The 57,671-nt window shown below is 36.2% G+C and carries 52 protein-coding genes (2 of these 52 cut by a window edge); 12 read left to right on the top strand and 40 right to left on the bottom strand.

The window, feature by feature from the left end; all coding sequences use genetic code 11:
- The 5 genes from SVZ03_08930 to SVZ03_08950 form a co-directional block, all read right to left on the bottom strand.
- Nucleotides 1-191, bottom strand: the beginning of a protein-coding gene (locus tag SVZ03_08930) for an HAD hydrolase-like protein (protein MDY6934328.1). It extends 442 nt beyond the left edge of the window; 191 of the gene's 633 nt are visible here — the first part of the coding sequence; it begins with the start codon at nt 189-191; its stop codon lies beyond the left edge, outside the window.
- 840 nt (nt 192-1,031) lie between these two features.
- Nucleotides 1,032-2,015 carry an ABC transporter permease gene (locus tag SVZ03_08935; GenBank protein ID MDY6934329.1) on the bottom strand — a complete coding sequence of 328 codons (984 nt, stop codon included), beginning with the start codon at nt 2,013-2,015 and terminating at the stop codon, nt 1,032-1,034.
- On the bottom strand, nt 2,012-3,013 hold the full coding sequence (locus SVZ03_08940) for an ABC transporter permease (GenBank protein ID MDY6934330.1): 1,002 nt from the start codon (nt 3,011-3,013) through the stop codon (nt 2,012-2,014). The genes SVZ03_08935 and SVZ03_08940 overlap by 4 nt, the downstream gene beginning before the upstream one ends.
- A gap of 2 nt (nt 3,014-3,015) precedes the next feature.
- A complete protein-coding gene (locus tag SVZ03_08945; GenBank protein ID MDY6934331.1) occupies nt 3,016-4,587 on the bottom strand; it encodes a peptide-binding protein in 1,572 nt (523 codons plus the stop codon).
- Nucleotides 4,587-5,927 (bottom strand): sodium:alanine symporter family protein, encoded by a 1,341-nt coding sequence (locus SVZ03_08950; protein MDY6934332.1) that lies wholly within the window; start codon nt 5,925-5,927, stop codon nt 4,587-4,589. Before SVZ03_08950 ends, SVZ03_08945 begins: the two co-directional genes overlap by 1 nt.
- 348 nt (nt 5,928-6,275) lie before the next feature.
- Between SVZ03_08950 and SVZ03_08955 the strand changes: the two genes are divergently transcribed.
- Nucleotides 6,276-7,466, top strand: a complete 1,191-nt coding sequence (locus SVZ03_08955; GenBank protein ID MDY6934333.1) for an HD domain-containing protein — start codon at nt 6,276-6,278, stop codon at nt 7,464-7,466.
- Between the two features lie 49 nt (nt 7,467-7,515).
- Here the strand turns inward: SVZ03_08955 and gcvH are convergent, their stop codons facing one another.
- Complete coding sequence (gene gcvH / locus SVZ03_08960; GenBank protein MDY6934334.1) at nt 7,516-7,908, bottom strand: glycine cleavage system protein GcvH; 393 nt, start codon at nt 7,906-7,908, stop codon at nt 7,516-7,518.
- 509 nt (nt 7,909-8,417) lie between these two features.
- Here gcvH and SVZ03_08965 point away from each other — a divergent pair.
- The 3 genes from SVZ03_08965 to SVZ03_08975 all read left to right on the top strand — a co-directional run bounded on the left by SVZ03_08965 (nt 8,418) and on the right by SVZ03_08975 (nt 12,644).
- The gene (locus SVZ03_08965; protein ID MDY6934335.1) at nt 8,418-8,606 is read left to right on the top strand and encodes a hypothetical protein; all 189 of its coding nucleotides are present in this window, start codon (nt 8,418-8,420) and stop codon (nt 8,604-8,606) included.
- Nucleotides 8,607-8,865: 259 nt separating this feature from the next.
- Nucleotides 8,866-10,794: an ABC transporter ATP-binding protein gene (locus SVZ03_08970; GenBank protein MDY6934336.1), complete on the top strand. Its 1,929-nt coding sequence runs from the start codon at nt 8,866-8,868 to the stop codon at nt 10,792-10,794.
- An 11-nt stretch (nt 10,795-10,805) separates the two neighbouring features.
- A complete protein-coding gene (locus SVZ03_08975) occupies nt 10,806-12,644 on the top strand; it encodes an ABC transporter ATP-binding protein (GenBank protein ID MDY6934337.1) in 1,839 nt (612 codons plus the stop codon).
- Between the two features lie 88 nt (nt 12,645-12,732).
- Here SVZ03_08975 and SVZ03_08980 read toward each other — a convergent pair whose 3' ends face one another.
- The 4 genes from SVZ03_08980 to SVZ03_08995 are packed head-to-tail and all read right to left on the bottom strand — an operon-like array spanning nt 12,733 to nt 15,634.
- On the bottom strand, nt 12,733-13,953 hold the full coding sequence (locus SVZ03_08980) for a type II secretion system protein GspK (protein MDY6934338.1): 1,221 nt from the start codon (nt 13,951-13,953) through the stop codon (nt 12,733-12,735).
- A 1-nt stretch (nt 13,954) separates the two neighbouring features.
- The gene (locus SVZ03_08985) at nt 13,955-14,644 is read right to left on the bottom strand and encodes a type II secretion system protein GspJ (GenBank protein ID MDY6934339.1); all 690 of its coding nucleotides are present in this window, start codon (nt 14,642-14,644) and stop codon (nt 13,955-13,957) included.
- A complete protein-coding gene (locus SVZ03_08990; GenBank protein ID MDY6934340.1) occupies nt 14,641-15,021 on the bottom strand; it encodes a hypothetical protein in 381 nt (126 codons plus the stop codon). The genes SVZ03_08985 and SVZ03_08990 overlap by 4 nt, the downstream gene beginning before the upstream one ends.
- A 25-nt stretch (nt 15,022-15,046) precedes the next feature.
- A complete protein-coding gene (locus tag SVZ03_08995) occupies nt 15,047-15,634 on the bottom strand; it encodes a prepilin-type N-terminal cleavage/methylation domain-containing protein (GenBank protein MDY6934341.1) in 588 nt (195 codons plus the stop codon).
- 21 nt (nt 15,635-15,655) lie between these two features.
- Between SVZ03_08995 and SVZ03_09000 the strand changes: the two genes are divergently transcribed.
- Nucleotides 15,656-15,832 (top strand): hypothetical protein, encoded by a 177-nt coding sequence (locus tag SVZ03_09000; protein MDY6934342.1) that lies wholly within the window; start codon nt 15,656-15,658, stop codon nt 15,830-15,832.
- A 2-nt stretch (nt 15,833-15,834) separates the two neighbouring features.
- Here SVZ03_09000 and gspG read toward each other — a convergent pair whose 3' ends face one another.
- The 5 genes from gspG to SVZ03_09025 all read right to left on the bottom strand — a co-directional run bounded on the left by gspG (nt 15,835) and on the right by SVZ03_09025 (nt 22,288).
- Nucleotides 15,835-16,317: a type II secretion system major pseudopilin GspG gene (gspG, locus tag SVZ03_09005; GenBank protein MDY6934343.1), complete on the bottom strand. Its 483-nt coding sequence runs from the start codon at nt 16,315-16,317 to the stop codon at nt 15,835-15,837.
- 63 nt (nt 16,318-16,380) lie between these two features.
- A complete protein-coding gene (locus tag SVZ03_09010; GenBank protein ID MDY6934344.1) occupies nt 16,381-17,631 on the bottom strand; it encodes a type II secretion system F family protein in 1,251 nt (416 codons plus the stop codon).
- Between the two features lies 1 nt (nt 17,632).
- Nucleotides 17,633-19,336: a type II secretion system ATPase GspE gene (gspE, locus tag SVZ03_09015; GenBank protein ID MDY6934345.1), complete on the bottom strand. Its 1,704-nt coding sequence runs from the start codon at nt 19,334-19,336 to the stop codon at nt 17,633-17,635.
- An 11-nt stretch (nt 19,337-19,347) separates the two neighbouring features.
- Nucleotides 19,348-21,237 carry a secretin N-terminal domain-containing protein gene (locus SVZ03_09020; protein ID MDY6934346.1) on the bottom strand — a complete coding sequence of 630 codons (1,890 nt, stop codon included), beginning with the start codon at nt 21,235-21,237 and terminating at the stop codon, nt 19,348-19,350.
- A gap of 208 nt (nt 21,238-21,445) precedes the next feature.
- On the bottom strand, nt 21,446-22,288 hold the full coding sequence (locus tag SVZ03_09025) for a hypothetical protein (protein ID MDY6934347.1): 843 nt from the start codon (nt 22,286-22,288) through the stop codon (nt 21,446-21,448).
- A gap of 737 nt (nt 22,289-23,025) precedes the next feature.
- On the opposite strand from SVZ03_09025, the gene alr reads away from it, so the two are divergent.
- Both alr and SVZ03_09035 read left to right on the top strand, forming a co-directional pair.
- A complete protein-coding gene (gene alr / locus SVZ03_09030) occupies nt 23,026-24,168 on the top strand; it encodes an alanine racemase (GenBank protein ID MDY6934348.1) in 1,143 nt (380 codons plus the stop codon).
- A 552-nt stretch (nt 24,169-24,720) separates the two neighbouring features.
- Nucleotides 24,721-25,011 (top strand): SpoVG family protein, encoded by a 291-nt coding sequence (locus tag SVZ03_09035; protein ID MDY6934349.1) that lies wholly within the window; start codon nt 24,721-24,723, stop codon nt 25,009-25,011.
- Nucleotides 25,012-25,251: 240 nt separating this feature from the next.
- Here the strand turns inward: SVZ03_09035 and lnt are convergent, their stop codons facing one another.
- The 4 genes from lnt to SVZ03_09055 all read right to left on the bottom strand — a co-directional run bounded on the left by lnt (nt 25,252) and on the right by SVZ03_09055 (nt 31,592).
- Nucleotides 25,252-26,862, bottom strand: a complete 1,611-nt coding sequence (lnt, locus tag SVZ03_09040) for an apolipoprotein N-acyltransferase (GenBank protein ID MDY6934350.1) — start codon at nt 26,860-26,862, stop codon at nt 25,252-25,254.
- On the bottom strand, nt 26,853-28,871 hold the full coding sequence (gene ligA, locus SVZ03_09045; GenBank protein ID MDY6934351.1) for an NAD-dependent DNA ligase LigA: 2,019 nt from the start codon (nt 28,869-28,871) through the stop codon (nt 26,853-26,855). The genes lnt and ligA overlap by 10 nt, the downstream gene beginning before the upstream one ends.
- Nucleotides 28,872-28,952: 81 nt before the next feature.
- Complete coding sequence (locus SVZ03_09050; protein ID MDY6934352.1) at nt 28,953-30,230, bottom strand: FtsX-like permease family protein; 1,278 nt, start codon at nt 30,228-30,230, stop codon at nt 28,953-28,955.
- A gap of 207 nt (nt 30,231-30,437) precedes the next feature.
- On the bottom strand, nt 30,438-31,592 hold the full coding sequence (locus tag SVZ03_09055) for an acyl-CoA dehydrogenase family protein (protein MDY6934353.1): 1,155 nt from the start codon (nt 31,590-31,592) through the stop codon (nt 30,438-30,440).
- A gap of 530 nt (nt 31,593-32,122) precedes the next feature.
- Between SVZ03_09055 and pilM the strand changes: the two genes are divergently transcribed.
- From pilM to gspN, 3 genes are all read left to right on the top strand, one after another.
- Entirely contained in the window at nt 32,123-33,763 is a 1,641-nt protein-coding gene (gene pilM, locus SVZ03_09060) for a pilus assembly protein PilM (protein ID MDY6934354.1), read from the top strand.
- Nucleotides 33,760-34,278, top strand: coding sequence for a type II secretion system protein GspM (gene gspM, locus SVZ03_09065; protein MDY6934355.1), 519 nt, complete (start codon nt 33,760-33,762; stop codon nt 34,276-34,278). Before pilM ends, gspM begins: the two co-directional genes overlap by 4 nt.
- A gap of 76 nt (nt 34,279-34,354) precedes the next feature.
- Nucleotides 34,355-35,221: a type II secretion system protein GspN gene (gene gspN, locus SVZ03_09070; protein ID MDY6934356.1), complete on the top strand. Its 867-nt coding sequence runs from the start codon at nt 34,355-34,357 to the stop codon at nt 35,219-35,221.
- 152 nt (nt 35,222-35,373) lie between these two features.
- On the opposite strand, the gene SVZ03_09075 is transcribed toward gspN, so the two are convergent.
- From SVZ03_09075 to serC, 18 genes are all read right to left on the bottom strand, one after another.
- Entirely contained in the window at nt 35,374-35,766 is a 393-nt protein-coding gene (locus tag SVZ03_09075; protein ID MDY6934357.1) for a hypothetical protein, read from the bottom strand.
- A gap of 37 nt (nt 35,767-35,803) precedes the next feature.
- Nucleotides 35,804-35,992: a hypothetical protein gene (locus SVZ03_09080; protein MDY6934358.1), complete on the bottom strand. Its 189-nt coding sequence runs from the start codon at nt 35,990-35,992 to the stop codon at nt 35,804-35,806.
- 162 nt (nt 35,993-36,154) lie between these two features.
- Entirely contained in the window at nt 36,155-37,132 is a 978-nt protein-coding gene (locus tag SVZ03_09085; GenBank protein MDY6934359.1) for a hypothetical protein, read from the bottom strand.
- Nucleotides 37,129-37,938 (bottom strand): diadenylate cyclase CdaA, encoded by an 810-nt coding sequence (cdaA, locus tag SVZ03_09090; protein MDY6934360.1) that lies wholly within the window; start codon nt 37,936-37,938, stop codon nt 37,129-37,131. The genes SVZ03_09085 and cdaA overlap by 4 nt, the downstream gene beginning before the upstream one ends.
- Nucleotides 37,922-38,755, bottom strand: coding sequence for a dihydropteroate synthase (gene folP / locus SVZ03_09095; GenBank protein MDY6934361.1), 834 nt, complete (start codon nt 38,753-38,755; stop codon nt 37,922-37,924). Before folP ends, cdaA begins: the two co-directional genes overlap by 17 nt.
- Nucleotides 38,756-38,886: 131 nt before the next feature.
- Entirely contained in the window at nt 38,887-39,978 is a 1,092-nt protein-coding gene (locus SVZ03_09100) for a hypothetical protein (protein MDY6934362.1), read from the bottom strand.
- 967 nt (nt 39,979-40,945) lie between these two features.
- Nucleotides 40,946-41,482 (bottom strand): HAD family hydrolase, encoded by a 537-nt coding sequence (locus SVZ03_09105; GenBank protein MDY6934363.1) that lies wholly within the window; start codon nt 41,480-41,482, stop codon nt 40,946-40,948.
- A gap of 324 nt (nt 41,483-41,806) precedes the next feature.
- On the bottom strand, nt 41,807-42,640 hold the full coding sequence (locus SVZ03_09110) for a TlyA family RNA methyltransferase (protein ID MDY6934364.1): 834 nt from the start codon (nt 42,638-42,640) through the stop codon (nt 41,807-41,809).
- Nucleotides 42,618-44,519: a 1-deoxy-D-xylulose-5-phosphate synthase gene (dxs, locus tag SVZ03_09115; GenBank protein ID MDY6934365.1), complete on the bottom strand. Its 1,902-nt coding sequence runs from the start codon at nt 44,517-44,519 to the stop codon at nt 42,618-42,620. The genes SVZ03_09110 and dxs overlap by 23 nt, the downstream gene beginning before the upstream one ends.
- 313 nt (nt 44,520-44,832) lie before the next feature.
- Nucleotides 44,833-46,368 carry a ribonuclease Y gene (gene rny / locus SVZ03_09120; GenBank protein ID MDY6934366.1) on the bottom strand — a complete coding sequence of 512 codons (1,536 nt, stop codon included), beginning with the start codon at nt 46,366-46,368 and terminating at the stop codon, nt 44,833-44,835.
- Nucleotides 46,369-46,427: 59 nt separating this feature from the next.
- Nucleotides 46,428-47,441, bottom strand: coding sequence for a phosphate acyltransferase (locus tag SVZ03_09125; protein MDY6934367.1), 1,014 nt, complete (start codon nt 47,439-47,441; stop codon nt 46,428-46,430).
- Between the two features lie 6 nt (nt 47,442-47,447).
- Nucleotides 47,448-47,939 (bottom strand): pantetheine-phosphate adenylyltransferase, encoded by a 492-nt coding sequence (gene coaD, locus SVZ03_09130; GenBank protein ID MDY6934368.1) that lies wholly within the window; start codon nt 47,937-47,939, stop codon nt 47,448-47,450.
- A gap of 236 nt (nt 47,940-48,175) precedes the next feature.
- Nucleotides 48,176-48,895 carry an enoyl-CoA hydratase gene (locus SVZ03_09135; protein ID MDY6934369.1) on the bottom strand — a complete coding sequence of 240 codons (720 nt, stop codon included), beginning with the start codon at nt 48,893-48,895 and terminating at the stop codon, nt 48,176-48,178.
- 74 nt (nt 48,896-48,969) lie between these two features.
- A complete protein-coding gene (locus SVZ03_09140; GenBank protein ID MDY6934370.1) occupies nt 48,970-49,356 on the bottom strand; it encodes a C40 family peptidase in 387 nt (128 codons plus the stop codon).
- 510 nt (nt 49,357-49,866) lie between these two features.
- The gene (locus SVZ03_09145) at nt 49,867-50,088 is read right to left on the bottom strand and encodes a NifU family protein (GenBank protein MDY6934371.1); all 222 of its coding nucleotides are present in this window, start codon (nt 50,086-50,088) and stop codon (nt 49,867-49,869) included.
- A 196-nt stretch (nt 50,089-50,284) separates the two neighbouring features.
- Nucleotides 50,285-51,577: a DNA methyltransferase gene (locus SVZ03_09150; protein MDY6934372.1), complete on the bottom strand. Its 1,293-nt coding sequence runs from the start codon at nt 51,575-51,577 to the stop codon at nt 50,285-50,287.
- Between the two features lie 494 nt (nt 51,578-52,071).
- A complete protein-coding gene (locus SVZ03_09155) occupies nt 52,072-52,455 on the bottom strand; it encodes a phosphomannose isomerase type II C-terminal cupin domain (GenBank protein MDY6934373.1) in 384 nt (127 codons plus the stop codon).
- 181 nt (nt 52,456-52,636) lie between these two features.
- Nucleotides 52,637-53,722, bottom strand: a complete 1,086-nt coding sequence (gene serC / locus SVZ03_09160) for a 3-phosphoserine/phosphohydroxythreonine transaminase (GenBank protein ID MDY6934374.1) — start codon at nt 53,720-53,722, stop codon at nt 52,637-52,639.
- A gap of 433 nt (nt 53,723-54,155) precedes the next feature.
- Here serC and SVZ03_09165 point away from each other — a divergent pair, with 433 nt between their 5' ends.
- On the top strand, nt 54,156-55,268 hold the full coding sequence (locus tag SVZ03_09165) for a DegT/DnrJ/EryC1/StrS family aminotransferase (protein MDY6934375.1): 1,113 nt from the start codon (nt 54,156-54,158) through the stop codon (nt 55,266-55,268).
- 2 nt (nt 55,269-55,270) lie between these two features.
- On the opposite strand, the gene SVZ03_09170 is transcribed toward SVZ03_09165, so the two are convergent.
- The 3 genes from SVZ03_09170 to SVZ03_09180 form a co-directional block, all read right to left on the bottom strand.
- Nucleotides 55,271-55,720, bottom strand: coding sequence for an alpha-isopropylmalate synthase regulatory domain-containing protein (locus tag SVZ03_09170; protein MDY6934376.1), 450 nt, complete (start codon nt 55,718-55,720; stop codon nt 55,271-55,273).
- Between the two features lie 19 nt (nt 55,721-55,739).
- Nucleotides 55,740-56,150: a hypothetical protein gene (locus SVZ03_09175; protein ID MDY6934377.1), complete on the bottom strand. Its 411-nt coding sequence runs from the start codon at nt 56,148-56,150 to the stop codon at nt 55,740-55,742.
- A gap of 340 nt (nt 56,151-56,490) precedes the next feature.
- Nucleotides 56,491-56,946 (bottom strand): hypothetical protein, encoded by a 456-nt coding sequence (locus SVZ03_09180; GenBank protein MDY6934378.1) that lies wholly within the window; start codon nt 56,944-56,946, stop codon nt 56,491-56,493.
- 355 nt (nt 56,947-57,301) lie between these two features.
- Between SVZ03_09180 and SVZ03_09185 the strand changes: the two genes are divergently transcribed.
- Nucleotides 57,302-57,671 carry the start of an aminotransferase class V-fold PLP-dependent enzyme gene (locus tag SVZ03_09185; GenBank protein ID MDY6934379.1) on the top strand. The gene runs 788 nt beyond the window's last position, so the window shows 370 of its 1,158 coding nt (coding positions 1-370); the start codon lies at nt 57,302-57,304; the stop codon falls past the right edge of the window.

Here is a 57,671-nt window from a genome sequence, read left to right on the forward strand (position 1 = left end):
CCAGGTATTATAATTTCGAGCTGTCTAAAGAATGGAACACCGGATGTTTCTAAATATTTTCTTCTGGCCTCTATAAATGATATCTCTGGATGATAATCAGTGATTACTCTTCCCGCAATATCGGCGAATCCATCCATTGTATCAATGAGTGTCCCATCCAAATCAAAAAGGTATACTTTTTTCTCTATCATGTAAATAGAGCCAATAGTTATTTCAATGAGAAGATTGAAAATAATTTTTCATTTTTAAGGATTTAACCTCTTAACGAAAATAACGATCTTTGACTCATACGCATCCCGTGAATGTTAACAAACCTAAGTAATTTCAAACTAATATATTAGTGATTAATTCATTTATGTCAATTATAATTTCGTTAAATAATCAGTAGGGGATAGTAAATTGATTTTACATATTCAAAAAAATGACTATTAATTTTCAGGAGTATGTTTTATTATGTCCCCCAATAAGGATAGGAAGCTCTAATGAAAATATCAAAATAAATCGTATTGTGAGGGGTGGGTGAATTCCTACAAGGAGAAATTATGGGATGGCAAAGTCGATGATGTTATAAAGATATTGGGAAAAGAGGCGTAGAATAGAAAAATAAATCAAACCCCGATAATGGAGCTTAGAGCTTATTTTTATGGGAATAAAAATTCAATGTGTTATGATATATACCGCGAGAAAGGTTATCATATAGGTAGCTGCGCTATAGAGAGTGCTAATAAATATATCGTTGCAAGCCGGTTAAAATTGACGGGTATGCGCTGGACTCTCCAGCATGCGAATCCAATGGCATGGCTGCGATGTAAAGACTTCGAAGACCGTTGGATAATTTTTGGAATTTTATGAATTTAAATGATTATCTCAGAAAGCATGGCAAGACTCATGCTTTAGCGGCTTGACCCTAAAATTTAATTTGCTATCTAGTAGTGTTCGGTTCATAGGGCATTTTATTTTCAAAGAGTTTTAGTTGATAATTCGGCAGGAGTACCTCTCTACTTGACAGGAAAAGATGGTGCCTATTATTCTCATCCTCGCCTGTATTTAGGGTCTATTGCTTCCTGAAGCCCCTCTCCTATCAGATTATAGGCAGTAATGGTAATGAATATTGCAAGACCAGGAATAAGGGTTAACCACCAAGCGAAATCCATAAAATCCCTCGATTGAGAGAGGATATCCCCCCAACTAGGAGTAGGGGGCTGAACACCGAATCCCAAGAAGCTAAGTGAAGACTCTATTAAAATTGTTGAAGCTATTCCAAATGTTGCTGACACAAGCACAGGGGCTAGAGAATTGGGTAGAATATGTCGTAAAATTATCAATCTATTGGGAATGCCAAGCGCCTTTGAGGCCTGCACATAATCCATCTCCCTTAGCTTTAAAAATTCTCCACGTACAATCCTTGCAATCCCTGTCCATCCGGTTAAACCAATCACTATCATTATATTAAAAAGACTGGGGCCTACAAGCGCCAGCATTGTTAAAATGAGAAAAAAAGTAGGAAAACATAGGACAATCTCAATAAACCTGGAGATGACTATATCCACCTTGCCGCCATAATAGCCGGCAATGGTGCCTATTATTATCCCAATAAGAACATAAAGGGATACTGCTACAAATCCAACCAATATAGATACCCTTGTTCCATAGACCATCCTTGAAGCCAGATCTCGACCCTGCTCGTCTGTGCCAAGGGGATGATTCTTCCCAGGCGAAATCACAATAGAATCGAGATCATATTCAGAATAGGAATATGGAATTGGAGGGAATATCTTAAATCCCTTAAATTCATCCTTCCTTAAATCCTTGCCCTTAAACTCGGGATAATTGAAGAATAATGGGAAGTAGACCTCATCATTTGTAATATAGATATAGGGCTTATTATTTGAAATGAATGGAGCGCCAATAGCAATGAGAAATAAAAACAGCACAACAACAAGCCCTGTCAATGAAAGCCTGTTCTTTTTAAACTCAAGCCATACTGTGCCCCAATATCCCCTTCTCTCACTCATATCTTCCCCTCCAGGCGAATCCTCGGGTCCACAAGGGCATATACCAGATCAGCCAAAAGGATCCCTATAAGGGTGAGCAAAGCGGAAATCGCAGCGATGGCCATTATTACTGGGATATCCCTTGAAAGGATAGACTGAAAAGCAAGCATACCCATGCCAGGTATTGAGAATATTGACTCAACAATAACGCTTCCCCCAAGTAAACTCGGCAAGAGCGTGGCCATCAAGGTCACAAGGGGCACTAAGGAATTCCTGAATGCATGAACAAAGATTACCTTCTTTTCGGAAAGGCCCTTTGATCTGGCTGTGATAATGAATTGCTGATTTATTACCTCAAGCATGGTTGCTCTTGTATATCTTGCTAAAAAGGCGAAACTTCCATATGTTAGAGTCGCAACAGGCAGAACAAGATGCCATATAACGTCCATAAATCTTGTCCAGAAACCAGCTTCCTCCACCCAATCGGACATTATTCCACCCAGGGGGAATAGATTTAAATACTCACCACCGCTTAAATACATAAGCAGAAGCAGCCCCACCCAGAAGGTTGGGACTGAATACAATATGAATAATATAAGACCAGATCCTCGATCAAAGGCAGTATCCTTCTTTACAGCGGAGTAAATACCCATTGGTATGGATATGATATACACCAGGATCAAAGTTATCACATTTAGAGTAAGTGTGATTGGCAAGGCCTCAGCAATCCGTTCTGATACTCGCCTGCCATCCTTTCTGGAAATCCCAAAATCTATGGTTACAAATCTTGCCAACCATTCCCCATAACCTATTATAATAGGTTTATCCAACCCATAGAGTTTCCTTTCCTGTTCCAGTATCTCCCTGCCCACTGATCCTGCCTTCAGTCCTCCATCAAGCCCAGCCTGAAGGCTTGTATAATCCCCTGGAGCCAGCCTGACCATAAAATACGTGATCAGGGTTATTCCAATAAAGGTAGGGATTAGAAGCAAGAGCCTCTTTATGATATACCTCTTCATGTCTAATTCCTAATCCTCCATTCCATATATTTAAGCCCCCTTGCATAGGCCTTCACATTTTCAAACCTCTTGCTCACAACAACCAAGGCAGGTGAACAATACAAAAAAGTATATGGCTGCTCATAGTGAATTATCTCATGAAATCGATGATACATCTCTATACGTTTTGTCTCATTAAACTCCTTTCGAGCCTTTTCAATAATATAATCAGCCTCTGCGTTTTTAAAATAACAGAAGTTTGATCCCTTCTCAAGCTGTGAGGAATGCCAGAGTTGATATGGATCACCGCTATAACCCAGACTCCAGCTAAGTGTAACGGCGTCAAAATCCCTCTTATGAAGCTTCTCTACAAAAACCGCCCATTCATACTTGTTAATATCCATCTCAATCCCGACCTTAGACAAATCCTCCTTCAGAATGCTTGTCAATCTTTCGGAAAACTTGCTCCCAGAGGGAATTGTAAAGGTAAAAGAAAACTCCTTTCCCTTCTTATCGATAATACCATTCTCATCTGTATCAACCCATCCAGCCTCCTTTAATAGCTTCTTACCCATCTCAGGATCGAAGGGCCATTTTTTTATCTTCTGATTATAGCTTTTGCTATTTATGTAGAAATTTCCGGTCACTATTTTCCCCAATCCAAACATCAATTTCTTCAATATCTCTTCTCTGTCAATCAAATGGGTTAATGCTAGCCTAACCCTCCTGTCCTTGAAGAACTCTCTTCGCGCATTCCAGCCGATATAATTGTATGATGGCAGGTAGTATTTTAATTTGTAGAATCTATTCAAGAACCTTTCAGAGTTTGTCTGCCTTACCCACTGAATTGAGCGCAGCGACATCACATCAAGCTCTCCCTTCTTCAGCATCTGCAGGGCAATATTCACCTCAAGCACAAGCTTATATACTACCTTTTTAATCTCCGGTTTCTCACCCCTATACCTATCATTCAGTGTGAGAATAATCTTCTTGCCAGTATCCCATCGCTCAAATTTGTATGGTCCAGTGCCAATGGGAAATCTGTTATTCCTATGAGTATTAAAATCAGTGCCATCATCAAAGATATGCTTAGGTACAATGGGTATTCCACCGCAAAATTCAAGGGCTAAAAAATATGGGCGGGAATACTGAAATTCAACCGTATATTTATCAATCCTCTTAACTCTTTTAACATCAACATAATACACCTTCAACTGTGCGCATGCAACCTTCGGATCTTTTATTAAATTAAATGAATAGATTATATCATCGGATGTAAACTCAACCCCATCACTCCATAATACACCCCTCTTCAGATGAAACCTGAATCTCAATTTATCCGTTGATATCTCCCATCTCTCAGCAAGTTGAGGGATCAACTCCAGAGTCTCGTAATCTCGATCGAGAAGAGTCTCATATATATTTCTATTTATCATATTTTCATAAGCATCAGTGGCGGTGATTGGATTCAAAGTGCCAGGCTCTGCTGAAAGATGGATATACAGTGAATGCGGCTCCCTAACAGAAGAAAAATCTTTGCACGATAATAGTATTGTGAGTATTGTAAATAAAAGAAGAGATTTATTCAGCTTCATTAATCCTTCCCCAGAGATGAAAAATACCTCACGGTCTCCATCTTCACTATTCCAGATAGGGCTATCAATGCGATGAGATTGGGCAGGGCCATAAGCCCATTCATAATATCAGAGAATGTCCATATCAGATCAATCTTCAAGACTGCCCCAATGAATACGGATATTACCCAAAGCATTCGATAGGGCTTAATGGAACGCTCTCCCAGGAGATACTCAATGGATTTTTCGCCATAATACGACCACCCCAATATAGTGGAATAGGCAAAAAAGAGAATACCAATAGAAACAACCGCCCCACCCCAATCGCCTGGGAGTCCGGTCTCAAAGGCAAATTCGGTTAATGCGGCAGCATTCTTGCCACAATCCCACACTCCAGTAACGATCAGGACCAACCCAGTGAGTGTGCATACAACAATTGTGTCTATAAAGGTCTGAGTCATAGACACCAGTGCCTGACGAACGGGCTCATCAGTTTTGGCGGCTGCAGCGGCTATTGGGGAACTTCCAAGCCCGGATTCGTTTGAGAAGATACCCCTTGCCACCCCCATCCTTATCGTGTGCCTAACCGCTGCCCCTATAAATCCTCCGCTGGCGGCAATGGGAGAGAAGGCATGATAAAATACTAAAGAAAAGGCATTAGGAATCTCTTTATAGTATAATATAAGTATAGAAAAACAACCAACCATATAGAATACTATCATAATTGGAACAATTATTGATGTTGCCCTTGCAATACTCTTAATTCCACCCATTATTACAATGGATGTAAAAATAAATAATACAATCCCGATCTGCCATTGTGCAATACCAAAGGTCGAGTTAAGGGCATCTGCAACAGAATTTGCCTGAACCATATTCCCTATTCCAAAGGCAGCGATGCATGCAAAAATAGAGAATAATCTTGCTAAAGATTTACTCCCTAAACCCCTTGATATATAGTACATGGGACCGCCACACATTGTGCCAAATTTATCAACCTCCCTATACCTGACGGCAAGCACACCCTCGCTATACTTTGTGGCCATCCCAAAAAAGCCGGTTATCCACATCCAAAACAGGGCGCCTGGCCCGCCAGTAGCGATTGCAGTGGCAACACCAGCGATATTCCCAGTTCCAACTGTCGCAGCAAGAGCGGTCATCAATGCCTGAAAGTGAGAGATGTCTCCCTTCTTACCCCCTTCCTCCTTTCTCCGTATAAGTGCTAAATAAAGAGACGAGAGGAGGGTTTTAAATTGTAGACCCCTCAGCAAAAATGTGAGATAAATCCCTGTACCGAGTAGCAGCACAATCAAGGGAATTCCCCATACAATATCGCTTAATTGTTTTAGAAAAACCACCATGATGTACGATAATTATATTATCTATCTGATAAATTACCTGAGGAAGATTTTATTTCTCATTTATTGATAAGCATCTGACCTTGTGATAGGCTGGATAGCAATCATAATAATTGGGTCTCCGTACCTCCAATGAGAGGTAGATTTCCATAACTCTCGGAAAAAATATATTCAAGGATTAATATACGAAGTCAAGCAATATTTATAATCCATGTTAAGGGGTAAGTCAGAGTGACACCAGTGATTGAGCCTTCATTTGTCCGAATTGGTTAGATATTAGTATAAGGCTTCAATAGAATAATTCACTACCTGATATGGTGACTCAAAATTATTGGGAGAAAGGATTTAAGCATGATTAGATCAAAAAGGATTAAAATAGATCTTAGCTATTTAAGGCCTAATAGCTGTTTTGTATATCCTATATATTCTCTTAAGGGTGAAAAGATCTTCGATGCTAGAGTCATCCTCACACAAGAAAGGCTCAAGATGATAACTGAAAAATATGGCAACATAGTCTTTAGGGAGTGGGAGAATATTCCTGATTATAGAAAAAAGATCGCTTTTTGCAGATCAAGGGAGATCATGGAAGAGGTATCCGCAACCCAGAAGTTGAGTGAGAATTCCTTTCTACAGGCTGAGGATATAATTGAAGCCATATTAGATGATCTTACTACATCTGAGATAGAGGTTGTGAACCTGTTGAAAGATTTAAAGGACTATGATGAATATATTTACAACCACTCAGTAAATGTAGGAATACTCTCAGCCATCTTTGCTATTAAGCTAGGCCTCTTCTCCCTGGATGAAATTAGGTCACTAACATTGGCAGCATATCTGCACGATATCGGTGAGATGAAGATTGATAAGCAACTTCTCGAAAAGGAGGGGGAATTAGACGCCTCAGAGATGAAGGAAATCGAAAAACACCCTCAATTAAGCTACGAAATGATAAAATGTATCAATAGGACCAATAGAATAATAGAGCAATCAGTTCTATTTCATCATGAGAGATATAACAATCAGGGATATTATATGTATCCCTATGTCAATCTGCCCCTGTACCCTAAGATTATATCAATTTGCGATATATACGATTCCTTAACATCAAAAAGGCCCTATAGAGATGCGATATCACCCTCTCATGCGCTTAAATCCATTGTAAATTCCTCAAATGGACTCTTCGATTATAATCTGGTCAGCAATTTCATCAATAAAATTGGACCAATCCTGAATAATGCTCAAGTTTTTTATTCTACTAACGAAATATGTGAACTCAACACAAAGGAACTCGCTATTATTGTGAGCCTAGGTATAGAGGATTTACTCAAACCTAGGGTGTTAGTATTTTGTAGATTAACAAAAGAGAATGGCAGGTTGGTGGCACAATACTATGATCATCCCTTAGATGTTAATCTGAATGATGACCCATCAAGAATAATGACAAAGATACTGGATAACCAAATGCAGATAAATGCGATTAAGGAGAGGTTACCCCCCTACAATAACCATCCAAATGTAGATATGGAAAGGATCTCATGCTAAGGGTATAACATACTTCCTAAATAGTAATTCCTATTACCTTCAGTAAAACCTATACATTCAATTCTATATGCTCTAAATATGAATCCGGATTCAATAAATCATCTAATTCATATTTGTACTTTATCTCAATTTGGACTATCCAACCTTCATTATATGGATCATTATTGATCAATCCCGGATTCTCATCTAACAGTATATTTACTTTTATAATTCTACCAGATATTGGAGAATGTATATTGCATACATCCCTTATCGATTCGAGAAAACCAAACTGCTCCCCTTGGGAGAGTTCCATTTCCTCTTCTGGAAGCTCTACAAAGGAGATATCCCCCATTACATCCTGAAAATGATCAGTTATGCCGCATACACATACAAATTCATCAAGCACCCTTACCCAAAGGTGATTATGGGTATATAATAGATCTTCAGGTATTGTACTCATTCCACCCCTTCATCTCATCAATATAAACCCTTCCCAAAATAAATGCAAGAAATAGTGAATCTTTTATCTCCTGTAATATAAATTAGGAAAGGTGTATTCTCAAATTAAAGCCTTGGGTCTCAAATTCTCATAAAAAACTATTAAAATTGTGGACAAAATACTAAAGTTCTAATATTGTTGCTGAACAGTATTAGATAGTATTAATATGATTATTCACAACCCCATGTAACAGTTTTGCATGCGAGTTATAAATCCCTATGGATTAAATAAATTTCTTCGATAGTATGATTTTCTAATTACTATCATTGGTTATTAAGGAAACAATGATATTTTCCCAACTTCCTTTTATACTCATATATTATAATCATACATTTAATATTATAACTACTTTATAATGGCTTTGCTATAATATTCTTTATTATAAATGGAGAAAATCACGATTAACATTATAACATGTATTACAGCCTCATTAATAATTAAATAATAAAAAAGGTAAATCAGGGATAAATATGAAAGCAATTTTTGTAGAAAAAAACAAATGTAGTGAAATCGATCTAAACGAAGCCAACTATAAGGAAGAATTTTTAAATTTAATAAACGAATTTAAAATATTAGAGTCTCACATTATTTACTTCTCAGCAGGAGACTCAAAGATAAAAGAGATACTAATAAAGAAGGACCCCTCCTATTCTGTTTAATATGAACCCCTTAGCATAGTGATATAACATACATTCAATAGAAATAATTGACTTGAATTCCATTAGTTTATAGATAATAATAGCTCAAGCCGGGCTAGAAACTGACACCTTTAAGCTTGTGTTTACAAATACTAGCAGATATCATCAGTATTGTTATATCCATTCAAGTTGAATTAGACCCAGTCACGATTAAGTTTTTCAGAACATTTCATGGATGCATTTACAATAATATAATCCTGTTACAATTAACAAGAGAGACATGATTAAGCGCCTGCCTCATGTCGAGGTGAAGAAGAGAACATTTATAAGAATCATTCAATATCTATTCCCTTATAGAAAACACTTTCTAATCGGTTCTATCTTTGCCTTTGCCTTCTCAATTGCAAATGGCCTAACTTTAACAAGCGTTATTCCAATATTCGATACACTCTCGCCCGGTGAAGGGCTCTATCAATTGGAACTACACAAGAATGAGATAGAAATACTGAAAGAGAAAAGCCTTCACGATATTAAACAAAAGCTTATCTTTTACAGAGCAAGACTAAAAATCACTCTCAATAATCTATTTAAAAAAACAAGCAAATTTACCTTTCTAATCTATTCATGCATTGCCCTATTATCTGTCATTTTTTTAAGAATGACATTTAAGTTACTCGCAGTGTACTACATCGGACATGCAGCAAATGGAGCGTTGCGCGATATCAGAAAACATCTTTATCATTCCATTCTCAATCTTCCTTTAAGCGTCCTTCATAAACGAAAGACAGGCGAGTTAATCTCAAAAATAATCTACGATACTGATCTAATTTCCGGAACCCTAAGCAATCAGTTGAGAAAGTTCATCGTAAACATTTTCATAGTAATAACTCATATAATCTTACTATTATATATGGATACTGAATTAACCTCAATGGCTTTTGTTGTGCTTTTCGTTATTACTATACCGATTATCATTATGGGAAGAGCATTTAAGAGATACAGCAAAATCGAACAGAAGAGGATGTCTGATATCTCATCTATAGTGCTTGAAACAATTGAGGGGATTAGGATTATTAAATCCTATCAGATGGAAGGTCTCCAAATTAATCGATTTGTTAAACTTGTTAAAACCCTTTTTAACAAAAAAATAAAAAAATCAATGATAGACATAAGTCGTCCACAGATTATCGAAATAATATCATCCATTTTTTTGGTTTTCCTATTAATATATGGCGGAGAGAAAATAACTGCAGGGGTATACACAAAGGGAGAGCTTTTATTCTTTATCTTTACCTTCTTGTATATCATGAATCCGATAAAACAGATTGCAAACATGAACAACCAAGTAAAACAGGCTGAGTCTGCTGGAGAGAGAATATTTGAGTTAGTTGATCATGAGAAAGAAAATGACTATAATATCTTCAATATAAATAATATTGATCCTACACCTGATGATAACACTATTATCCCAAGAAAGGGAATAAAATTTGAAAAGATGTATTTTAAATACCCTTCTGCTAATGAATATATTTTGGAGGATATTAGCCTTTCAATTGGAATAGGAAAAACAGTGGCTCTCGTGGGAAGATCAGGAGCAGGGAAGACAACCTTAGTAGACCTTATTCCAAGATTTATAGAGCCTAGTCATGGTACTATTTACATTGATGATATTGACATTAAAACTATTTCACTCGCTTCATTACGGCGCTCAATTGGTGTTGTCTCACAGGAAATTTTCCTCTTTAACGGAACAATATCCGAAAATATAGCATATGGAAGAGATAACATTCCTATGGAAAGGATAGTGGAAGCGTCTAAAATAGCAAATGCTCATGATTTTATCATTGGGATGCCGGATAGATACAACACTGTGGTTGGGGAAAGGGGCATCATGGTTTCAGGCGGGGAGAGGCAGCGGATCGCTATTGCGCGTACACTTCTGAGAAACCCTCCAATCCTGATTCTCGATGAGGCAACATCCTCTCTGGATGCTGAATCTGAGAGGCTTGTACAGAGTTCATTATATAATCTGATGAAATCCAGAACCACCTTCGTGATCGCCCACAGGCTATCAACAATTATTAAATCTGATCTGATCATTGTTATTGAGAATAAAAGGATAGCAGAATCAGGTACACACATTGAACTCCTCAAAAGAGAGGGCATATACACAAAGCTATATAGGCAACAATTTGCAGAGATGGAATAATAGGAGTTTTGATGAAAAGCTTTTTCAAAATATTAAAATTTGTATTACCCTATAAATTCATTTTGATCACTGCAATTGTATTCTCTATTCTCTTTTCGGTATTCAACGCGGTAACGCTCTATTCCATAGTCCCAATATTCGACACCATGACAGGAGAGGCTGACCGTGGTTATAGGATTTCCGATGAGGAGAGAATATTATCACAAAAACATAATCTCACTTTCCTAGAGAGACTAAGAGTAATTATTATAGAAGTCAAATTTTATATTAACTCATACCTTAACACAAAAACAAAAAAAGAGATAATTACACTATTTGCTCTACTCATAGTTCCTCTATTATTCATTAAAAATTTATCAGATTTTATTGGCAGATCCCTCTTTGCCTATGCTGGAAACAGGGTGGTAAAAAATATACGAATCGAACTCTTTTCTCAAATAATTAAACTCCCATATAAATATTTTCATAAGAGTAGAAGCGGGGAGCTCTTATCAAGAATTACCCTTGACGTATTGCCTCTATCCATTGCTGTAAGCTCTGAGATTTACAACCTGATATCTGGCTTTATTCTTCTAATAATTAATATTACTATTCTATCACTTATTGACTGGAGATTAATCTTCTTTACGCTATTACTGGCAGGCTTAACAAGCCTGCCAATTAGATATTTCGGAAATCTCGTAAAAAAAATTACAGTCCTGATACAGGAAAATTTTGCAGACATCAGCTCAAAGCTGCAGGAGACCATTTCAGGAATAAAAGTAATCAAATCCTTTAGTATGGAAGGATATGAAGAAAATAAATATAAAGAAATAAACGATTCACTTTTTAAAAACGACCTCAGGAGAAGGGTGTATCAGAATTTAAATCCATCCTTCGTTGAATTAATAGGAACAATAGTAGCAATAACCCTTTTCATATTTGGCGGTTACCAGATTATTAAGGGTGAACTCACCAGCGGAGAGTTTATTTTCTTTATTCTGATCATCATAAACCTCTTTGATCCTATAAAGATGATATCGAACTCAATCAACAATATCAAAGCTGGTGAGGCAGCGTCAATAAGAATCTCTGAAATACTCAAACTGCCTGTCGAAGATTTCTATATTGGTGTTAATGGACATTTTAATCAATCAATTCAACTGAAAGAAATATCATTTAAATACGATGAAGAATACGCGCTAAACAAAATTACAATTAGTATATCTAAAGGGGAGAATGTAGCCCTAGCAGGGGCATCGGGATCAGGGAAATCCACAATACTGAATATGATTGCATCGCTCTATTCGCCAACAACAGGAGAAATACTAATTGACAATCTCAACCAACAGGGCCTGTCCCTCAATTGGATAAGGGGAAAGATAGCCTTTGTAACCCAGGAGGTATTTCTCTTTAATGGAACTGTAAAAGAGAACATAACCTGTGGAATGGATTATGATATGGAAAGGATTATAGAGGCCTCGAGTATCTCACATGCTCATGAATTCATCTCAAAGCTTCCGAAGGGTTATAATACTATTGTAGGTGAGAGGGGCATGCTCCTATCTGGTGGAGAGAGGCAGAGGATATCCATAGCAAGAGCAATTCTAAATGACCCTGAGATACTTCTCTTTGATGAGGCCACATCAGCCTTAGATTCTGAGTCAGAAAAATTGATACAGGATTCCTTGGAATACCTCTTCAAGACAAGAACCTGCGTAATTGTGTCTCATAGACTATCTACAATAAAAGATGCTGACATCATCTATCTTATAGATAAGGGAGAGATAATTGATGCGGGCTCACACGATGAACTAATCTCACGCAGCGACACCTATAAAAGGCTATTCGAAAATCCTAATCAAGTGTAAAGATCTAAGGAAAGAAACAGCAGCCAATAAATGATGTTTAGCGCAATATCCCTCATTAAAGGCCTGTGCTGAGCAAAGTTGAAGCACATTATTCTTCACTCCAATAAAGGAATCTTTTCCCATCTCTATAATAATGTGCGGTTATCTTCACGGAGGTTCTGTTCACTGTGCCAGTTGAGACAATTTTAAAAATATAGGACTTAACCGTAAGAATATTCTTTCTAACATTCTCATCTTCAATAAAATCCTTTATGTCTTCTACGCTTTTAAAGGGATTTGCATGTCTCATGCTGATTAACTCTGTAACAACATCATCAGTCATATTGTCCGTTAGCGCGGAAAGAACCCTAAATGGGGCAGTGTTGATGTTTATCTTATTCAACTCGCTCAAATAATCAGCCCTCTCCCCTTTTACCCTTAAATAATCGGATAATCTCCTGCTGCTCTCCTTTCCGATCTCTACAGTTAAATCGGAAAAGTCAGATTCATCCTCTTTAATAGCTTCAAGAATATCCCCCTCCGCAATCCCCTCTAATAATTTCTGATCAATCCTTTTCCCACCCTTATTATCATCTACCAAGTTTTCTTCCCATCCAAATGTGCCACCCCCAATACCATAAAATATCTCAGGAGTAATCCCCTTAACTAACAAAAGTTCATCTATGCTGTCCATCTCCGAATTTTTGGAATCATAGGAACTGACTAATGTATGATAATAATCGGACGATTCAGCCCCGTAAGGGAATCTTGAATCATCGATATCAACCCAATCAATTATTACGTCTGCCATATCGATAGGGAATCCCATGTTTAGAAAAAATCTCTGCGTAATTGAATAATAGGGAGTTCTATCCACTACCTCATTTGCTAATACGCTCAGATTTATTTTAGAATTTTCATCAGAGATATCTATCTCCAGGTAACCATCCTCAAGAGGTATTACCGGGAAGTCCATTGCCCAAATATCATTATAGCAGTCAATATTTTTATCTGTTGTTCCGATACCCAAGAATTGGGATGCCAACCCCCTTTTGTCTGCCATGAGTATAAAGGTTGAGAGGTTAACTCCAGCCTTAGCCAGGGTATGGGCCTTCAATCTCTCGCTAAACTTTCTTATGTAATTCATGTTTGTCTGCGCAACAATTAAGAACTCGCTTGAAATAGATACCAAGAGGGAGGTTATCAAGAGGACTATGATGAGCACATAACCTGATGAATTTGTCAAATATTTGAATACACCTCGCCCATGGAGAATTTCTCTTCTCCTTATGTAATTCTTCCTGAGAACCATCTTTAATCTATCGAACATATCACCTCTTTAGGTTGATATTGGATACAAAGATGAATTCCTCTTCGTTACCCCTATAATTTCTCACATTCAAGGTTGTTCTTACAGCCTTAGGGAATCTCTTGTTATCCCTTGAGTCCCAATTCTCAATCCATTTATTTCTTTGGTTAAACTCAAATTTTATACGAACAACATTCTCAAGTAGAATACTCTTATCGCCACCAGATTCAGGATCATCATCATAATGATTCTCCTCTCTCCTTATTAGGAAAAATAATCCATCAATCTCATTATCCGCTTCAAGATAATACCCGATCTCTCTTACATCACTAATTCGGCATTCCTCCTTGGGGCTGATAAACATTGAAAACTCCTTATGATCAATAGTTACAAAATTAAGCTTTCCTTCGCCAGGTGAATCGTAATCACTCTCTCCAATAAAACATAATTTTTTATTATTCCTGTGAAAATATGCGCAGGAGATATCTCTGTCGATTCTATTTATCGCCAAGTTGATACCTTCATAAAAATCGGCGACTCCTGTTAATTCAAGAATAGCGAAGGTAATTGACCTGTGAGCAGAGTATATCATTAAGAGTATTACTGACGAAACGGCGGTAGCAACGAGAATCTCAATCAATGAGAATCCGGAGTTATTTGAGATACCCTCTCGTAATATTCTATTTAGCTTATAATAAAATGAGAGTTTCATCGTACAGGATAGATGTATGTTAATGTGTAGTTCTTTTCTTTTCCCCTGTCTTGCCAAAAGACAGTTATTGCAACCCTTTTGGCATCTATGGGTCCAAATATTTCATGTTCAAATCTCTTTATCTCTCTTGAATAATAGAAGTTGGGATATTCTTCGACAGCCTCATGCTGGAGATCGGTTCCTCTCATTTTAACAAGTTGAAACTCATTAAGCTTGCTTTTAGCAATAATCATTGCTCTGGTAAGATTTTTATTGCCAGATATAGCTACAATGCCAGCGGAGACGCCAGAAATGATGCTGATTATCACAATAGATAAAATTGCGATTGCAATTAAAATCTCGATTATAGCAAAGCCATTATTTATAGATTTTTTCATAAAGAAATTTATGTAACGATGAATGTTATAGAGTTGATGATTCAAACTCAATATAGTCAGGGAAGACCTTTGCCTCCTTCCTAAGCTTGTATATCCTAATTGACCAACGCTCCTCAGCATTGACTAAAATATGTAAAATAACATTATCAGAATATCCCTGAGGGTAAAATGGAATCAAAACATTACCCAGATGAACCTTTTCGCCTGTTGAGAGAACCACCTCTTCGATCTTAAAGGATTCAGGAAACCCCTTATACCCCAAGAGCTTGTTGTTGCTCTTAACAAATTTACCCTTCTCATTAAAATTTACTACAGAGACACCATTTTGACGTGAAAATAACTCATCTATCTCCCCTTCGCTCTCCTCAAAAGGCTCATAAAGATGTATCACCAAAAAATTCATGCGATCATTAATAAAGGAATCATCAAATGTTTTTGCTATTATAGTTGTCATCACTACAAAATGGCTCCTTGCGCTTCCGAAATAATTAACCATCCTCGGGGCAATAAACATCGACATAACAGAAATAATAACAATTACAATTATTATCTCAAGCAGGGTAAATCCATCCCTTCCCTTCAATGTTTCCTGTAAATACGATGCTCTATTCATTGTTATCTTAGGAGGTTTTGAATGTTATTGGTCTGCAAATGTAATAAGAAATATTCTGGGAGATTATTAACACCAATCTCTGCTAGTGAAATACTGATAATTGCTGCAAAGGGAAGCAATACAAAAAAGTCAGGGGTTGCTCCTGTTATCAATTGTGAGATAAAATTAAATGTAATTATCAAGGAGAAATATAAATAGTATTAATCCCAGCTCCTCACATCAGCATCATATCCTTCACCGCCGTCCCTGCCATCAGCGCCATAGCTCACTATCTCATAGTCATTACCATGCTCGCCTGGAGAGGTGTACTTATAGGACCTTCCCCAAGGATCCTCAGGGATCTTGTTCTTTTTTAAGTATCCCCCTTCATTATAGTTGATGGGAATTGGCTCAGTAGTCGGTGTTGCTATCAATGCCTCTAGACCCTGTTCTGATGTCGGATATATACCATTATCAAGATAATATCTATCAAGAGCCATTCCAAAGGCTGATATCTGTTGCCTTGTGGACTCAACCCTTGCCTTCTGAGGAAGGTCCATAAACCTCGGAACGACCAATATTGATAAAATCCCAATGATAGTGATTACTATCATAAGTTCTATCATAGTAAAACCCTTTTCGGATTTCACTTCTTCTATAATAAATATTATCCTTTCTTTAAACCTGCTATAATATTTATTCATATATCCTCCTTCGTTTTCCTTAAAAAACTACTCTGTTGCAATATGCTAATCAAGATGAGACTCTCATTGTATAATAAGATTCATCTCGAATATGGGAAGCATAACAGATAAATATATTATCCCGATTATCAATCCAACCACAATAATAATAATAGGCTCAATCATGCTAGTTAGGCTAGTCACGGTTAAATCCAGTTCAGTTTCGTATACCTTGCCAATATTCAGGAGCATTCTATCAAGTTCATCGCTAGCTTCCCCAGCAGAAATCATGCCCAATACTAATTTTGGCAAAAAATCCGACTTTCCAAGGGCATTGGCCACAGCAGATCCCTCTCGTACCTTAATAGCGGCCTCTTCAAGCTTCCCTTCAACAATTGAGTTTCCTACAATCCCCTTCACAATTCCAAAGGACTTTAATATATCCACCTTGTTGCTCAATAATACACCGAGGTTTTGTGTAAATCGAAGTATAATAAGCTTTTTATGGAGATTGCCAAAGATAGGAATTTTTAACTTCATCTCATCTAATCTCCGCCTTCCCTCTGAAGTCTTAATATATCGATTTACAAAATATATAATTAAAGCGATTAAAAGCGGTATCACAAACCAAAAATTTGAAAGAAAATCACTGACCCCTAGAACTATCTTCGTTGGCAATGGGAGTTCCTTCCCAAACTCGATAAACATCCTACTCAGCGAGGGAATAATATATACCATAAGAAAAAAAATTACTAAAATAGAAAAGAATATCATAAATGCCGGATACCATAAAGCGGCCTGTATTTTACTCTTCAAAATATTCTTCTTCTCTTCCAGGTCAGCCAATCTCTCAATAACCTGATCAAGAGAACCTAAGTTCTCTCCTACTCTCACCATATTGATATACATATCTGAAAAGATAATCTTATGACGAACCAAACAATTTGAAAAGGAGGATCCCTCCTCTAACTTCTCTTTTATATCAACAACGATCTGCTTGAAATTCTTATTCTCAATCTGTTCAACTATATCCGTGATAGCAACAAGAAGGGGCATCCCAGCTCCAAGAAGTGTAGACAACTGTCTTGAAAATATTCCTACCTGTTTTGAACTGAATTTAAGACTAAAATATCGAATTCCCCTTTCATAAAGCCTATTAAATGTACTCCTCTTTCCGCCTTCAACATTCTTTGTAGCTATATCATGCTTATTAATACTTACTACATATAATTCCCTGCTTCGCAGTTTCTGCTTTGCCGCCATCTCTGAAGGAGCGTCGATATAGTCCGATACCTTTTCTCCGATTTTATTTAACGCTTGAAATTCGAAAATCATTTCAACTTACCCTCAACACTTCTTCTATTGTTGTTATTCCAGAAATAACCTTGCTAAGTCCATCCTTGAATAGGGTGGACATCCCCTTTTTGAGCGCTAGTTGCTTTATACTGTTTGCCTCAGAATGAGTCATAATCATCTTCCTAATGTCATTGTCTAATGGCAGCAGTTCATATATTCCTATTCTGCCCCTATAGCCTGTATTGAGGCATTTCTCACAACCCTTGCCCCTATATAGCTTCCCATTCTTAATCTGCGTTGTCTTAACTCCCATCTCGGTAAGCATACTCTGTGTGGGCTTATATGTGCTTTTACAATCAGGGCATATTGTCCGAACAAGCCTTTGAGCTAGAATCGCATTAACTGAGGAGGATATAAGAAAGGGCTCAACCCCCATATCAATAAGTCTTGTTATCCCACTGGCTGCATCGTTAGTATGAAGCGTAGAAAAAACTCTATGACCGGTCAAGGCAGCCTGTACTGCTATATCAGCAGTCTCAATGTCCCTTATCTCACCAATCATTATTATATCAGGATCCTGCCTAAGGATTGATCTCAAACCATTTGCAAATGTGAGATCAATCTTCGGTTTTACCTGCATCTGTCCTACTCCACTCAATTGATATTCAATTGGATCTTCAACTGTCAATACATTTACGTCCGTTGTATTCAACCTTGACAGGATACTATATAATGTTGTTGTTTTGCCGCTTCCGGTAGGGCCAGTAACCAGGATAATGCCATGTGTCTTGTTAATGAGAGAATTAAAAATATTAAGACTATCCTTTGAAAATCCCAGAGAATCGAGATCGAACAACATATCAGTCTTATTTAATAATCTCAATACAACCCGTTCCCCATAATATGTGGGGAATATGGAAACCCGAATATCTATATCCTTGCTACCGATTTTAATCTGGATTCTTCCGTCCTGGGGCAACCTGTTTTCAGCAATATTTAGATTTGCCATTATCTTTATTCTTGAAATAATAGCGCCCTGAAATTTTTTGGGAGGGGTGAGTATCTGATAAAGGAGGCCATCGATCCTATATCTCACTATAAGATCCTTTTCGTATGGTTCTATGTGAATATCGCTTGCCCTATCATTAACTGATTGTGTGATGATCGTATTTACAAGGCGGATTATAGGGGCATCATTGGCCATATCCAAGATGTCTTCTGTCTCAGCAATAGGGGATGACAGAATCTCGAAATCAGAATCCTCCAGATTCTCTATGGCCTCACTAGTTGAGTCAACATTCAGGGTATCAAAATGATTATTGATGATCCTAATAATCTCTTCTTCGGATGTTAGAACAGCCTCAAAGATGTAATCCGGGAAAATCATCTTAAGGTCATCAAAGGGCTGAATATTAAGGGCATCTGAAATGGCTATTGATATGGTCTTGTCTTTGCTGTGCAATGGCACCATCTTATTTTTTTTCAAAAAGTAAATCGGGATCTTTGAAAATAGTTCCTCCGGATCGTCAAACTCGAGGCGTTTCTGAAATGAAATTCCATAATGCTCTGCCAAGGCAGATAGAATATCATCCTCAGTAGCCAATCCCTTCTTTATAAGCAACTGACCTAACCGCATACGCGAACCTTTTTGAGAAAGAAGAACCTCTTGTAATTCCTCAGGTCTGACTACCTTCCTCTCCACAAGGATCTTTCCCAACATCTGTGGCTTTTTCTTTCTAACCATATCCGTATATACTATCTCGTTCTTAATCTTCGCTGTTCCTCTCTCTTTCTATTAGTCACAGCGTCAATCCTCTCCTGTTTAGTAACAATGAATGGGGTTATAAATACCAATAGGTTAGTCTTTTTATAATCAACACTCTTTCTCTTAAATAACCATCCTAGAATTGGAATATCCCCTAAGATCGGGACCTTCGATTCCTCCTCTACTTTGTTATTTCGAATAAGACCACCCACAACAATTGTCTTACCGTCACCCACAGTCACCTTTGTGCTGATATCACGTTTTGACAGTTTTGGGGGGATGGCAGAACCAGTTGTTGTCCCGCCAAGTACGTCATTTGCCTCCTGGTACAGTTCAAGGGTTATCCGCTCCTTGTTTGTAATATGGGGTGTGATCTTTAACTTAATCCCCACTGATTTATACTCATAAGTGAAGAACTGCGTACCGGATTCACTGATTCGATTGTTTGTGGCAACAGGTATCTCCTCGCCAACATTCAACTCAGCCTCATTATTATCAACAGTGAGAATCTGTGGTGTTGAGAGAATGTTGAAATTTTTATCTGTGGCAAACATATTTAATAGTGCAAATCCCAGCATCTCCTCACCGCTTAAGAAACCGATTTGAAAACCGCTAGCCAAAGGAATCGCTATCTTCTTGTCTCCCATGGATGATAATCCCTCTGAGGAATAATTGGGGGGAATGCCCAAAATTGAAGACCCTCCATACATATCGCCTGCATCACTCTCATAACCCCCCATCCAGTCGATTCCCAGGCTCCATCCCTTCTCAGCTGACACCTCGACTATTAGGCATTCTATTAGGACCTGTTCCCTCACTATATCCAGTTCCTTTATAATTCGCCTAATCTCTCTGAATTCTTCTGGAGTTGCTGTAATTATCAGGGAATTCGTTTCCTTGTTTGCTATAATAGAAAGCTTGGTCTTGGACTGACTTCCTGGTCTTTTAGCCTGAGTCTTTGTAACTCGTTTGGACTTGCTCGATTTTCTTACCTTTGGAACTGGCCTCTGTTTTGCGGTTAGGGCCTGTTCGGAGAAAGGTATCCTTGAAAGAACACCAGCAAGACTCTCTGCATCCGCATTCTCAAGATGAACTACATGAATGTTGCCTTTGACTATCTTTTCCTCATCAATCTCATCAATAGGTTTATCCAGAGCCTTTGCTATCTTGACCAATCCGCTTATTTCAGTAGATTTTCCACTGAATATTATTATATTTAATATAGAATATACAACAATATCAGTGTTTTTCGATTTCATAGATTTTAAAGCTGATGAAATCTCATTTGCATCCGCATGTTCAATCTCAAGAAGGTAGGTTATGGTCTTTTCCTCATCCAGTGGGATTCTTTTAGTCTCCTTTTCATCTATTATAACTTCAACATTCTTCTTTATAGCATCCTTAACTGGTATAATCTTAATCAGATGCTGGGATTCAACAACCGCTAAACCCTTTAACTCTAATATGGACTTAAGAATATTGAATGCCTCTTTAACCGGCACCTTTTTGGCAGAACTTATTGTTATCTTCCCACGAACCTTATCATCAATGATGATATTCTTCCCTATAAGATCACTCATCACATTTAAAAACTCAGAAATTTCCACATCCTTGAAATTCAGGGTAAAGTACTTTGTCTTCTTTCTCCCCTTTTTAGAGATCTTGCCCTGTGCTTTAGACTTCTTTTTATTATTCATCTTATTCTGAGATAATATCCATCCATCCCTATAAGAGAGGTTATCATAGGATGACGACAGTTCAACATTTTTGTGAATTCTATCTATCGAATCTAAATCTGAAAATGGTATAACAAACACTATGGTAACAACAAAAAGAATAATACTACGCCTAATGGTTATATAAATCTTTGTTCCTTTCATTTCCCCTTCTCAATTGTTCACTTTATAATAATAAGTTATAATTAGATACCTCTCCTACATCCGTTCGAAAATCCAACTTAAATAATCACATTGCGATAATCCTATTTCAATTCAATTTGAGTGATCTCTTCCTAAGGATATAAAGAAATAGATACGGCATATCATTAGAGATCTTTCACATTTTTACATAGTCATAGTTGACTATTATCTATTCAGTAACAGAGAAGTCAAAGGTTTGCAACTTCCCGCGTCTCTCTAAATCCACTGAAAGTCTTGTTTCACCTTGAAGATTTTGCCACATCTTAATAAGCTTATCAGTACTGTCAAGAGGATGACCATTTATTCTTTTAATAACATCACCACTCCTTGCCCCCAGTTGATATAGAATATTGTTCGGTCGCACCCTGAATAGCTTATAACCTTCAATTTTACCATTCACTCTGTATGGCCCGGCACGAAGGCCCTTTAATGCATTATCAATATTATTGAACACCTTTTGCTGTATCTCTGATCGGCTGATAGTTTTACTGCTTTTATTATTTCTCCCCTTAACAGTACTCGCTGTCCCACTCCCCAGAGCCTTCTCGTCCTTCGCAAACATATCAAGATTTGTTACCTCATCGCCCATCTTGAGATACACCTTTGAGTTGGCTATCCTCACAAGCTGGTATCCATAGACATCATTCCATAATTTAAATATTTGAGACTCCTTTTCTCTCTTTTTCTTAATCAACGCCCTTGCTATACTGGAAGGCCCTGTAATTGTACCTAATAGAGTCAGATCCTGTAGGCTTTCAGGGGTTACCGTTTCAGTTATGGGTAAATCCTCCACTTCAGTGCCAAGCTTAAAAAAGTTAGACACCAGTATTGCATCATAATCATCAAAACTCTTATGAGTAGTTCTATCTGAAAATGATTTATGTTTTTCTATCGGACTCATGTATACTGGAGTAAAACTAAAACGAATAAATTGATTTACCATTGAAGACAATGTATAGGAAAAAAGAATAATAGAAATCGTATTTATGATATGATATTTAATATTCTGCATAAAATCCTAATCTCCATAATCCATATGACTAATTAGAAAAAACTATTAATAAATGTTACACTTGGTTATCTATATTAAAGACTATTTCTGTTTACCTCTATTAAAATAGAATTGTTTGAATTAATTTTTAAGATCATTATTTGTCCAGCATGCCAATTCCTGGTGTAATTGACTTTTATAAAACTAAATGTTTATCAAAAATAAACAAATTATAATAATTAAACATAAAAAGAAAAAAATTTCATATAAATTATGATATATTTCTCACGTTCTAAATGATTAATTGATAGTATAATAATTTAATCATTCTAATTTCACTATTTCTATCTTCACAAGGATGTTCTACCCTCGTATTTACATGAGGTTCATATTAATTTATAGATTAATCTCCACTTTAGTTCTCATTAAGGTATTAATCAAACAAAATTTATGATCCGTATTACAAAATAAATATTCATTTGACTAAATATAATATCACTTTCATAAAGCATCAAAACCCATGCTATAATTTTTGTATATTTGACTATAAGTTAGTATCATTTCTGCTTGCAAATTTATTTTTTATTTTTCAAATATATTTAGAAAAAATTCTAATACCATTACTCAATTAGTCCTTTTTCTCATATTGTGAATATATTCAGTTAAATTTTCAGTTAATTAGAAAAGCGTATTACCTACTTCTCAATATGCATATTTGATGAACTTATATACTACTATCTATAATTAGGAATGATTAAATGAATAAATATTCTTTAGTTAAGGAGAATAGCAAAACATATCTTGAGATAGATATAGGTGCAATTGAGAGGAATATCAGGATAATCAAGGAAATAGTTGGAGCAGATAGGAAAATCCTTCTAGCAGTAAAGGCTGATGGTTATGGACATGGCGCAATCCAGATATCAAGATTTGTGGAGGAATCAGGATTAGTTGATATTCTTGGTGTTGCCTCACATGAGGAGGGTATTGAGCTAAGAAGGGCAGGGATCAGCCTCCCTATTCTCGTTTTAGGATTGATCCTTCCATATAAAGAGAATATAGGCACAATCCTTGATTATGATCTCACTCAAACTGTTGCTGACTATCCTCTATCTGAACAAATCTCAAAAGAGGCAAAGAGCAGGAATAAATCAGCAAAACTTCACCTCAAGATTGACACCGGTATGGGCAGAATCGGATGTAAACATGAAAACTCTGTTATGATTGCCAAGTCGATTAACCATCTTGAATCTATTATACTAGAGGGGGTTTTTTCACATCTCCCCGTTTCTGACATTATAGACTCTGAATTTACAATAAATCAGATAAAGATATTCAATAATATCATAAAAGAACTCGAAATTGAAAAAATCGATGTAAAATATAAACATATCGCTAATAGTGCGGCGATTTTGAACTATCCTGAGTCACTCTTCAATATGGCAAGACCAGGAATTATGGCCTATGGGTACTATCCGGTAAAGAATAATAATAATAAAAAAATAGACCTTACCCCATCCATGAGCTTAAAGAGCTATATCATTTTCTCAAAGAGAGTGAAAAAGGGGACATCGCTTTCATACGGGCTAACCTACACAGCGGAAAGGGATTCGAATATAGCAACAATTCCTATTGGGTATGGTTGTGGTTATAGCAGATTCCTTTCAAATAAAGGCCAAATAATTATAAATAACAAGATATATCCCGTGGTCGGAAGGGTCTGCATGGATCAAATCTTGATAAATACCGGTGATGATGAATATGCCCCTGGCGAAGAAGTTATTGTATTTGGTAAAGAAGGGATAACTGTAGAGACATTAGCCGATTGGATCGGCACCATACCTTATGAAATTATCTGTTCAATATCTAGAAATATTAAAAGAAAATACCTATTTCCATAAACAATAAACAAGCTCTCATTTGTCATATCTTAACACACAGCAAATTTGAATCCCTTTTTGTAAATATTTTCAAAATGAATAATATTTCCCTTGACATAATTTTAATGATACGCTAGTTTTTTAACCAAATATAAACATATTTACATATATCAAAGCGATTTCTAATTAAATATAAGAATAAAATACAGCTCCTCAAAGATAAAAAAATGAGCTTTATTTACTCTACTTAGTTAGAAAATATTGCTTTTCTTCTCAAAAATAAGGGGGTTGAGGATAACAGAACATATAAATCATTATAATCTGTATAAATTAAAGCAATTTGATTTTACGTTTATTGAAAATATGTGAAATAAAACAATAGGGGTCTCATTGTTTTAACAAACAGTTAACGATTCACCTTATTCCAAGAGGAATTGAATCGTTTTTACCACCTATTTATCAAAACCACATTTTTGAGAAGTAATATTTTCTGCCACTAGTGGGAAATATACTATATTTAATAACAAAATTACAGATTTACAAACTATCTATAGTATATGGTGGTACATTATTATGGAAGACATAATTACTGAAGTAAGGGTTTTCCCAAAGGATAATCTTGGGAAGACCTTAGGCTTTGCAAACATCACTTTAATGAACAAATTCGTTGTAAAAAATTTACGTATTGTTCAGGGGGAAAAGGGTATATTTATTGGGATGCCTTCTAATAAGAAAAAGAATGGGGAATTTATTGATCTATTTTTCCCCATCACACAGGAGGCAAGGGATTTAATCACTAACGCTATCCTACATAAATATGAAGAAGTTATTCAAAAGCCAGAAATGGCAGTCCCTATAGTATAGAGTATTTTTATTTGCTCAACCCAAGTGATACCAACTGATCATTACCCTTTTCTGTATACAAACATCAAAGGATTGATATACCCTTGGTGAATATTGATATTGTAATAAGGTGATGTATGCAATTAATTGATATTCAAACATGAAACACAAGAAGGAAAGAGTATGTGAAGTAATAATAAATTGCATTCTCAACTGTCTATTATTAAAATACAATCCCTTAGGAAACAAATCCCCACATAATTAGGATTTATCCTTCAAGTAAGACTGAATAATCCGAAAGAAAATGATAAATGAAGCAAGAAAGATAAATCCCATACAGATATAAAGAAATATATCCCCATGCTTTGAATAAAATGTTTCTCTTTTTAACGCAAAATTGATATTGCCCACTATATAGCCAGGATGAAGTATTGGTATTGATTTCGTTACTCTACCATAAGGATCTATAAGAGTTGTATACCCAGTATTCCCCGCCCTCACATACCAGAGGCCATTTTCAATTGCCCTGAATATTGATGCAGAAAAATGCTGCATATGTCCACTATAGGAATCTGTCCATCCATCATTGGTGATATTTACTAAGAAATCAACTCCAAGTTCATTATATCTCCGACAAAGCCTGTAAAAAATTCCTTCATAACAGATCAGAACGCCAAATTTCTTATCCTTAACTTCAAACACTACAGGTTTATCCCCAGGGATAAAGCTTGAACCACCAAAGCTTACCAACAACTCCTTAATAAATGGTAGCCACTTCTCATAGGGAAACCATTCTCCAAAGGGAACGAGATGTATCTTCGGATATGTATCAACTACCGTACCATATTCATCAATAAGGACAGCATTATTTTGTGGAAAATGTCTTTTGTTAAGGATATCCTCAATAATGCCAATCTCACCTGTGAGTAAAGGCGTATTGGAGGAACTTGCAATGTCTAATACCCTTTTTTCAAAGGGATTAAGCCTTTCATTATAATAATCATAGGAAATATGTTCCAGGGTCGCGGATTCAGACCATATTATAATATCCGGTTCCTCATGTAGAGAGAGCCTTGTTAGGCGCTCTAAATCATTCAGATATCTGAACCGATTTGTCTTCCATTTCTCCCATGGAGAAATGCATGATTGAATAATTGCAATCCTTAGCTCATCCTCCCCGGTCTTTTGATTTAAAGGCAAGACATACCATCCATAAATTAATACAAAAGAAAAGACCAATAAAAATATTAACAATCTTATAAACTGAGCGGTCCTTAGAAGTCCTCCTGGTTTTAACCTTTTTGAATTCATTGTATAAATCAAATCTGCAACAATGGAATTCCCTAATATAAGTATAAAGTTTATTCCCATAATACCAATGAATGAAGAGACCTGTATAAAGGATGTAAAGGGGTATTGTGAATATCCAGGATAAGTCCAAGGGAATGCAAGATGCCCTATTGATTGAATCAGGTCTATGGATATCCAAGTTGATGGGTATATTATTACCCTCAGGTTTTCAAAACTCCTTGATAAGTATTCAGCTATTATTATCTTTGTTACGGAGAAGACAGTAAGGCTTGGTATCAGGAAGGCGAGGACTATGTAATATCCACCAGCCACATCCGCTCCGAAGGAGCCAATCCATCTATATGATAGATAATTCCCGATGAAGGTGGCAATAAAAGAGGAAAATAAAATCTCCTTATAACCCTTATCCCTAACAAAGATAAACAATGGTATCATGGATACCCATGCAAAAAATGGAAATCCCTTCAAAATCCAGTGATCATAACTAGGGGAAGAGAGAAATATTAGAAGACCAGTAAGGACATAGTAATACTTTCTCAATAACTGAACAATTACTCCCATTTTTTCTCACCTATCATCATTACAAACTCATCCTCCTGGATTATCTTTATGCCAAGTCCTTGGGCCTTTTCATACTTGATGCCGGGCAAATCCCCTGCAACCAGATAGTCTGTTTTTTTGCTTATTGTACCTGTCACCCTTCCACCAGACTTTTGAACTATCTCTTCCGCTTCCTTCCGGGTTAAGCCTTGCAGGGTGCCGGTAAATACAAAGGTTCTATCACGTATTTCATCTAAAACTGATTCTTTCACCAATTCATCATGTACAATCACTCCGGCATCTAAGATATCCTTTATAATCCTTAGGCTGCTCTCATTATGAAAGAATTCATAGATAGACTCCGCCACCTCTGGCCCAATCCCATCAATCAGGATTAATTCATCAATCTCCATAACATAAAGTTTATTTAATCCCCCTACTGCCCTTGCCACCACCCTAGAGAGATGATCACCAACATTCCTTATCCCAAGACTTCTGAGAAAATGTGAAAGAATAATTGTCCTTCTGCTGTCAATTGAAGAGATCACCTTATCAGCAAGTTTATCTCCCATCCTTTCAAGTTGAAGAAGATCATCCTTTGTAATCCTATATATATCCGCTATTGTTTCCAATTTCTCAGCATTATATAATCGTATTACGAGTTCTGGGCCAAAAGATTCAATATCCATACCATTCTTCGATACAAAAAACTTCAATGTCTCCAATCTCTTTGCAATGCACTGGGAATTGATACACCTAATAAAAATGTCCTCTTTAACTAAACCTGTGTTGCAGCTTGGGCACCTCTTTGGTGGATTGATATTCCCTGCATCAGGCGGTCTTTCCTCTCTAATGGCCTCAATAACCTTTGGTATTACATCGCCGGCCCTTTTAATCCTCACACTATCGCCGATCCTTAGATCAAGGCGCATAACCTCATTATAATTGTGAAGTGAAGCCCTCTTGACAAGGACACCACCGATATTAATTGGCCTCAGATTTGCTACGGGTGTTATTAAACCCGTTCTCCCAATCTGCCAATCAACAGATTCAATCACAGTAATCGCTTCCTTAGCAGGGAATTTCCAAGCTGTTGCCCATCTGGGCGCCTTATTAGTAGCTCCAAGCCTATCCCTGATATTAAAATCAATAACCTTTATCACTACACCATCAATGTCAAAATCAAGCCTATAACGATTTACTAACCAATATTCATAGAATTTCTTTATCTTCCCTATATTTCCATATTCAATATGCTCTGATACCGGAAGTCCAAGATTCGTTAAATAATCATACATCTGCATTTGATCAACAATAGATCTATTTGATACGACTTTTCCTATTGAATAGAATACTATTTCTAGTTGCCTCCCTTCAGAGATTCTTGAATCTATCTGGCGCAGTGAACCCGATGCCGCATTTCTTGGATTAGCAAAGGGCGATTCTCCATTATCCTCCCTAATCCTATTTAGCCGTTCAAACTCTCTGTGTCTCATTAAAACCTCGCCTCTAACAGATAGGAAGTCTGGAATCTCATGGCCGGATAATTCCAAGGGCATATTGCCTATTGTAGCTATATTTGCGGTGACATCCTCGCCAACTAAGCCGTCACCTCTGGTTGCTCCAGTATTAAATCTTCCATCCTCATAAATAACTTCTACTGCTAAACCATCGAATTTTAATTCTGCGCAATATAATAATTCATCATCGGCATCTATATTTTTCAGGCATCTCCGATCAAAATTGGAAAGGTCTTCCTCTGTAAAAATGTTGCCAAGGCTCAGCATCGGCGGATCATGATTCACCTCTGAAAAGGTTTTAGAAACCACACCCCCAACCTTACCTGTCGGTGATTCCTCAAGCTTGAGACTTGGATGTTTTCTCTCGATATCGATGAGTTCTATTATCAACGAATCATAGGTTGAATCCTCCATTAAAGGCTGGTTAAGATTATAATAATGGTAATCAGCTCTTTTAATCAACTCAATTATTTCATAATATCTCTTCTTTATTGGAAATGTGTCATTCATACAGAATTTCACCCCTCAAAAAGCGTCGTAACCCCTGTATAAGTGAATTATGACGTTTCCCCGGTATTTATTGAGGATTTGCTATTTTTTCATATCATTGAAAAGTTGCTTATTTGAAGCAATTATGGCAGGGAATAAGGCCGAAATTGATGATACAATTGCTGCAAGGGTTAATGACATGAACATTAGGTTATGATTTTCTAATCGCAAATTCATACCCTTAAGCATGGGCACCCATCTTGCGATGTTATCTGACATATAGTTCAATAAATAATATCCAAGAATATAACCCATAATCCCATAAAAAATCCCTATTAGTCCAGCTTCAATTACAAATGTCATTACTATCCTTAATTTCGTTGCCCCTAAAATTCTCTGAATCGAGAATCTATGGCTACGGTTGTAACTGATTGCTAGATAAGAATTAAAGATAGCTAAAATAGTTAAAATCAGCATAATTGTCATTATCAGTGAAAGGGTAACATCCATGAGAAAAACTGCCTTTTCGGTTTTATCAGCAATATCCATCTGCGACTCAACCTTAAGATCCATACTCCTGATCTTGTTAGTAATCAAAGGAATTTTATCTATATCACTAACATTAGCAATTAACATTATGCTTGAAAAGCATTCATTTTTCAGAGCCAGTTCATCAGAGCAGGTTTTACAGAAATCCTTAATAAAACTTGTAGGAACAATAATTCCAGCAGTAATTATGGATGGTGTAAAACCGAAAATCTTGGCTTTATACCTAAATTCCTTATTGCCAGTCTTAATAAATGTAGACTTCCCAATAATTAATTCCATGGAGAATAGCTTAAGAGCCTTTTCTCCCAGTTCAGGAAGCCCATTAACAGCTGCAAAGTTGTTATATAGATTCATTGCAAACATAGGAATCACTATTGGAACATGATCTCCAGCTACAAATTTCTCCCATTTAGGGTTTGTTCCCTTAAAAAAGGTATTATTCACTCCGCTAATGAGCATATCAACCCTTAAGTACTTACCAAACATGCCAGCCTTCAATGATGCTGGAGAATTTAATCGAATTACCTTGTAAAGGTTTTCAATCCCATCAATTCCTCTGATCTTTTCAATTCTCTTTTCGCTAATAATATTTCTACTGGTTGAAAAATTAATAAACTTAGTTTTATTTATAGGAGTAATCTTGATCTGGTTTATCTGTATCTGACCGAATATCCTTTTCTCTAAAAAATCCTTCACAGATCTTTTCAAAGATATTGACAATACAAGAAAGGAGATTAAAAAAATTACTCCAAAACCGGATAGAAGTGTTCTTGGAATATTTTTAATTATATCACGAGAGATTAAGAGTACATTTCGCAATAGATATCGCATTTTCAGTAATATCTTATCCTAAATTAACGTGTATTAATTTATTTGCTTAATTTAATTAAGGTAGTATTGACGCATTTCTTTGGCATGTATCCCCACTTTACAACAAACATGGCATTCCATCTTCCAAATATAGCCTATTCCCCCCTATTGAACATGGATGCTACCCTCATGGTTTAGCAAAACAGCCCTATTTCGTGTAGAATAAATCTATCTTACAGCCCTTAGCTTCAGCAACTCACCAGCTACTATTAGCTTCTGGATCTCTGTTGTGCCATCAGGTATAGTCCAGGTTCTGGCATCCCGGAAGTATCTCTCCAAGGGGAACTCCTGAGATAGACCATAGGCTCCATGGACCTCAATAGCTAGGGAAGTAGCTCTTATAGCTGCCTCTGTTGCGTAACCCTTAGCTAAAGATGCCTCTTTCCGGCACTTCTCGCCTTTATCCAGCATATCAGCGACTCGATAGCATAAAAGTCGACTTGTCTCTATCAAAGAATACATCTCATAGATCATGTCCTGTACCATCTGAAATTTTCCGATAGGTTTTCCAAATTGCATTCTATTCTGAGCGTATTCTATCGACGCATCTAAAGCCGCTTGTGCAATGCCTGTTGCGTGGAATCCCCATAATGGACGCACTGCGTCAAATCCCTTCATCATCCCTAAATATGATCCTTCCGGAATCATATTTTCTTTTGGCACCCGACAATCCGAAAAGGTCAATTCTCCCGTAGGAAAGGCATGCAGACCTAATTTAAGCAACTCCCTCGATTCAAAGGGGGACTCCTCCCTGTCAACCATGATCATCCGAATCCCTAAGGACCCCAGGCTTTTGTCTGTTTGTACTAAAACCATACAGACATCACAGATAGGTCCGTTAGATATCCACATCTTGGATCCGTTAACAACATAATGATCGCCATCCAGAAGGGCTGTAGTTTCAAGAGCAGTTGTGTCAGAACCGACATTAGGCTCAGTAATGGCTCCGCAGGTTATCAATTCAGCAGACTGTATCCTTGGTAAATATTTCTCCCTAATATTAGGAATCTCTAGCAGCATAGTTTGAAAAAGTCCAAGATCAGTAAGATTTACTGCCCCAGCCAGGCCAGCCCAGGATCGGGCTAACTCCTCATATATCATTCCAGTGGTCTTATAGTCAATATTTGAGCCCCCATGCTCCTCTGACATGCCACCGAGATAGAAACCAAAGGGTATTAGCTTCTTAATATATTCCACTACCTCTTTCCTGGTTAAGGGGCCTTGGGCATCCCTTTCTGAAGCGATTGGTGTAATCTCCCTATCTAAGAACTTACGAAGACTATCTTTCAATATTAACTGCTCTTCAGTTAGTGAAAAATCCATATTACCTCCTTATGATATTTTATAATTATTCGTATCTCAGTATATTATCGTTGAAATAGCATGTAACTCTTCCGGATGCTGCTGGGAAAGGGACTTGATATACAGATAAAATCAAAGGAAGATATTATCCATAGATATGCTAAATATTTATTACCAAAAGTATCAATACTAATAGGCCAATAAAAAGTCAAGAGAATCATTATTTTTCATTTTTAATTCAATCCTTTTACCGCTCATGACGTTTATTTGTTGTGTTAATAAAAATATTGTTGTAAAAATTAACCCGAACACCCTATTTTACTTTAGATTATAAAAAATTTATAAATAGGAAATTAGTTTTATTATCACTGATGTTAATTTTTAGGAATGGTAGCGTATCTATCTCTCTGCTTTCACACTGTTTGAGTTTAGTTATAACTATTTTTTCATATAACGAAATTAATTGATTTATAAATTTTCATAGTCTTGTATAATTAACATCACAGATTATTGATATAAATATAACTTAACTTTATTTTGGAGGATCGAGATTGTTCGAAAATTTAGCAGCAATAGATATAGGAACTTCTTCGATCAAGGTAATTACTGTCAAGACCGGCATAAAGGATTTCCAAATTAAGAGCTTTGCTTATGAAGATGTTGATCACGATATTGATCACCATGAAGTTGCGATAAAGGATACCCTTACAAGAATACTGGAGGGATACTCCCTAAAGGGGTATAAAATTCTAATCAATCTTCCGATGGAAAGGACTATTATAAGGAATATAACCTTCCCCTTCAATGACATGGAAAAGATAGCCAAAGCCATACCCTTTGAAGCAGAAGAGATTATACCATTTCGGCTTGAGGATATAATAATGGATTTTTACCCCCTGCAAAGTAAGGGTTCAGAAGATGGAAGGATCTTACTTGCAGCATCACATAAGGATAACATTCAAGATTTTCTAAAACCTCTGGAAGAGCTTGACCTGCGACCAACCAGATTGGGCATTGAATCCATGGCGTTATATGAATGCTATAGGTATTTTAATAAGATAGAGAATGAGACAATAGTACAACTTGATATCGGGCATAACAAAACTATAATTAATATCATTAAGGATAATGATCTTTATTACATGAGATCAATTTCAATTGGGACAAGTATCATATATAAATATATTTCAGAATTGAATAAAACATCCCATGCAGAAGCTGCAAAACTATTTGAACACCTGAATCTTGATTTGACCTCGCTGGAAAATAATATACAGAAGAATTATTATAAAAACTACAACATTAACAAGGACAAACTTAAAAAGATATATGATAAAACCCTGGAATTCGTCTATGAACTGATTGAGCAGATAACCCTTACCATTAGGGCCTTTAATTCCGATTTCGGCAGAACAGAATTTAACAGGATAATGATCTCTGGAGGAGGATCGAATATAATTGGGATAGGATCAATCCTTTCGAAAGATATTGAATTGCCGGTAGCATCCCTGCCATTCTTAGATGAACATGATGAAATTAGGATTCAAACTCAATACCCAATAGCACTTGGGATAATACTCTCATATTTGAATAAAAGACATACCGCGATAAATCTATTAAAAGGTGAATTTGTATCAGAAGAAGCACATTCATCAAGAAAAGTATATTACCTCGCTGGCGCCTTTGTATCTCTATCAATAATTATCTTAATAGTAAATATACTATTAACTTCATTCCTGAAATCTGATATAAACAAGGAATATAATCATATACTAAACGAGCGGCTAAAGAGATATTTTAATACAAAGCAGACAACTGAGGATCCAATTGGCGAGGCGACAAAGATATTGAAGAATGAAAAAAAGGAACTAGGAAATCTAAATATATTCTTAAACTCAAATGAAGGCATGATGGATATATTAAATAACCTCTTATCTTTCTTTCCTAAAGATGAATCATTTGAATTGAATAATCTCGTTATCAACGAGAGGATAATCAAGATCAACGGCTTAATTGAATCCAGCAGAAACATAGATGAATTTAAGAATAAGCTTATTGAATCAAAAAAATACGATTCTGTTACGCTAAATACTAACATCAACAGGAAAAATAAGGTTAAGTTCTCAATGTCAATTAAGCTTAAATTATTGAATGATTTTAATAATCAGACAGAAAGGACAAAGAAGGAATGAGAGATCTTAATCAAAGAGAAAAAATATTGCTTCAACTTCTCATTGTATTTGTTCTTGTTTTAATAATATATTTCCTGATCGCTTCGCCGATCATTGAATTCATGAACAATACAGATGACGAGCTAAAAAAGAATATTGAAAATCTGAATAGAATAGATAGAATTTATAAGGATTATAGAAAGATTACAGAGAAAAAAGACAAATATCTTACATTGCTGAATAAAAAGAATGAGAATATCACATCCATGGTCGAGCAATATGCAAATAGCAATAATATAGCAAGAAATATAGCCTATACCAGGAGAAGCCAATCCACTATACAGAATAAATATATAAGAATAACTACAAATGTAAAATTTGAAGGCGTCCTCATTCAACCATTAATGAAATTTATTTATGAAATTGAAAATGCAAACACACTCCTAAGGATTGGATATCTTAGAATCTATCAAGGCCTAAAGGGAAGCGATACTTATGATGCAGTTTTGAAAATAGATAGTTTTACAATAAAATAAGGGTAACATATCAACAATTGTAAAAGAAAAAATATTTATACATTTTTAAGGTTTAATTTATACTATTGAAGGTAAAATGGATCTACGGGATTTAGAAAAAAGAATAATTGAAATTGTAAAAAGGATCGGTTTAGCCTTAAAAGAGGCTCTCTCGCTTCCCTATGCCAAACATTATATAATTATCTCCATTCTCATGACACTCTTCTTTATTATTCTCACCTTCCCCTTTGATATTCTAATAAGAAACAAATTACAGGAGATTGAAGGCAGTGTTGGCAAGGGCCTTTATGTGGGCAATGTCAATTTCAGCATTATTGACAATACCAATATCGATAACATGACAATCATACTTAATGATGGGACAGAAATAAACCTCAAAGATATTGGTCTGGATCTCTCTCTTAATCCTTATACAACCCTTATCAATAAAATCCTTAAGGGTAACATCGTGATCAGAAATATTGGATATGATGCCAAGAAAATTTCACTGACCGGTGCTCTTAAATCAGACTTTCATATGAAATTCAACAACTTCTCAGATTATCCCTCTAGAGGCAAACTCATCGTAAAAATAGAGGGCCTGTCAGTGAAGGGTTTTACTATTAAGGGCTTTGATATACCACCAGTGAAATTCACCTCAGTAATAGCTGAAATGAATATTATGAATAAAAGAATTAACATCAAAGATTTAGTCTTTAGCGGTCAAGACCTAAGAGGTAATATCAAGGGGGCAATAACCTTCTCAAAGTTCATTAAATATTCAAAGATTGATCTTGATATTCAGATTGATTCAAATTCTACATTATTGGATAATTATAAGATACTGCTTGGTGAGATGTTGAATTCAGAGAATAAGCTAATTATTTCTATTAAGGGTACTATATCAAATCCTAAAATTAATTTCCCTGAAAAGATGGAGACAGGTATAAACGATCTTTTATGATGAATCGCTTCAGAATCAGCCTAGCTCCAAGAAAGCTGGTTGGCAAAGATCTCAAATTACCCGATGTCTCAGCATTCCTCCAGAGATAGAAGTGCTTTCAATGATCCTGAAAATATTATACTATACGCCTTATTATTTATTATTATATAAATCTAATCCTCCTCATCAGAATAAATATCAAACTCCTTCCTGTCAATAATCCTGCCATTCTCTGTTATCAATATAGCATGGCGCCCTTCTTTATAATCCTTTATCACACCATAAATTGTATCATTTGCCTCATTTATATTATCTATTCTTGTATCTATATCAACCCAAACTAGCTCCTTTTTCATAATAACAACGCCAATTTTATGGTAACCCCTGATATTGTTAAAGAGATAAATCCATCTCACCTCCCTGCTGCCATTAAATTCAGGAATCCCTCTAATTCTCCTATAGTCGCTATCGAGTAAATATTTAAATGCAAATTCTCCCTCAACCTTTCCACATCCAATCATTGAGAATAACACCAGGCCGCCAATAAGAGCCAACTTTGTATACAATATATAAATTTTCCTTTTCAATTGACTGTATATCGATTTATTCTATTTTGTATTGATCCTTATCTAACTCTATCACTTTCATGTTTTCATCATCCCTCTGTACATAACGACTATTCCGATTAATATCCCTGATGATTCTCTTACTCGTAAATAGTAATCTGATCAAACGATATATGCCATAAGCAAAAAGGAATATTAGAATTATTCGAATCAAATTCATAAACATCAACCTATCTCCCATTTTTTGTATTATCGAGACATATCAATATGTTAGAATCAGGGTAAATTGAAATCGTTCTCATAGCTATTTACAATTCATCACTGATCGCCTCTCCCTCACTGATATGTAATCCATTTGAGAATGATAATAGCGGTGAAAGTTGAATCCTTATTCTTTTATGATTTTTACTAAAACTGAATCTGGTACTAATGAATATATATTTACACCATCTGCCTTTACCTTAAACTTAATTGAAAAGGCTCTCTCAATTGAATCTACATCCCTCGTATCATTCTCAAAAAGTATATCAATATCAACAGAGGATATATCAATATAGGTCTCAATATCCTGCTCAGAAATTTTAGCATCCTCTTTTTCTAATTTATAATTAACAGTGACGTATTCATCGCTTAACTGGTACTGATATTTCATCTTTTTATTCCTGAGTTCAATTCTCTTTTTAATTTTTAGAAGATTACCAGCTTCAACAATAGGAATAGTTAATCTGACATTTGTAACATCAAACCTTACTTTTTTCAGATTTTTTTTATTAATGGCAATCTCTTTTACAATTAAGCCTCTCTCATTCTCAATATGCAGCTTATTGGTCTCAATAAAATCAACATTTTGAATAAAAGATTCAGGTCCGCTTAGACTAACATATTCTGGAATGACCTTTATATCTCCCAAAACATAACCATCATTGATGTGGCCTGAAATTCTCGGTATTACTTTTACCCTTTTGGTAATCATCTTTTCTACCTTTAGATAAACATCCTTCCTGGATAGGTCTATATCCACTTCCTCAGGAATTCCAGCAGTTACAATCTCTATCGGGTATTTTTTGCCTCTTCCAATTACAGGATTCCGAAGATTTACAAAGGCCTTTATATCTTTTATATTGATACTCTTAAGTTCATCCTTCCTCCCCTTTAAGAATAATGTAACATAGGAGTTGTTATTATTTGAAACCGTAAATGATTCAGATAGATTCATCACCTTTATTGGAATTCTAAATTTTACTTCACCAATCTTTGTGCTAGCAATATAAGCCCATAATATCACAGCTAGTACAAAACAGATTATTTTTGGAATGATTCTCTCTTGAATAATTAACTGCCTTATGCGATCTTTTATACTTTTCATACAACCGAATACTTTTCCTCATAAGCTGTCTTCGGATTCATGAAGTAGACAATCATATTCTTAAGATTTGGGACCTTAATCTTAGAATACAACCTTCCATTAACCATTAGGGAAATATCACCCGTCTCCTCTGATGTGACTAGAACCAGGGCATCCGTCTCCTCAGCCATACCCAGAGCAGCCCTATGTCTAGCGCCATGATATTTTTTCAATTGTCTGGAATCACTAAGAGGCAAATAGCAGGCTGCCGCTGAAATTCTGCCCTCCTGTATCACAATTGCGCCATCGTGTAGTTGTGTATTAGGATAAAAAATAGTCCTAATCAATTCCTCTGATACTGTTGAATTTATCAAGACGCCAGATTCAACAAAAGCCCTGAGACCGGTATTCCTCTCAATAACTATCAATGATCCCACCTTCTCCTCTGACATTGCTATAAGGGAGTTAACAAGTTCATCCAGCGGAAGCACCTCTGCTGATGCAGCAGTGGATATCCAACTTCTCTGACCAAATTGAGTTAAAAGCCTCCTTAATTCCGGCTGGAATAGTATGATTACCGAAATAACAACATAGGAGGTAATATTTGTAATAATCCAATTCAAGGTTTCAAGCTCTAATAGACTGGAAGCTATTGCAACAATTGAGATAATTATTAATCCCTTTAACAACTGAGCAGCGCGTGTCTTGGATAAAAAGGAATAAGCCCAATAAAAGAGGACGGCAACAATCAGAATATCCAAGGCATTAATAAAGTAATTCCAAAAAATGTATGCAAACTCACTTAATCTTTCAAATACAACTTCCATTGATATAATTTACCTTTTTAAGCATCTCTAGAGAAGCCAGGGCTAAACGATGTTCCTTAACATCATGAACTCTAATGATATCTGCTCCCCAAAAGATTGATAATGCATTTAGAGCTATTGTTGCAGGTAATCTATTTTCATCCTGATGATATAATCTACCTATGAGAGATTTCCTAGATATCCCGACCAAGAGCGGCAAACCCATTCCCTTAAAAAATCCGAGATTGCGAATTATAGTATAATTATCCTCTAAGGTTTTCCCAAAACCGATCCCTGGATCTATTATTATTCTATCTCTAGCTATTCCATGCTCTATCGCTCTATTTATGGCACCTTCTAGGTATGAATAGATTTCAAACAAAAGATTATCATAAGTGGGATTATTCTGCATGTTTTCAGGAGTACCCCTAATATGCATCACAATAAGATAAGAGTTATATTTCGATACAATATCAGCCATCTCTTCATCAAAGGATAAACCACTGATATCATTGACAATTGATGCTCCAAGTTTTACCGCCTCCTCCGCTACTTTAGACCTGTACGTATCAATAGAGATAGGTATATCAATATTATGTGCTACAGCTTCAATGACAGGACAGACCCTATCAATCTCTTCCTGGATTGAAATCGGCTTAGCTCCAGGCCTTGTTGATTCCCCGCCAATATCAATAATATCCGCTCCCTCTCTATGTAACTGATAAGCCCTTTCAATCGCCTTCTCAGTATCAAAATAAATCCCACCATCATAGAAGGAATCAGGGGTAACATTCAGTATTCCCATTATCAGTGTCTTTGCATTATAAATCAATCTCATGTCATTCTTTCAGTATATTATATTCTATTATACTATTATATTATTCCTGGCTATCTGATATCTTATCTACAGTGTATTTATTAGAATTATACAAGCAGAGTCAATGTATAACAGTTGCCTCATCCCTATATCTATAAAAGAAAAGTAAGTGATACTATGTTAGTATAACCTATAATATCTTCATAAGTGAAAGCATAGGCAAAATCTAACTGAAAAAACCTAAATGAAATCCCGGTAGAAAATACTGAATCATTCAATCCAAAATAGAGAGAAGAATATTTCACAATGTCATATTGGAATCCGAGATTAAACTCATAATCTTGCTGTTCAATATTTTTTATACCTGTTAATGCTATGATAAAATCCCACGATGGGCTTGTAAAAGCGGCGCTCAATTTTAAAACAGGTGACGCAAAATCATATTTATTTTCAATATTCTCATATTCTTCTGCGGGCTTCAGGCCAGTTCCGATATCCTGAACTAGAAAACCAATTCTCAGGAAGGGAATAATTTCGACCTGATATCCTACATCAACCCCGCCACCATAAAATCCGTAATCACCTATATTCTCATATAATCCTTTGATTGAAAAACCTAATGAGGATACACCTATTATCCATCCATAAGAAATATAACACGCTGAACCTGAAAAATCCGTCTTTCCAATAAGGTTCCCCTCCTCATCCCTTACCTCAATATTCCTTGTTTGTATTGAATAAAGCCCCACCCCCATTACCCCGGAGAATAAATCGAAAGCCACGCCCCCAAAGCCCACCCCACTTTCGATATCTATAAAAGCTGCTGATAGACCAACCTGATAGAAGGATTCCGATACTTTATCATTTGAGAACCTAATTAGGTCCTCATCGCCTATTTCATCAAGATTTCCCCTCTCACTATCCCCCTTGATCTCCTCTGAGGCAACAGGATTTAGTATCTTCAAATCGCTTAATCCGGCTGGATTCCAGTAAATGGAATAAACATCATCCACAATAACCTCAGCGGACTTTCCCATTGCAACATACCTTGCTCCTGCCCAACCATCCCTTAAGTATGGCACCCTGCTATTGGCATCCAGGGAGAAGCCTTCTACATTATATAATAAAATAATAATAAACAAAAAAAAGCATTTGTATATTACCAATCTCAATCTTAATGGATTCACAGTAGAACGGTCACTCACTATTTCAATACAGTCACTACTTGCACAACCAAAAATCATATTGCTCAATTTTTAAGCGCTTCAGAATTTCAACAGATTAACCTGTAAAAACATTCATTATTCAAAAATTCTATTCCATAGTTTTTGGGGAATACATAAATGCCTAATGTTACACAAATCCTTATTCAATTACCCTATACCCCAAGTATTCAATATTCAATCCTCAGGTTGAATACAAACATCCCACTGGAAATTCTATAGTCCATTCTATCTCATCCATTCATATCATAGCCTGAAAACTTATCAATATTGATATAACCTATGACTATAATTAATATATTATTACGATCTGGTACAATATTGGTCTTATAACCAATACATAAAGATTGAATTTTTGGGTTATATGATACTGGAAATGCAATAATGTTTTTGGCACTAAGCGGGAAGACATCTCTCTCAAAAGACAAAGCCCAACAGAGTATATAACTAGGGACAATATTTCCCCTTTCGCATAAACTGAACCTTTTGCAAGAGAATTGATATTCACGCCTTAAGCCGTTGAAAACATAATTGTTTGTGTTTCCTTTTAAAAAAGTGAGGATAAATATGACTCCATCCTTGCCTTCAACATGGATGAAGGCATATCTGTCACACTCTTTTACATTTATGTCACAATATGTTTTATTTAATTTAGATGTAATATATTACAGGGATGCAATTAAAATCTAACCTAGTTCAGAGACATAATAATATATTGAAGGATTAGATTATTGAAAGACATATACAATTGTGACACAATAAACAACGGATGGATTATTTAGTTGTTTGATAATTCTAAAATTAGGAAATCAATTATAGATAATTTTACTCAAACAGAAAATATAATCCCTACACTTACAGAACATCACATAATTAGAATGAGGTCAACAAATATTTCAACTTAACTTAATTGGACTCAATAAAAAAAGCGGGGGACTACCCAAAGGAAACTAATTATCATTTAATAAATGAAATACACAGGAACAGGTTATTCTTTGATAATATTTATTAATTCTGAAATAGAACTAATAATTTTATCTGACATAATTATTTGATTCTCAAATTTATACGAAACATCTTCAAGGTTATTGCCGTAGTATATCATAATTGTTCTTAGTCCTGCTCTCTTGCCGCAAACGATATCTGTGATTTTATCGCCAACGAAGTAGGAGGCATCGCAATTTATGGAGTAGCGTTCCTTTACAATCTCTAAAAGAAGTGTCTTGGGTTTCCTACAGGGGCAATTGTTTATAGGTGTATGCGGACAGAATAGAATATCATCGACTATATTATAACCTCCGGCCAATGTTAAAAATCTGTTGTTTACCCTTCTAAAATCCTCCGGTGCGATCAATCCTCTCCCTATCCCTGATTGATTGGAGATTATAAATATTCCATATCCCAAGGATTTAATATATCTCAACACATCAAATGCCCTAGGAAAGAGTTGCATATCTTCTGGATTATCAATATACCCTGGATCAATATTCAGAGTACCATCCCTATCAAAAAAAAAAGCATTCATATGGATGTCAGTTATACTTTTTTACTTAACCCTTTAATATCTGACAAGTTGGATATTATTACTCACTCTATCGAAATATTTATAAAATCATATCCGAATATATGATTACATGATAGTAGGCTGAGTGAATGAATAATGACAGACCTAGTCCTTCAACATTAGCAAATCCATCTCCGGCAACACATGCTTAAGGAAAACATACATTTGAGTAAATATTCAATCCATCTGAAATAGCGCTGTCCCAATGTCGGGTATTGATTATATACTTGATCTTTTATCCATTTCTTATTGTGCATCAATACTACAAGTAATAGATAATAAGGATTATGTTACACCCTTATTATGCTTGTTTAATACAAAATGAGATTCCTCAACTACATCAATAATAGTTGATTCAACCTCATATCTTGATGCATTGTAATTATCATATCCGATATCGAAGTAGAGAAAATATTCAATGTTTCCTGCTGGGCCCTTAATTGGCGAATAGGTAATTCCCTTGAAAGTGATCATTTGATCTATAAGAGAATTGATGACTCGTAGCAGGATACTTTTATGATCCTCTTCCCTTATGACCACTCCCCTATACAACTCATAAGACATAGCCTCAAATTGAGGTTTAATCAGCATTATCCCCTCAACAGGAATAAATATCTCCCTTATCTTATCAAAAATCCTTAGTAAGGATAGAAACGAGAGATCAAGGGTAATAAAATCTATGCATTCATCAAAGCTTTTTCGTGTAAGGTTTCTAACATTTGTTCTTTCCTTCACTACTACCCTTGGTTGATATCTTAAACTATAATCCAACAGTCCATAACCCACATCAACCGCATAGACCTTTGATACCCCATTCAGCAAGAGACAATGAGTAAATCCACCTGTTGAAGCCCCTAGATCAACAACTACCTTATCCTTAATAGTAATTTTAAAGTATTCGATTGCATGCTGAAGCTTGTCGCCACCCCTGCTAACGAATATCCCGCCAGGTCTTTTTGAGGTAATTGTCTCATTTCCGGAAATAATTTCTGAAGGCCTTCTAACTGTTTCTCCATTTACTTTTATCCAGCCAGTAATAATCTCTCTTTTTGCACTCTCTATAGACCGGCTAATTCTATTTTCTACTAGATAGGCGTCAAGCCTTACTCCCTTTTTCATAATCATTCTTCTGATTAACTAAAGTCAATAATCTTTGAAGAAGAGAACCAGAGTCAATGCCATATTTTTTGAATAGATCTGCATTATCACCATGTGTAATAAACTCATCAGGGAATCCAATGGGAAATAAAAATTTATCCCTCAAGCATCCATCTATATTTGCAATAATGTATTCGCTTATACCCCCAACTATACTGCCATTCTCCATTGTAACAAAGTAACGTGTGTTGCGAATCACCCTCTCAATGCCCTTTATATCCAATGGCTTTATTGATAAAAGATTAACAACGGAGCTTCCTATTTCCTCTCTTTTGAGTAACTTATTCAATTGCAGCGCTATATCTACCATATCACCAAGAGCGAAAATTGCGATATCCTTCCCATTGGTCAATCTCTTTGATTTGCCTAAAATAAACTCGTTGAATTCATTAACTTTCAATTCATCCGAATTTGCGTTTCCCTTAGGATATCGTATTGCTATTGGCCCATCATTGTATTCATATGCAAAGTATAACATATCCCTTAACTCTGTTCCATTGGAGGGGGCTAAGAATACAAAATTTGGAATACTCTTAATTATGCTAATGTCAAAAAGTCCATGATGTGTTTCGCCATCCCTTCCAACAATTCCAGCCCTATCTATTAAAAGCCTTATTGGCAGATTCATGATTGCGATATCATGAATTAATTGATCCACTGCCCTCTGCAAAAAGGTCGAATAAATTGAAACAAAGGGCTTTAATCCCTTGGAGGCAAGGGCGCCGGCAAATGTTATTGCATGCTGCTCTGCTATCCCAACATCAAAAAATCTATTAGGAGCCCTTTTTTCAAATTCATATAGCCCAGTCCCCAATTTCATTGCAGCAGTGATGGCAATAACCTTTTTGTCACTCTTTGAAATCTCTGCCAATGTCTTCCCTACAATCTCTGAATATGATAACTTTTTACTACTCTTCGAAACACCAGCCTTCCTGTCAAATGGACCCACTCCATGAAATTTCGCCGGATTCCTTTCCGCAGGATCATAACCCTTACCCTTTTTAGTTATCACATGTAATATTCTGGGACCGGAGTTTATCTGCTTTATTCTCGATATGATATTAATCAATAGCTTTATATTATGACCATCAATCGGCCCGAAATATCTTATCCCCAACTCCTCAAAGAATATGCCAGGTATCACCATACCCTTCAGGCTCTCTTCCATCCTGTAGAAAAAATCATAGATTGAATGACCAGACCTTGGTATCCTCTTTATTACCTCATATGAGCGTTTTCTCAAGCGGTTATAGAGCGAACCAGTTATCATTCGCATCAAAGATCTTGACAGCGCCCCAACATTATTTGAAATAAAGTGCTCATTGTCATTCAAGATGATGATAATATCCCTTTTCATATGACCGATCTGATTTAGGGCTTCAAATGCCATACCGCCAGTTAATGAACCATCCCCGATTACTGCTACTACCTTATACTTTTCTCTGGATAAATCCCTGCCAACAGCCTCTCCCAAAGCCAAAGAGAGGCTAGTGCTGCTATGACCAGTATTATAGACATCAAAAAGGGATTCAGAAATCTTTGGAAAGCCGCTTATGCCTCCAAACCGTCTTAATTGTTCAAACTCATTCTTCCGGTTAGTAATAATTTTATGAGCATAACATTGATGCCCTACATCCCAGATGATCTTATCCTTGGGTGTGTTTAATACATAGTGCAGTGCGATTGTCAATTCTACCACACCCAGAGAAGATGATAAATGACCACCATTGGTTGATACTACATCAATTATATACTCTCTAATTTCGTTGGATAGAGTGTTAAGCTCTTGAACATCCAGCTTTCGAAAATCTGAAATATTTTTTATCGAATCCAATAACACCTATAATTTCCCTAAAAATTTCAACTTGATAAATTTATGTAGTGAATGATTACATAGTTAAGAGCTATTATGTGTAAGGTAATAGCTTAAAGGAACTGAGTCACAAAATCATAAAGGCATATGATGATTTTGATTTATTTCTCCATGATTTTGTAATTTTGTGGCTACTATATCAACAATGATGATACACAGAAATGAACTGATAGGCGGGTGTCTCCCCTTTAGATTTGAAAATAAAAAAAAGACTTAGCATGTAGATAATAATCAATTTTCATTATAGACAACCCATTGCTCCCATCGGTTTTGCGAGTTTCTATTTTGCATAATCAACAACTCTAGTCTCTCTTATAACCATCACCCTAATTATCCCTGGGTATTTCAATTCGGATTCAATCTTATTTGCAATGTCTCTTGCCAGATTTTGCGCTTTTTCATCATTGATAACATCATTCGCCACCATTACTCTTATCTCCCTGCCAGCCTGAATAGCATAACACTTCTCTACCCCCTTAAAGCTGGAAGCAATATTTTCCAAATTTTCTAGTCTTTTCAGGTACGTATCAAGGGATTCCCTTCTAGCCCCTGGTCTGGAAGCTGATATGGCATCTGCAACCTGAACCAACACAGCCTCAAAGGACTCGGGTTCCTTATCGTTATGATGTGATGCAATAATATTTATTACCTTCTCACTCTCTCCAAATTTCTTGGCCATCTCTGCGCCAAGAATAGCATGAGCCCCCTCGCCCTCGGAGATATTACCCTTGCCAATATCATGCAGCAAGGCGGCTCTCTTCGCAATCTGAACATCCAGACCCGCTTCTCCTGCCATAATCCCAGATAGATTTGCTACCTCCCTGCTATGAACTAGCATATTCTGTCCATAACTTCTTCTATATTTTAGTTTGCCTATACTATATAGCGCCTCCCTTGAAAGTCCTGGAATACCCAAATCAAAGGCAGCCTTTTCGCCTTCTTCCAACATTGACTCATCTATACCTTTAGTAACCTTTTCGACCACTTCCTCAATTGTTGCTGGATGAATCCTCCCATCCTGGATTAGTCTCTCAAGAGATAATTTGGCAATCTCCCTCCTTACAGGATCAAATCCAGAGATGATTACAACCTCCGGTGTATCATCAATTATCATATCTATACCTGTAAGATTCTCCAGAGTTCTAATATTTCTACCCTCTCGTCCAATTATTCTACCCTTCATATCATCAGAAGGTAACATCACGGTCGTTATGGTGCTCTCTGAGGTAGTGTCAGAGACGCTCCTCTGAATAGCGGATATTAAAATCTCTTTAGCCTTCTTCTCGCCGGCTAATCTGGCCTCCTCCTCTATCTTATTTGTTATCTTTATGGATTCAAATCTCACCTCATTCTCAAGGTTCTTCAAAAGCAACTTTTTTGCTTCTTTAACGGAAAGCCCTGAAATCCTTTCCAATTCTTTTCTATGCCTATCAAATTCTCTATGAAGTTCTTCTTCCTTTTCCTGATTTTCATGCTCTCTTATTTGAATAAGCTTTTCTTTTCTCTTTATCTGTTCCTCTCTCTTATCTAAAGATTCATCTCTTTGATGGTGTCTTCTCTCAAGAGACTGTTGCTCTTGTCTCCTATCTCTCATCTCTTTTTCAAAGAGATTTTTCTCCTTTAAAAGTTGATCTTTAGCCTCTATTAACAATTCTTTTCTTTTACTCTCAGCCTCCTTGACTGCATCCTGAATAATCTTTTGAGACTGTGCCTCAGCAGAATTCAATTTTATTCTTCCAAGATATGCCTTTAATGCATACCCCATTATTCCCATAATAGGGAGAGCTATAATCAGGAGGATTGTTCTGAATTCCATATTACCCTCCTTAATACTAAATAATTCATAATTTAAAAGAACGAAACTCGCATTAGGGTTTACTTATGCTGCAATTGGGTGATAATGGCTAAATCATAAACATCTGATTCATCTGCCCCCCTTGATATATCATTATATGGCTTATTTAATCCATATATTATTGGTCCAATCAGCTTTGCCTTACCAAAAATTCGTATCAATTTAGAACCGATATTAGCAGCATTTAGATTTGGGAATACAAGTATATTTGCTCTTCCCTCCAAAGGGCTATCAGGAGCCTTTATCCTTGCAATATCCGGCATTACTGCTGCATCGAATTGTAATTCACCATCTATAATTAACTCTGGCATATATGTCTTTGACCTCTCTGAAGCTATCCTCATCTTATCGACTGATTTGCCAATGCCACTCCCTCTTGTAGAATAGGATAAAAATGCGATCCTCGGTTTAATCTTCAGAAACTCTCTGGCAAACCTCGCAGATGCTTCTGCAATTTTACATAATACACCAACAGACGGGTCACGATTTACTATTGGATCAGCAATTAAAAAAAACCCATCCTCACCTATACTCTTATCTTCAGTCTGTATTAAACAGAGTGATGTAACCACACCAATTCTTCTGTCTGCCTTGATGATTTGAATGCCTGTACTCAAGATGTCAGCTGTAATAGTCTGCAATCCTCCTATAAAACCTTCAACCTCACCAAGACTTAAGATTAGAGCGCCAACAATAACAGGATCCATCATGGCTTCATCCAATCTTTCCCCTTCGAGAACGCTTAAATTCCTTGCCTTCTGATATGCATCTCTATACTTCCTATCAACCTTATCATTTTCTATATCTATAATATCAATACAATCCATATCAGTAGAGGTTGATCTTGCATTCTCGATTATTTTTCCCTTATTCCCAATGAGTACTGCCTTCTTGATCAGATTATCCCTGTTGAGCATTGACACAGCAATCATCACTCTGAGATCTTCTCCTTCAGGGAAAACAATACTCTTGGGACGAGACCTAACTCTCTCCTTTAGTGTATTTAGTATGTTCTCCTCCTGGTTGTTTATTATATTGAGTTACCTGGGAAATTTTTCTGTAAGCTTTTTATTAACGAATGGAGGCACAAGGCTGGAAATCTCTCCACCATAGCTAGCTACTTCTCTCACTATGCTAGAGGATATAAAATAATATTCGCTATCTGACATTATGAAAATTGTCTCCACATCAGGAGCCAATCTTCTGTTCATCAAACAAATAGGATATTCATAATCGAAGTCTACTACAGATCTTATCCCTCGTATAATAAAATCCACTCCCTTCTTTTTACAAAGATCTGCCAGTAATCCTTCGAATGCTGTTAATTCAATTCTCTGGACTTCTATATCATTACAATAGCAACTCTCCCTCAACATCTCTATGCGCTCTTCTATGGTAAATAGCGACCTTTTAGCGCTGTTAATTCCTATTGCAACTATTATTTTATCACATATCTTATTTGCTCGCCTAATTATATCCAAGTGTCCATTCGTGACGGGGTCAAAAGACCCAGGATATATTCCAATTTTCATAAATCTCTATCAACCCCTTATAAACTACATATGATATTCTCACATATTATTTGTCAAGAAATATATGTCACTCACCATAAGTAATATCCCTTGTCTTATAATAATTAACAATTAAACTCTTCACCTTGCATATTAATTTTAATAATCAGAGTAAAGTGAAAATAATCTCTCTTCATTTTAATGAGACAATTGAGTATCTATCATATAATCCATCTAAATTTTAAGATTAGATATCCTCATCCATCTTGATTAAATTGCCTTACTTTTTCCAGAAAGCTATTACGCTCTAATGCAAGACCCTCAGCTAGAGTAACTCTATTCCCCCTATCAATTAAATCCTTCATTATAACTATCATGTCCTGATTCGCTGATATTATGTCCGCTGCTATCTCTTGTACTCGTTGCATGAGTCTTTCCTGAGGTACGATCTCATTAACTAGTCCACATCGTAGAGCCTCATCAGCATTGATAAAATTACATGATAAAGACATCTGTTTGGCCATCCTGATCCCAACAGCACGTTGTAAAAGCTGAGACATCCCCCATCCGGGTTGAATGCCAACCCTTGAATGAGTATCAGCAAAATATGCATCCTCTGATGCTATTAAAAAATCGCAATTTAGTGCAATCTCTAAACCACCTGTAATTGCATGACCATTTATAGCGCCTATAATTGGTTTGTGGCATGATCCAAACACCATTGGTAGCTCAATCCCATCATTACGAGGATTAAAGAGATTATCTGTTTCAATACAATCAAGGTCTATTCCTGAACAAAAGGATTTCCCTCTTCCTGTAATAATAGCAACCCCAATGTCTTTATTGGAAGAGACCTCATCAATATAGTTATAAAGATTTTTTAGCAGTTCCTGATTTATCGCGTTTCTTCTTTCCGGCCTGTTGAGAGTAATTGTTGCAATCCTGCTGTTTACTTCAAAGAGTACTTGTTCTTTCATGAAGCTAATCTCCTAATAATTTATTTACTACAATACATGATTAAAGATATGTTAAAGAGAATGGTCAAGTTCAATTACTCCTTAACATATGTAACAGTTCCAACATATCTATTTCTCCAATATGGATTTCTCATACTGGCATAGGATATCTTTTTACCTTTGCTTGGTGAATGGATGAATCTGTAATCCCCTAAATATACACCAACATGAGATATTCTATTCCTGTATATATTAAAAAAAACGAGGTCGCCTGGTTTTGCATGTGAAATATCAATCTTTCTGCCTGATCGGTACTGCTTTATGGCTGTCCTCGGAATATTTAACCCACTCTTTCCATATACAAACATAACAAACCCAGAACAATCGAATCCCCATGGCGTCTTTCCACCATCTCTATATTTTATTCCCATATACTTTTTCGCAATACGCACTACCCGATCTCTATAGCCATCATGAAACATCCATCCTTTTTTGGTTATATGAGCTGATTGAGAACAGGATATACAGAATACTATGGATATAAGTATAAATATGTATAAGTGTTTCATATTCTTTTTAGGAATATCCACAATTGATTAATGAATATTTAACTGAGTAGCATCATCACTCAATTAAATAGTAAATCATCATTACACCTACTATAAAATATGAATAGCTTCTATTCGTTATATCGGAAAGGCATAGGTTTCAACAATATATAATATTATTGCCTGTAGATCAAAAGGGATGATCCCTTAAAACATTTTATACCAAATAATGGCTATATTAACCATTATATTTTATAGTGAAAGGGGAAATTGTGGTTTAGAATTTATGTGCAGGCCAATAGGTTAGCTGTGGTTAATAAAGGATTCTCATATATACATGACTCGTTTATTGAAGAAGAATTTTAGGAAGGGCGATAATGCGACCCTTCCCTAACTTGGTGATCCCAAAAACCGTATTGTAACATTAAGGTTAAACTTCAATATTTATACAGTAACCACTTCCTTAATACTAGGAATTGACTCCTTAATTTTTTTCTCTATTACGTTTTTAACAGTCATTTGGCTCATAGGACAACCAGAACAAGCCCCCTGCAACCTCACCTTTACAATGCCATCATCAGTAACATCAACAAACTCCACATCTCCACCATCAGCCTGTAATGAGGGTCGAATCTTTTTTAACAACTCCTCCACCTTCTCTTTCATCTTTCCTCCAAGTATTATTAATAATATATATAAGTTAATGATCGAATTCTATCAATTTACTTATAATTTATTCTTAAATAATATACAGAAACATGTCAACCATATAATTAAATGGACTTTTCGTTAATACTGATCGTTACTAAATAGATTGGGCAATGTCCCTCTTGAAATGTATTATTAGCGAGGTATGAGATATCTACCTCTCCCTATTCAAAAGATCAAGAAATTTGGATCGATATTTATAATCAAAATCAATATCCACATCAACGAAACCATGTTTTATTAGATGAGCATTCAAAAATGTTTTGTTGCTCAAATAGAGATAGCAGAATAGATTTTCTTCATTATCGTATTTTACATCGTCAAGCCTGATGAACACCCTTTCCCCACGCACCTTCTCTTGTAAATAACGTATAGCCTCTGCGTTATTAGATGACTTCTCCCTTACTCCAAGCAATCTAACCTTATGTCCATTATTTAATACCAGAATTGACGGAGATATTATTTGCTTCACCCTGTAATATGTTTCCGAAGCAGAATGAGAATCATCAATCTTCGAGGTAAATTTTCCCCTTTTAGGCTCTATCTTTTTGTTAAGTTTTATCGGATCCTTGAAAATATAATCCAACTTACTAATTTCATCCCCCAAATCCAATCCCTTTCCTCCTTGGTTTACCAATTCATAACTCGCATCTATTAGTATATCAGAATTATTAACCCCTAATTTTTCTTCAATATTTGGTATGAAATCTTCATTTATTTCATAACCGATAGAATTCCTATTAATTTTTTTTGCAGCCAATGAAGTAGTCCCGCTTCCCAGAAAGGGATCAAGAATTGTGTCATTAACAAAACTGAACATCTTTATGAGTCGTTTCGGTAATTCCTCAGGAAACATGGCTACATGTCCATTCTGCTTCTCCCCGGGGAAATTCCAGTGACCGATAAAATATTGATTCCACTCCTCCTTTGTCAATCTTGATTGCTCCTTTATCACTTCTGAGATTGATGGGGGATTCCCATATTTCTTGAAAATTAAAATAAATTCATAATCTAATTTTAAAACTCCATTTCTGGGATAGGGATAAGATCCCATTATCCTAGCGCCGCCAGTAGTGTTACAGGTGGTAACCTTTTGCCAAATGATGGCTCCCATATAATCGAAGCCAACACTTTCACAAAACTTGATTATCTCAGTTCTTATTGGGATTACCTTATATCTCCCATAATAAACAGAACGCGCAAATTGGTCGCCAATATTTATGCACAATCTGCATCCATTATGTAAAATTCTATGACACTCCCTCCATACCAAATTAAGATTATTTATATAATCCTCATAAGTATCATTATAGCCAATCTGATTAACATCTCCATAGTCTTTCAATTGCCAATATGGCGGAGAGGTAATTATAAGATGAACAGATTCATCAATTACCTCCTGCATCTGCCTTGAATCACCAATAATTACCTTATGTTGAGTCTTCATCCCCTCACACTTGCTAAAATCAATAAAATTGGTTTAATGAACAATACGTTTAATACACTATAATTATTTAATCCAGCCAACACCTTTGCATTTTTTACATTTGATATACTCTACTTCATAATTCTTACTAGTAGGAGGTGGATCTCTGTAAGTACCCTGCCGTTTCTGTTCCTCAACACTCCTTTCATATTCTTCATCTTTACTACTAAATGTTAAGAAAGATTCTAAGCAACATCCCACGCTTTCTTCTAATTCTTGATCCCTTTCACCGTAATTTAAACCTTTTGATTTATATATCTCGATAGTCCCATAACCCTCGCAGATATTACATTTGATCCAACCTCCTCCCTTTGGCATGGGTCGAATATTGCGGAATTTACATGAAAAATTGATTATAATTATTGGGAATAGGATAAAAGATATTTTAGAGCTGTTGTATTGGTTTGACTTCATGGTTATATAAATATTATAACATCAATGATCCTTGTAAACAATTACGCCCTCCCAAAATCATCCTCGAATCGCTCGATATCATCCTCACCAAAATAATCCCCTCGCTGTACCTCTATGAATACGAGATTGCTATCCCCAATATTCTTAATCCTGTGAAGTGTCTCTTTGCCAATATCAACAGATTCGCCGCCAGATATATCAACATCCCTATCATTTAATGTGACCAGCCCAGCTCCATCAACCACATGCCAGTGCTCCGACCTATGCTTGTGCCTTTGCAAGCTTAACCGCTTCCCAGGATATACGGTTATTCGCTTAACCTTATGATCCTCCTTGTCTGAAAGCACTTCATAAAATCCCCATGGTCTATGTCCTTCCCGTTTTCGAAGATTAATTATTTCTTTATAAACTAATTTGAGGTTCATCTCTTTATTAATCCCTTCCGCTATAATTTGACTGCCCTAGCTTGCAATATCAAGCCCAAGCAGTTCATCACTTGAGGGTTAAACAAACAAATCTATACTCGATTGTGGGAGAAGATTGTTGAAATTTTTGCTATCTACATGAGATATAATCCAAGATTTGTGAGTATTGACTAGCCCTCTATTATCCATTGTTTTTCATAAAATATTTCATGAAATCTACTAAAGCCCGAACTCCCTCCACAGGCATAGCGTTGTATATTGAGGCCCTGCATCCACCAACAGACCGATGTCCTTTCAGGCCGCTCAACCCCTCCTTCTCAGCTTCCTCTAAGAAATTGCTCTCCAATTTTTCATCTGGCAAACGGAATACAATATTCATCTTTGATCTGCTCTTAATATCAACCGGATTCCGATAGAATCCTCCGCAATTATCTATCAATTCATATAGCATTCCTGCCTTCTCATCTCTTCGTCTCTCTATCTCATTCATGCCACCTATTGACCCTATCCATTTTAGGGTTAGATTCATCATCCATATGACAAAGGATGGTGGAGTATTATATAGAGAATCCTTCTCAATATGTAGATCATACCTAAAATATGCAGGCAGATCTCTTCTAGCTCTCTCTACAAAGCCCTTTCTAATTATTACTAATGCCATCCCAGATGGAGCCAGATTTTTCTGTGTTCCAGCATAGATCATGTCAATTCTTTCCCATGGCAAGGGACGAGACATAATATCTGAGGACATATCAATTACAACTGGTATTTCACCAGCATCAGGGAAATAATCCCATTCAATTCCACCTATTGTCTCATTTGAACAGATGTGAACATAAACCGCATCCCTTGTGAAGTGCAGCTCTTTTTGAGTTGGAATTCTTGAATAATTCTCATTCTTGCCATCCCAAATTACATTAATTTGCCCAATATTCCTGCCATCATCAAGAGCCTTCTTAGACCAGGATCCGGTCAATACATGGTCAGCCTTCATCCCATCCTTTAAGAAAGCCATGGGGATCATCCCAAATTGTAGCGTTGCCCCACCCTGCAGGAAGAGAATATGAAAATCATCCGGAATTTTTAATATCTCACGCGACAATGATATCGCCTCATCGTGTACCCTACTGTATATTTTACCCCTATGACTCATTTCTAACAACGACATGCCTGATCCCTCATAATCCACTAATTTATCTCTAGCCTCATCTAAAACCGGTAATGGTAGTGTGGATGGACCTGCCGCAAAATTGTATATTCTTGCCATTATTCCTTTCACCTCTCTATTCGTTGCTAAATATAGTATCCTTCACAAATGTAATAGTTTGATTAATTATTTGTGATATAGAACAATAATATTCAATATAATCATAGAAGTCATAGCAAGCTAAAATTGATCACTAACATTAAAAATTATCAAAGTAATCATAAAATTTTATCAATTATTGACTAATTGCATATATATAACTGTTGATTCTCAAATAATATCAGGGGAAGTAGTGTATTCTCCTGCGCTGGCGGGGAATAAATAGAAAGGCAGGTTCTCAAAGTGTAGGACTAACTCGAAAGATACATAAAATCCAGATCAAATATAGAAAAACGCTTGAAATCCATAGGTCTCATTACATGTTGTATAATCTTTTTGATTTAGCATAGATTAATAGATGTTAAATATTAAATTATAATAACAAGAAATTCTGATGAAATTCGTAGGAATAGAAATCCAACAAAATAGAATTAGGGACAGCATTGAAGAGCATATAAAACGAGTCCTAAAACATGGAAGGTATATAAATGGACCGGAAGTGAAGGAACTTGAAGAACAGCTTTCGAGTTATGTTAATGTACAATACGCACTGGGCGTTTCAAGCGGAACAGATGCCCTTCTTATGAGCCTCATGGCTTTTGACATTGATCCTGGTGATGGAATATTCACAACCTCATTCTCCTTCATCGCATCCGTTGAAATGGTTCATTTGTTAAAAGCGACCCCCATTCTCATTGATATCGATCCTCATACATTTAACATTGATACCCAAAAACTCGAACAGACTATTAAGAGAACCATAAAGGAGAACAAGATCAGACCAAGGGGTATAATCTCTGTTGATCTATTTGGGCAGACCGCTGATTACGATGAGATAAACAGAATTGCAAAGAAATATCACCTCTTTGTCATTGAGGATGCTGCACAGAGTTTTGGCGCGTCATATAAGGGAGAAAAAGCCTGTTCCCTTGCTGATGTTGCAACAACAAGCTTTTATCCTACAAAACCTCTCGGTTGCTATGGTGATGGAGGCATGATATTTACCAATAATAAAGCACTCTACAAAAAGCTCATCTCAATAAGGGAGCATGGACAAGGTAAAGACCAGTATGATAATGTTAGAATTGGAATAAATGGCAGGCTTGACACAATCCAGGCTTCAATACTACTTACAAAACTGAAGCTCCTGGATGAAGAGATGAATATGAGACAGAGGGTGGCAGAGAGATACAATAAATTGTTGAAAGATTTAGTAGAGGTGCCTTATGTTAGAGATTGCAATAGACCAGCCTGGGCGTTGTATTCAGTAATGCATCCTAAAAGGGATGAAATAATCAATATACTAAAAAGCAAGGGAATTCCTACAATGATATACTACCCGAAGCCCCTTCATCTTCAGCGGGTATTCCAAAACTCTGGTTATAGAGAGGGTGACTTTTCAGTAAGTGAAGAGATTGCCAAAAGGATATTCAGCCTCCCAATGCATCCCTATCTACAGGAGAAGGAGCAGGAGGAGATATGTCGATCTTTAAATGACCTAAATTGAGGCTATTTCATAACCTCCTTTAATATTGCATACTCGAATCCATCAAGGAGGACACGAAATGAGGCAGCATTGATGTTTTCAGAAAGAGAATATACCCTCCACACGTCCTCCCCATCAGAGAATATAATAGTAACCTCAACGTCTGTGCTGGTGCCCCGCTGAGCATCCAGTATATTAGCCCGATAATCAATAAGCTCTACATTATCTATTTTAGGAAAGAGTGGGGTTAGAGCCTTTTTCAATACCTTTGCAAGCGCATCAACCGGACCCTTGCCAGTTGATGCCTCGTAAATATAATTACCATTTGCTTCAATCTGTACAGTCGCTTCCGGATCAACGCCATTATCAATAAGCCTGTATCCATCAACTATTTGAAAGGGCGGGGTGTATTTCTTTAATGAGCGTGCTATGGTTAAGGCCTTTGTTGCATCCTGTATATCAATATTCAGCATGATATTTTATTAAAAAAATCTATGTTTCATCATCAGATGTTGTAGTTGTTTCCTCCTCCTCAGTATATGTATATACAATATGAATACTCATAGAGACTGCATCACTATCGCTACTTGATATACTAGCGTCAAGACTTTCATCAACTGTAATTACATCATCTCTATATATTACAACTCCTAATGAATCTGCCTGGTTTTCTCTAGTGGCTGTTATTTCGAGTGTATCTAAATCATATTCTGGAAAATAGAAATTACCTTCTAATTCATCAAATACAAAATCAGGATCTCCATCAATTGAAAAAATTAATGAATACTGCCCAGTGCAGGTTACCTTAAATCTAATAAGATCTTCATCTCCCTTGTCACAAGAAATAATAACTGGGATTAGCATAAATATAAGGCAAATAAAAATGTTCCTCAGCGAAGTCATGTTAATATCTCCATTAATGATCCAAATTTAACCTCTTGAATCGACACTCGTATTTAAGGTAATCTTAATTTAGAAGCAAATCAAGTATTTACTTGAGTAAACTGGTATTCTCTCATTCAGATTTATTATACTCACCATTTTCTATAAAAAATTGCAAAATTAGAAAATAAATCCTCTATCAATATTACGATCCGCATTGCATTTTTATACAACAGAATAAATAAAATATCGAGTATGAGTGCCATCGTTATAATATTCCAACATAATTTTGTCAAGAATTAAGAATAATTATTCTATAGCAATTTGCACCTGAGAAATAGAGAAAGAGCCTGATAATTATTCAAGAGCCTTTTCTTAATTGTTTCCAAAAGAATCGTAAATATCGAACGCTCGATAGTATAAGCGCTAAGCCAATGGCAGTATGCAATATTGATAGATATTGCTTTGGTATAGTGGAGCGCTGTAATAATGCACCCATAATAATCATAATGATAATAACTATGTAACTCTTCCATGGGATGAAAGAGAACAAGCACCTCTTCCCTTCCATAGGGAGTATTCTTCCCAAATTGTCGTCTACAATCCTCAAGAATCCAAAATGATGTATAAGTAGTGCCACAGCAATGCTTATCACAATAAAAATAGAGTTATTGCCTTCATAAACACTTAGCCAGGAATATGAGGAGGATAATAGCATAAATCCAACACATAGCCATAAGAGCCCGGCCAGCAAGAGTAAGATCGGTTTATCTACCGCAGGTTTAAGCTTTTCTCTATACATTGTATTTTTTTTCATAGGATAATCGACACCTCTTTGCTTAACTCCCTTTCTATAATAACATAACAATCTCTGGGAATATTGTAAAGACCTTTATAGCCAAAGGGTAAAATTTGATTGGCATTACTCTAAAGTTATCACTATATTTTCTATTTATTTTTATTAATTCAACCATTGAAATTATCAATATCAAGTATCAATATCTTGATTTTATCTTGACATTTAATTTCTTCAATTAGTATATAATTAAGACAAAGCTGAATAATACTAGCATCGAGCAATAATAGCCTTTCATTGTTTAATCCATTCTCCTCCATGATGGATTATTCAAAATACTATTTACTATGATTTACTATTAAATTTCAATTTTCCTATGGGTATCATTTATCTCGACAATGCCGCCACATCCTGGCCCAAACCTGAAGAGGTCCTAAACGCAATGGACAATTTTAGTCGTAACATAGGCGCAAATCCAGGCAGGTCTGGCCACAGATTATCCATTAACGCAGGCAGAGTGATATTTGAGACTAGAGAGAGCCTTGCTGAGCTTCTAAACATTGATGATCCCTTACGCATAATCTTCACGAAAAATGCTACCTATGCTCTCAACATCGCAATATTTGGATTGTTAAAAGCCGGAGATCATGCAATTACATCGAGCATGGAACATAACTCTGTGATGAGGCCACTCCGGGAGATGGAGCGAAGGGGGGTAGAGCTATCAGTTGTTGAATGCTCTCCAA

This window comes from Spirochaetota bacterium (assembly GCA_034190085.1).
GTDB lineage: Bacteria > Spirochaetota > UBA4802 > UBA4802 > JAFGDQ01 > JAXHTS01.

Coding starts and splice junctions, on each gene's coding strand:
- SVZ03_08935 (MDY6934329.1), bottom strand. CDS start 2,015: ATGAGTGAGAGAAGGGGATATTGGGGCACAGTATGGCTTGAGTTTAAA.
- SVZ03_08940 (MDY6934330.1), bottom strand. CDS start 3,013: ATGAAGAGGTATATCATAAAGAGGCTCTTGCTTCTAATCCCTACCTTT.
- SVZ03_08945 (MDY6934331.1), bottom strand. CDS start 4,587: ATGAAGCTGAATAAATCTCTTCTTTTATTTACAATACTCACAATACTA.
- SVZ03_08950 (MDY6934332.1), bottom strand. CDS start 5,927: ATGGTGGTTTTTCTAAAACAATTAAGCGATATTGTATGGGGAATTCCC.
- SVZ03_08955 (MDY6934333.1), top strand. CDS start 6,276: ATGATTAGATCAAAAAGGATTAAAATAGATCTTAGCTATTTAAGGCCT.
- gcvH (MDY6934334.1), bottom strand. CDS start 7,908: ATGAGTACAATACCTGAAGATCTATTATATACCCATAATCACCTTTGG.
- SVZ03_08965 (MDY6934335.1), top strand. CDS start 8,418: ATGAAAGCAATTTTTGTAGAAAAAAACAAATGTAGTGAAATCGATCTA.
- SVZ03_08970 (MDY6934336.1), top strand. CDS start 8,866: ATGATTAAGCGCCTGCCTCATGTCGAGGTGAAGAAGAGAACATTTATA.
- SVZ03_08975 (MDY6934337.1), top strand. CDS start 10,806: ATGAAAAGCTTTTTCAAAATATTAAAATTTGTATTACCCTATAAATTC.
- SVZ03_08980 (MDY6934338.1), bottom strand. CDS start 13,953: ATGTTCGATAGATTAAAGATGGTTCTCAGGAAGAATTACATAAGGAGA.
- SVZ03_08985 (MDY6934339.1), bottom strand. CDS start 14,644: ATGAAACTCTCATTTTATTATAAGCTAAATAGAATATTACGAGAGGGT.
- SVZ03_08990 (MDY6934340.1), bottom strand. CDS start 15,021: ATGAAAAAATCTATAAATAATGGCTTTGCTATAATCGAGATTTTAATT.
- SVZ03_08995 (MDY6934341.1), bottom strand. CDS start 15,634: ATGAATAGAGCATCGTATTTACAGGAAACATTGAAGGGAAGGGATGGA.
- SVZ03_09000 (MDY6934342.1), top strand. CDS start 15,656: ATGTTATTGGTCTGCAAATGTAATAAGAAATATTCTGGGAGATTATTA.
- gspG (MDY6934343.1), bottom strand. CDS start 16,317: ATGAATAAATATTATAGCAGGTTTAAAGAAAGGATAATATTTATTATA.
- SVZ03_09010 (MDY6934344.1), bottom strand. CDS start 17,631: ATGATTTTCGAATTTCAAGCGTTAAATAAAATCGGAGAAAAGGTATCG.
- gspE (MDY6934345.1), bottom strand. CDS start 19,336: ATGGTTAGAAAGAAAAAGCCACAGATGTTGGGAAAGATCCTTGTGGAG.
- SVZ03_09020 (MDY6934346.1), bottom strand. CDS start 21,237: ATGAAAGGAACAAAGATTTATATAACCATTAGGCGTAGTATTATTCTT.
- SVZ03_09025 (MDY6934347.1), bottom strand. CDS start 22,288: ATGCAGAATATTAAATATCATATCATAAATACGATTTCTATTATTCTT.
- alr (MDY6934348.1), top strand. CDS start 23,026: ATGAATAAATATTCTTTAGTTAAGGAGAATAGCAAAACATATCTTGAG.
- SVZ03_09035 (MDY6934349.1), top strand. CDS start 24,721: ATGGAAGACATAATTACTGAAGTAAGGGTTTTCCCAAAGGATAATCTT.
- lnt (MDY6934350.1), bottom strand. CDS start 26,862: ATGGGAGTAATTGTTCAGTTATTGAGAAAGTATTACTATGTCCTTACT.
- ligA (MDY6934351.1), bottom strand. CDS start 28,871: ATGAATGACACATTTCCAATAAAGAAGAGATATTATGAAATAATTGAG.
- SVZ03_09050 (MDY6934352.1), bottom strand. CDS start 30,230: ATGCGATATCTATTGCGAAATGTACTCTTAATCTCTCGTGATATAATT.
- SVZ03_09055 (MDY6934353.1), bottom strand. CDS start 31,592: ATGGATTTTTCACTAACTGAAGAGCAGTTAATATTGAAAGATAGTCTT.
- gspM (MDY6934355.1), top strand. CDS start 33,760: ATGAGAGATCTTAATCAAAGAGAAAAAATATTGCTTCAACTTCTCATT.
- gspN (MDY6934356.1), top strand. CDS start 34,355: ATGGATCTACGGGATTTAGAAAAAAGAATAATTGAAATTGTAAAAAGG.
- SVZ03_09080 (MDY6934358.1), bottom strand. CDS start 35,992: ATGTTTATGAATTTGATTCGAATAATTCTAATATTCCTTTTTGCTTAT.
- SVZ03_09085 (MDY6934359.1), bottom strand. CDS start 37,132: ATGAAAAGTATAAAAGATCGCATAAGGCAGTTAATTATTCAAGAGAGA.
- cdaA (MDY6934360.1), bottom strand. CDS start 37,938: ATGGAAGTTGTATTTGAAAGATTAAGTGAGTTTGCATACATTTTTTGG.
- folP (MDY6934361.1), bottom strand. CDS start 38,755: ATGAGATTGATTTATAATGCAAAGACACTGATAATGGGAATACTGAAT.
- SVZ03_09100 (MDY6934362.1), bottom strand. CDS start 39,978: ATGATTTTTGGTTGTGCAAGTAGTGACTGTATTGAAATAGTGAGTGAC.
- SVZ03_09105 (MDY6934363.1), bottom strand. CDS start 41,482: ATGAATGCTTTTTTTTTTGATAGGGATGGTACTCTGAATATTGATCCA.
- SVZ03_09110 (MDY6934364.1), bottom strand. CDS start 42,640: ATGAAAAAGGGAGTAAGGCTTGACGCCTATCTAGTAGAAAATAGAATT.
- rny (MDY6934366.1), bottom strand. CDS start 46,368: ATGGAATTCAGAACAATCCTCCTGATTATAGCTCTCCCTATTATGGGA.
- coaD (MDY6934368.1), bottom strand. CDS start 47,939: ATGAAAATTGGAATATATCCTGGGTCTTTTGACCCCGTCACGAATGGA.
- SVZ03_09135 (MDY6934369.1), bottom strand. CDS start 48,895: ATGAAAGAACAAGTACTCTTTGAAGTAAACAGCAGGATTGCAACAATT.
- SVZ03_09140 (MDY6934370.1), bottom strand. CDS start 49,356: ATGTTTCATGATGGCTATAGAGATCGGGTAGTGCGTATTGCGAAAAAG.
- SVZ03_09145 (MDY6934371.1), bottom strand. CDS start 50,088: ATGAAAGAGAAGGTGGAGGAGTTGTTAAAAAAGATTCGACCCTCATTA.
- SVZ03_09150 (MDY6934372.1), bottom strand. CDS start 51,577: ATGAAGACTCAACATAAGGTAATTATTGGTGATTCAAGGCAGATGCAG.
- SVZ03_09155 (MDY6934373.1), bottom strand. CDS start 52,455: ATGAACCTCAAATTAGTTTATAAAGAAATAATTAATCTTCGAAAACGG.
- serC (MDY6934374.1), bottom strand. CDS start 53,722: ATGGCAAGAATATACAATTTTGCGGCAGGTCCATCCACACTACCATTA.
- SVZ03_09165 (MDY6934375.1), top strand. CDS start 54,156: ATGAAATTCGTAGGAATAGAAATCCAACAAAATAGAATTAGGGACAGC.
- SVZ03_09170 (MDY6934376.1), bottom strand. CDS start 55,720: ATGCTGAATATTGATATACAGGATGCAACAAAGGCCTTAACCATAGCA.
- SVZ03_09175 (MDY6934377.1), bottom strand. CDS start 56,150: ATGACTTCGCTGAGGAACATTTTTATTTGCCTTATATTTATGCTAATC.
- SVZ03_09180 (MDY6934378.1), bottom strand. CDS start 56,946: ATGAAAAAAAATACAATGTATAGAGAAAAGCTTAAACCTGCGGTAGAT.